Origin of the sequence: Pseudomonas sp. LRF_L74 (assembly GCF_965644255.1) — a bacterium.
In the GTDB taxonomy this organism is placed as follows: domain Bacteria; phylum Pseudomonadota; class Gammaproteobacteria; order Pseudomonadales; family Pseudomonadaceae; genus Aquipseudomonas.
This window is the reverse complement of sequence record NZ_CBFFRH010000014.1, coordinates 1-57,671: the sequence shown is the minus strand read 5'-3', so window position 1 is coordinate 57,671 and position 57,671 is coordinate 1. Positions and strand designations below refer to the sequence as shown.

Here is a 57,671-nt window from a genome sequence, read left to right as displayed (position 1 = left end):
TGGCCCAAGCAGCACGCCGCCGACATAGGTCTTGCCCGCCAGTACCCGCTCACGCCCCACCGCATCGGCAAGGATGTCCTCATGCCCCAGCCCGTTCTGCAACGACAGCACCAGGGTCTGCGGGCCGATCAGCGCCTTGGCACTGGCGATGGCCTCGGCGGTGTGGAACGACTTGACCAGCACCACCACCAGATCGACCTCGCCGATCTCGGTCGCCCGAGTGGACGCTTTTACCGCGACCTGGCGTTGGCCTCGCTCGTCATGAACCTCAAGCCCTTGGCGATTCATCGCCTCGACATGAGCCGCCGAGCGATTCAGCAGCCAGGTTTCATGACCCGCTTCGCTGAGCGTGGCGCCGATGGCGCAGCCCAGGGCGCCGGCGCCGAGAATGCAGATGTTCATATAGCGGTCTCCTTGTTTGCGGAGACCTTAAGCAGCCAGGCGATGTTGAGCTATACAATGGAGCCAATACTACCATTGAGTTTCGCAATAATGGACCAGCCAGAGCCGCTGCCAGAACCCAAGCTGCTGCAGCTTTTCGATGTGCTCTACACCCTGCGCAGCGTGACCCGCGCCGCCGAACAGCTGGGCCTGAGCCAGCCGACCATCAGTATCTGGCTGGGCCACTTGCGCAAGCAGTTGAACGATCCGTTGTTCGTTCGCACACCGTCGGGCATGGCCCCGACGCCGCGCGCCGATGTGCTGATCGGGCCATGCCGGGAGGTTCTCGAATCCCTGCGTCGCCTCACCGCCTGGGAAAGCGACTTCACCCCGGCCACGGCGCAACGGCGCTTTCGCCTGTGCATCAGCGACGCCAGCCATATCACCCTGCTGCCGAAAGTGCTGGAACACCTGCGTGCCCATGCGCCCGGCATTCGCCTGGAAGCGGCGCGCATCGACGGCAACACCGAAGCGGCCCTGGAATCAGGCGAAGCCGACCTGGCCATCGGCTTCGTGCCCTGGCTCGGCGGCGGCATGTACCAGCAAGTGCTGTTTCCCCAGGACTGGGTGTGCCTGAGCAGCGCCACGCATCCGCGCATCGTCGAGGGCCTGGACCTTACCGCCTACCTCGCCGAAGGCCATGTGCAGGTCAGCGCCGGCACCGGCCAGAAGCTGCTCGACGCCGGCCTCGCACGCGCCGCCATCGAACGGCGGATCATCCTCAGCCTGCCCGGCTTTCTCGGCCTGGGCGCGATCATCGGCAGCACCGACCTGATCGCCACCCTGCCCCGCCACATCGGCGAGACCCTGGCAGCCATGCACGGCCTCGCGGTCCATGATTGCCCGGTGAGTATCGATACCTTCACCGTCAAGCAGCACTGGCATGCGCGCTATCACCAGGACAGTGGCAACCGCTGGCTGCGCGGGGTGATGCTGGAACTGTTTCAGCGAACTTGAAAACTACCCATGGCGCGCATTCGGCGTCGCGCCACCGAGATAGAAATCGTGGATATCCTCGCGCGCGGCCAGTTGCGCGGCCGGCCCCTGGTCGACCACTCGGCCGCTTTCCAGCACGTAGGCATGGTGGGCATGGCGCAGCGCGACGTCGATGTTCTGTTCGGCGATCAGGAAGCTGACGCCCTGCTCGCGATTGAGCCCGGCGATGATCTGGAAAATCTCGTCGACGATCTGCGGCGCCAGGCCCATCGAGGGTTCGTCGAGCAGCACCAGGCGCGGCCGGGAAATCAGCGCCCGGCCGATCGCCACCATCTGTTGCTCGCCGCCCGAGGTGTAGCCGGCCTTGCTCTTGCGCCGCTCTTTCAGGCGTGGGAACCAGTCGTAGATGCGCGCCAGTTCGTCACGCAACTCGCCGCGTGATACACCGGGCCGGGCGAAGGCGCCGGTCAGCAGGTTTTCCTCCACCGTCAGTTGGGCGAAGCAATGCCGCCCTTCCAGCACTTGTACCAGGCCTTCGGCGGCGAGGGCCTGGGTGGCGCTACGGGTCACGTCCTGGCCTCGGTAGCGGATGCTGCCACGCGCCACCTCACCGCGCTGGGCGCGCACCAGGCCGGTGATCGCCTTGAGCGTGCTGCTCTTGCCCGCGCCATTGGCACCGAGCAGTGCAACGATGCGGCCCTCCTCGACCGCCAGCGACACACCGCTGACCGCCAGGATCACCTGTTCGTAAATCACTTCGATATCGTCGACCTGCAGGATCATGCCCGCCTCCGTCGCAAGAGGGCCGGCTGAGCGGCCCATGGATCGATTGGTGAGTGGTGGCTTAGAGGTAGAGGCAAGCCTTGAGATGTACCGTCATTCCCGCGCAGGCGGGAACCCAGAAAACTCGCAGTATTTGGATTCCCGCCTTCGCGGGAATGACGGCATACCGGTCTGCCTCAGCGTCGAGGCTTATTCCTCCTTGCTGCAATCACGCGGGGTAATGCCTTTCTCCTCGGCGTATTTGTGCGACGACGCTTCGATGATCGGCCGCAGCAACGCGCGATCCGCCTGGACCCAGTCGCTGACCAGGTTCCACTTCTCGCCGTCCCACTGCTGGAAGCGCACCGCACCGCCGCCTTCGTGGTCGGCGCAGGACAATTGCAGCGGTTGCACCAGCCCTTTCGCGCCCAACGCCTGCAAACGCTCGTCATTCAGGCGCAGGTGTTCGAAGCCCCAGCGCACTTGCTCGCCGGTCAGCGGTTGCTTGCCGAATTTTTCCTGGGCGATGCGCAGGGCCTCGACGTTGAGGATGCCGTTGACCACGCCGAGGTTGTAGTAGACGGTGCCGAAGCGCTTGGGATCGGCGAGGTCGCCCTGGCCCTTGTCGACCACGTCGGCCTTGATGCCCTGCAACACCGGGAAGCTGGTGCCGGACGGGTGCGTGGTGATCGAGATATAGCCCTTGGCCGCGGCGCCTGCTGGTGCAGCGTCTTCCTCGGAGTTGCTCCAGATGTTGCCGATGATGTGATCAGCCGGGTAACCGACCTTCTGCGCGGTCTTCAGCGCCACCGGGTTCATCACCCCCCAGCCACGCAGGATCACCCAGTCCGGTTTGATCCGGCGGATGTTCAGCCACTGCGACTGCTGCTCGTTGCCGGGGTGCGGCACTTCGATCAGGGTCAGCGTGAAGCCGTACTTGTCGGCCAGGGTCTGCAGCACGCTGTTGGTTTCCTTGCCGTAGGGCGAGCCGTGGTACAGGGTGACGATCTTCTTGCCCTTGAGCTGCTCGAGGCCGCCGCTCTTCTCGCCGATCCAGTTGACGATGGCCGACACTTCCGAATACGGGTTGAGCTGCAGCGGGAAGACGTAGGGGAACACGCTGCCGTCGGTGGAATCGGTGCGACCGTGGTTGATGGTGATCAGCGGCAGCTTGTCGGCGGTGGAGCGCTCCAGGGTGGCATAGGCGATGCCCACCGACAGCGGGTTGGTGGCGGCGGCCGGGGCGCCGTTGTGGCCCTTCTTCAGGCGCTCGTAGCATTCCACGCCCTTCTCCACCACGTACTCGGTCTCGCACTCGCTCCAGGTCAGCTTGACGCCGTTCACCCCGCCCTTGTCGTTGATGTACTTCAGGTAGTCGATGAAGCCGCCGAAGAAGCCGGTGCCGCCCGCCGCGTACGGGCCGACCCGGTAGCTCTGCAAGGGGAAGTACTGCTCGTTGTCCGCCTGGGCGCTGAAGCTGGCGGCAAGACCGAGGGCCAGGGCAAGGCCGCCGGCGAGGGTGCGTTTGATCATGTGTTTATCCCTGAATAGTTATTGGCATTGAAGGTGGGCGGTAAAGCCCTTGGGGGACCACTCAGTAGCGCAGCGGCCAGAGCCGTGCGCGCTCGCGGAAGCGTTGCCAGAGGCGCGCCAGGCCCTCCGGTTCCTTGATCAGGAAGAAGATGATCAGCGCGCCGAACAGCATCTTCTGCAGGTTCTCCAGTTGCCCGGCGGCGACCACGCCGTCCGGCAGCAGGCCGGCCAGGTTGGAGAGCAGCAAGGGGAAGAGCACGATGAAGGCGGCGCCGAAGAAGTTGCCGCGAATGCTGCCCAGGCCCCCGATGATGATGATGAACAGGATCTGGAACGAGCGGCTCAGGTCGAAGCCATGCGGCTCCACCGTGCCCAGGTAGGTGAAGGCCCACAGCGCGCCGGCGACGCCGAGGAAGAAGCCGCTGATGGCGAAGGCCAGCAGCTTGGCGCGCAGCAATGAAATGCCGACCACGGCGGCGGCGGTGTCCATGTCGCGCACGGCCATCCAGTTACGTCCCAGCTCGCTGCGTACCAGGTTGGCGCCGAGCCAGAACATCGCCACCACCACTGCCAGGGTGAACAGGTAGCGCCCGGCTGGCGAAGAGAAGTCGATGCCCGCCACGTTGAGCGGCGGTGCGCTGATCACGCCCGAAGCGTTGTCGTTGGAGAACCAGCTATAGCGGGTCAACGCCCATTGCACGAAGAACTGCGCGGCCAAGGTCGAGACCAGCAGGTAGAAGCCCTTGATGCGCAGGCTTGGCAACCCGAAGACGATGGCCACCAGGGCGCTGACCAAGCCACCGAGGAGGATGCTCGCCAGCAACGGCAAGCCCGGCACGCGCAGCTCGACGTTGTAGGTGGCGAAGGCCCCCACTGCCATGAACGCAGCCGAGCCCAGGGACAGTTGGCCGGCATAACCGGTCAGCAGATTCAGCCCCAGCGCCGCCAGGGACAGCACCAGGAACGGAATCAGGATGGCGCTGAACCAGTAGTCGTTACCCAGCCACGGTACCGCGCCGAAGGCGAACAGCAACAGCGCGGCCAGGGCGATGCGATCCTGGCGCAGGCGGAAGAACCGGCGGTCGTCGGCGTAACGCACACTGAACTGACCCGCTTCGCGATAGAGCATGATGACCTCTCCTTACACCCGCTCGATGGCGCGCTCGCCGAACAGCCCGGCCGGACGCACCAGCAGGAACAGCAGGGCCAGCACATAGGGGAACCAGTTCTCGATGCCGCCGCCGATGAGTTCGCCGAGATAGACCTCGGCCAGCTTCTCCGAGGCACCGATGATCAGCCCGCCGACGATGGCCCCGCTGATCGAGGTGAAGCCACCGATGATCAACACCGGCAGCGCCTTGAGCACGATCAGCGACAGTGAGAACTGCACGCCCAGGCGCGCGCCCCAGAGCAGCCCGGCGACCAGGCCGACGAAGCCGGCGACCGCCCACACGATCGCCCACACCCGTTGCAGGCGAATGCCCACCACCTGCGCCGCCAGTGGATCGTCGGCCACCGCACGCAGCGCCAGGCCGATACGAGTGCGGTTGAACAGCAGCGAGAGAATCACCACCAGTGCGGTCGCCGTACCAGCGGCGAACAGGTCGAACTGCGAGATCAGCATGCCCTGGAACTCCAGCGGCACATCGCTGATACCCAGGTCCAGGCCGTGTACCTGGGTGCCCCACAGCGCCTGGGATGCGCCCTCGATCAAGTACGACAGACCCAGGGTGGCCATGAACAGGGTGATCGGCGAGCGATTCACCAGCGGCCGCAGCACCAGCCGTTCGACCGCCAGCGCCAGCAGCACCAGGGTTGCCAGGGTGATGAGAAAGGCCAGCCAGAACGGCACGCTGCGCTCTAACAGGCTGACGAAGGTCAGCGCGGCGAACAGCACCATGGCGCCCTGGGCGAAATTGAATACGCCGCTGGCCTTGTAGATCAGCACGAAACCGATGGCGACCAGGGAATACATCACCCCCGCCAGCAAGCCGCCAATCAGCACTTCGAAGAAGAAATCCATGCTCGTTTCCTATATTGCGGCAACACGTCGCCGTGCCGCCCGACGGGGCAGCGATTCGTTCCAGGGAAAATCAGTGGCGCGCGCCGAGGTAGGCGGCGATCACCTCCGGGTTGCGCCGTACCTCGTCAGGCGGGCCATCGCCGATCTTGCGGCCGTAGTCGAGCACCACCACATGGTCGGACAGGCTCATGACCACGCCGATGTCGTGCTCGATCAACACCACGGTGGTGCCGAACTCGCGATTGATGTCACGGATGAAGCGGCCCATCTCGGCCTTTTCCTCGGCATTCATCCCGGCCATCGGCTCGTCCAGCAACAGCAGGCGTGGTTCGCTGGCCAGGGCGCGGGCCAGCTCGACGCGCTTCTGCAGGCCATAAGGCAGCTTGCCGACGATGGCGTCACGCCAGGGCTGGATGCGCAGGAACGCCAGGATACGTTCGGCCGCCTCGCGTTGCCGGTCGTCTTCGGCAGCAGCGCGGCCCAGGCGCAACGCCTGCTCCAGCCAACTGGCGCGGCGCTTGAGGTTGCGTCCGGTAAGCACGTTGTCGAGCACGCTCATGCCCTTGAACAGGGCGATGTTCTGGAAGGTGCGGGCGATGCCTCGGCGCGCCGCCTGGTTCGGCCGCAACGCGCGCGATTCACCGGCGAAACGCACCGTGCCCTGCTGCGCCTGGTAGACGCCGTTGATGACATTGAGCAGCGAACTCTTGCCGGCGCCGTTGGGGCCGATCAACGCGCAAATCTCGCCCTCGGCCACGGCGAAGCTGATGTCGGTGATCGCCCGCACGCCCTTGAAGGACAGCGAGATGTTGTGCAGTTCCAGCAGGGCAGCGCTCATTCCATCCCCCTCAGGCCACGACCGGTCGAGACAGCGGCGCATCGTCGGCACCGACCACTTGCCAGCACTCTTGCGCCGGCCAAGTGCGAACCTCGATACCCAACCCGTCGAAGAAACGCCGCGCCTCCTCGTCCAGCGGCGCGCCGACCAACAAGGCCACGCGAGCACGACTGAAACCAATGACATCGCGCAACGGGCGACGAATCAGCCAGTTACCCAGCACACCGCCCTTGCCGGCCAGCACCCGCTCCAGCCAACGCCGCCGCCAGGTGCCCGCCAGTGGCAGGCGCTCCTGCAGCAAGGCGAGCAGACGACCGTAGGTTTCCCGCGTGCCGAGCACCAGGCTCGGCCCCAGCTCACGACGATCCTGGTCGCGGGTTTCCAGGCGCTCGGGAAAGTTCAGGCAGAAACCGGCCTGCAACCATGAAGCCAGCAGATAACGCGCCTGGCCGCTGGCCGCGAAGGCACGGGCGGCCAGCGCTTCCTCGGCGGCCGTGAGGCGCTCGTCCCTGATCAACACCTCGGCCTGGGCCAGCAGCTCGGCGTGGCTGAAAGCCTGGCGCTCGGTGCCTGCCGCGCCATGGCGATAGAACGCGAAAGCGGCGTCGCCAGCACTGGACAGTGGCTGGGCCGGCTTGTCCTCGCCTATCGACAACTGCGCATAGTCCAAGGCGTTGCCACGCACGTGCGCATCGCTCACCAGGCCACGGCCGTCGACGAACACCAGCCAGGCCGGTGCGAGGCCGGCCTGGCGAATACGCGCGACCTCCTCGGCGCCCTCGGCCAGCACGAAATCCGCTCCCAGCCGCGTCAATACGAGCCGTTGCGCGGCCGCTTCCTGCAACGGATCGAACAGGCTCGCCACGCCGCCCAGCCATTGCGCCGCCAGGCTGGCGATCAGGGCCTCGGGGCGCGGCCGGCTGAGTACCAGCAGATGGGTGCCGGGAGCGAAACCGGCGGCCGCCAGGTTCGTTGCCAACGCCCGCACCTCATCCAGCAGTTGCTGCCAGGTGCGCGCCTGCCAGACGCCTAGGCGCTTGTGGCGCAGGGCGACAGCCCGAGGGCGCAGTTCGGCCTGGCGTAGCAGCCGGCCGGGCAAGGTAATCGCTGGCGTGCTCATCGGTTCGCCTCAGGCCAGTGCGGCCTTCTCGGTCTGCTTTTGCCCTTCCAGTTCGCGTACCAGCGGCAGCACATGCTTGCCGAAGTACTCGACCTCTTCCTGGAAATGCAGGAAACCAGAAAGGATCAAATCCACGCCGACCGCCTTCAGCGCAACGATGCGTTCGGCGATCTGCCTGGGCGTGCCGATCAGGTTGGTCTTGAAGCCGTCGTTGTATTGCACCAGGTCTTCGAAGGTCGACTTGGCCCAGTTGCCCTCGCCTTCCGGGCTGGCCTTGCCGGCGTTCCTGGCCTCGCTGGCGAAGCCGTTCACCGCATCCGGGTTGGCCTGGTCGATGATGTCCTGTAGCACCGCGCGCGCCTCTTCCTCGCTGTCGCGGGCGATGATGAAGGCGTTGACGCCGATCTTCACCGCGTGGCCGTTGGCGGCGGCCTTAGCGCGGATGTCATCGACCTGGGCCTTGATCCCGTCGACCGTGTTGCCGTTGGTGAAGTACCAGTCGGAAACCCGTGCGGCCATGTCCCGCGCCGCCCGCGAGCTGCCGCCCTGGAAGATTTCCGGGTGCGGTTGCTGCAGCGGCTTGGGCTTCAGGCTGTAGTCGCGCAAGCGATAGAAATCACCGTTGAAGGTGAAGCTGTCCTGGGTCCAGATACCCTTCAGAACGCGGATGAACTCCTCCGAGCGACGATAGCGCTCGTCGTGTTCCAGCCAGTGCTCGCCGATGGCGTGGAACTCGCCCTTGAACCAGCCGGACACCACGTTGATGGCGATACGGCCATTGGTGAACTGGTCGATGGTCGCCAGTTGCTTGGCCGCCAGCACCGGGTGCCATGGCCCCGGCAGGATCGCGGCGATGACCTTGAGTTTTTCCGTGGCGGCCAGCAGCGCATGGCTGATCGCGACCGACTCATGCTGGTACTCGGCGCCGTAGCCCGCGGTGAAACGGATCTGCGACAGCGCGTACTCGAACCCCGAGCGCTCGGCGATCTGCGCCAGCTTGCGGTTGTAGTCGATGTCCCAGCTGGTGCGCTGCTCGATGTTGCTGACCACCAGGCCGCCGCTGACGTTGGGCACCCAGTAGGCGAATTTGATCGGTTGGCTCATGGCGATGGCTCCTCAGGCCGCATCGGCGGCGAAATGGCGGAAGAAGGCGAGTGCCGGCTGCAATGCACGCTCGATGCGTTCGAGTTGTGCCGGATCGGTCAGGCGATGGTCAGTGAAGGCCTCGACCGTGGCGTACAGGCCGTACGGCAGGGTGTGGGCCTGGAAGAAGGCGAACAGTGGGCGCAACTGGTGATCGATCACCAGCGCATGGCGTTCGCCACCGCCGGTAGCAGCGAGCAAGACCGGGACGCCCTTGAGCGACTGGTAATCCACCAGGTCGAAGAAATGCTTGAACAAGCCGGTGTAGGAGGCGCGATAGACCGGGCTGCCAGCGATGACCAGGTCGGCGTTTTCGATGGCCGCGAGGTGCGGCAACAGCTCAGGCGAAACGCTGTCGCGCTCCAGTGATCCAGCCAGGGACGAAGCCAGGTCGGCGATACGCACCCAGTGCACATCGAGCGCCAGGCTTTGCCGCAAGCGCTCGACCACTGTCTCCAGCAGCGCGTGGGTACGCGACGGGTTGCGCAAGCTGCCCGACACCACCACCAGCTTGATTGCCTTGCCCATTTCAACACCTCGTTCGATTTGTCTCGAAGAGGCTTGAGCAGCAACCGTGCCAACGGATTAAAACCTTATAAATCAGCTATATAAGATTGAAACGAGAAGAACCCAAAATGCATGTTCAAGCACAGCCTGTTGAACAGGTGTGCGAGATTGAACAGTTGAACGCTGATGGTTTCCACGCTCCGCGTGGGAACCATCAAACAGTCGTCATTCCCGCGAAGGCGGGACAGCAGTTCCATCGCTGAACAGCGCTTGCGCTGGCCCGAAGGGGAATCATCCAGAAGTGTCTATGTATCTGGGCTCCCGCCTTCGCGGGAGTGACGGTAAAGAGTGTTTACGATTGACTCTGCACGTTGATCGCTCCCAAGCCAAGCATGGGAGCGATCAAAAGGTATGCAGGTTTACCGGCGATCCACCCACACGGTCTGCGCATTACAGAACTCGCGCACGCCGAAGTGCGACAGTTCGCGACCGAAGCCGCTTTTCTTCACGCCGCCGAAGCACACGCGCGGATCGCTGGCGCTGTAGCCGTTGATGAACACGCCGCCAACCTCCAGCTCGTCAGCCATGCGCCGGGCGGTGGCCGCGTCGGCAGTGAACAGCGTGGCGGTCAGGCCGAAGTCGCTGTCGTTGGCCAGTTCCAGGGCATGGCGAGCGTCCCGGGCGCGGATGATCGACGCCACCGGGCCGAACAGTTCCTCGCGGAACGAAGTCATCTGCGGCGTGACATCGGCCAGCACCGTGGGTTGGTAGAAGTTGCCCGCGCCCTCGACCTTGCCGCCACCGAGCAGCAGTGTCGCGCCTTCGGCCAGGGTACGCTGCACCTGGCCATCCAGCTCGTCGCGCAGGTCGAAACGGGCCATCGGGCCGATGTAGGTCTGCGCCTCGCGTGGATCGCCGATCACCAATTCACGGCTGGCAGCGACGAAACGCTCGGTGAAGGCATCGGCAATCGACTCCTCGATGATGAAGCGCTTGGCTGCCGCGCAAACCTGCCCGCTGTTCTGGAAGCGCCCCGCCACCGCCGCCTTCACCGCCTCGTCGAGGTCGGCATCGGCGAGCACGATGAAGGCGTCCGAGCCGCCCAGTTCCAGCACGCATTTTTTCAGCGCCGCGCCCGCCTGGGAGCCGATGGCCGCGCCGGCGGCGACACTGCCGGTCACGGTGACGGCGGCGATGCGTGGATCACGGATGCTCTGCGAAACCAGCTCGTTGGCGACGTTGATCACCTCGAACACGCCCGCGGGGAAGCCCGCCTGCTCGAACAAGCCACGCATCGCATAAGCGCTGCCCATCACGTTCGGCGCATGCTTGAGCACGTAGGTGTTGCCTGCCAGCAGGGCTGGCACGGCGCCACGCAGTACCTGCCACAACGGGAAGTTCCACGGCATCACCGCGAGGATCGAGCCCAGCGGGCGGTATTCGATCCAGGCGCGCTCATGTTCCACGGTGGTCGCTTCGGCGGCGAGCATGGCCGGGCCATTGGCCGCGTACCAATCGCACAGGTCGGCGCATTTGTTCACTTCGCCACGGGCCTGGGAGATCGGCTTGCCCATCTCGGCGGTGATGGTCGCGGCCAGGCGTTCGATATGGTCGCGCAGCGCCTGGCCCAGGCGCACCACGGCCTCGGCGCGTTGCGCCAGCGGCAGTTTTTTCCAGCTCGCATAGCCCTGCGCCGCACGCGCCAGGGATTGTTCGAGCGCCTCGGCGGAATCGAAGGCATAGGCTTCGATCACTTCGCCAGTGGCCGGGTTGCGGGAAATCGCGTGGGTCTGGGGCGTGATGCTCATGAAGGTGCGCTCCGTGGGTGACTGTGGAGCCAGTTTCAGGTTGAGCGTTATTTTTGAAAAGTGAATAATCCTGAGCATATCGCTCACGAATCGAGAATGAACATGGACCTCGTGCAACTGGAAATCTTCCGCGCCGTCGCCGCGCACAAGAGCGTGGCCGCTGCGGCCCAGGCCATCCACCGGGTGCCGTCGAACCTGACCACGCGCCTCAAGCAACTGGAGGCCGATCTTGGTGCCGACCTGTTCATCCGCGAGAACAACCGCCTGCGCCTGTCCCTGGCCGGTCATGACTTCCTCGCCTATGCCACGCGCATTCTCGACCTGGTCGAAGAAGCGCGCGCGGTGGTGTCCGGCAACGAACCCAACGGCCGCTTTCCCATCGGCTCCCTGGAAAGCACGGCGGCGGTGCGCATCCCGCCGTTATTGGCCAGCTATCACCAGCAATTCCCCAAGGTCGAACTGGACCTGTCGACCGGCCCGTCCGGGCAGATGATCGATGGCGTGCTCAACGGCCAGTTGATCGCCGCCTTCGTCGACGGCCCGATCAAGCACCCGGCGCTCGGCGGCATGCCGGTGTTCGACGAGGAGATGATGGTGATCGCGCCTTCCCATCACGCGCCTATCGAGCGTGGTCTCGATGCCAACGGTGAAATGATCTACGTGTTCCGCTCGAACTGCTCGTACCGCCACCACTTCGAAAGCTGGTTCGCCGCCGACGGCGCCGCGCCGGGGGGCATTCGCGAACTGGAGTCGTACCACAGCATGCTCGCCTGCGTCAGCGCCGGCGCCGGCGTCGCGGTGATCCCGCGCAGCATGCTGGAGAACATGCCCGGCAGCGCCTCGGTCAGCGCCTGGCCGATGAAGGACGCGTTCCGCCAGTTGAAGACCTGGCTGATCTGGCGCAACGACTCCCGCTCACGCTCGCTGGAACTGTTTCGCCAGTTGGTCGAGGCTGAAACCAGCGTTTGAGGCGACTGCCTGCCCTCCCCGGTCGACGCTTGCAACCAGCCCACCTCGAGCATTGCCCATTGCTTCGCAACCGATGAGCAAGGTCGGCGCTCGCTTGATCCAAGCCGCACGCATATATCCATATGCGCATAAAATCTCACCAAAAAATATTATCGCCGAATAAAGTTGCTCGATATGCTTTTACTCATGGCTTTACGAGCACTGACGTGAGCACGCAAAGCGCCATAGCCAACCGAGTACTTCCAAGTCGACCGAGTTCAAGGAGACGAGGCCTTTGCCAGGCAGTGGGACGTCGCCGGTTTTGATCGATATGAAATTTGGGGAGTAAGAGATGTTTGGATCGAATATGCAGCGCAGCTTGCTGGCGCTGGCGGTGAGTGCCGGTCTGTTTCCGCTTCAGGCCAGTGCGCAGCAGGCCAGTGACAAGGACACGGTATTGTCCACCGTCGTCGTCAGCGGCGACCAGGAAAGCAAGGCGCATGAAGCCGAGCGCCGCACCATCACAGGCAAGACCAGCCTGTCGGCGAAAGAACTGGAGCGTCTGGACATTCGCAGCTCGGTAGAAGCGACGACCTTCTCGCCCAACGTCTACCAACCGAAGGCCAGCTTTTCCAATGGCAACTCCAACTACATCATCCGTGGCATCGGCGAGACCGACGGGCAGATCGTGCCCTCCACCGCCACCTTCGTCGATGGTGTCTACCTGACCCGCCAGCTGGGTTCGGTGCAGGAACTGCTGGATATCGAACGTGTCGATGTGGAGCGTGGCCCGGTCGGCTTCGACGGCGGTCGTTATGTCGAAGGCGGTGCCGTGCGTTTCACCACCCGCGTGCCGACGGAACAGACCCGGCAGAGCTACGAGATCGGCTACGGCACCGACAACGAATACCGCGTCGGCGGTTATGTCAGTGGCGAACTGGTCGAGGACAAACTCTTCGGCAGCCTGGCCCTGGCTCGCCACGCCCGCGATGGCCTGGAGAAAAACACCAGCACCGGCAGTGAAGCCAACGACATCAGTTGGACCGGAGGCCGCGCCAAGCTGCGCGTGCTGCCCCAGGACGACCTGGAAATCAATTTCACCGTCGACGGCAGCTACGATGACAGCAAGAACCGTGGCTTCTCGAACCTGCTCGCCGCCGATAAATACGCCGTCTCCAACCCTGTCGATGCCGATAGCGATTTCTACACCGCCGGCTTCTCCACCAATATCCTCTACACCCTGAACGAGCACCTGACCCTCAGTTCGCTGACCAGCGCCCGGCACTTCAAGCAGGACGGTTACTACGACAACTTCGGCGACCTGTACGGGCGCAACGCATCGGCTGCGGTCTATCGCGATACCGCCTACCAGCAGGAGTTCAAGCTGCAAGGGCAGTACGAGCGCTTCGACTTCTCGACCGGCCTCTATTACCTGAAGGAGTTCTGGGAACAGGATCGCCGCGCGAACAGCATCGCCACCACCAACCTGACCAACCCGGCCGCCAGCACCACGCGCCTGTTCGACGTCTACAACAAGCAGAACACCACCGACTACGGCCTGTTCGGCAAGGTCAACTACAAGATCACGCCACGCCTGACCGGCACCCTGGGCCTGCGCTTCGAGCACGAGATCTACACCAACAACCCGAGCATGTACGGCCCGGCATCGGGCACCACCCGCGCCTATCCGCAATCGCTGGACGACTTCTACAACGCGCCGGTCGGCCCGCTGGCCTGGTCGGCGTCGGCCACCGACCGTTCCGACCGGCTGCTGCCGGAGGTCGGTGTGTCCTATGCGCTGACACCCGAGGTATCGGTCTATGCCAGCTATCGCCAGGGCGCACGGCAAGGCGGCTTCGACTTCAACACCAACACCACCTCGAACATCCTGCAATCCACCCTCGCCTACGAGCCGGAAATCCTCACCACCTACGAGGCCGGGATCAAGAGCTTCTTCCCGGCGCACAACCTGACCCTGAACCTCGGCGTGTTCTACAACGAGTTCAAGGACATCCAGCTTTCCACCACCGACCCGGTCAACGGCTTCAGCCGCCGCTGGAACGTCGGCGAAGCGCACTCCGAAGGGATCGAGCTGGAAGCCCGCTGGTCGCCGACCGACGCGCTGAGCATTCTCTACAGCGCGTCCTACCTCAACAGCCGCCTCGACCAGTTCGACGGCGTGGAGAGCCGCACCACGCTCAAAGACGGTTCGGTGATCAACAACACTGCCTTCGAAGGCGCGGAACTGCCCTACTCACCCAAGTTCCAGACCGCGCTGGGTTTCGACTATCGACTGCCAATCGCCACGGCTTCGAAATGGCGCATCGGCGCCGACGCGTCCTACCAATCCGAGATGCACACCTCAATCCAGAACATCGCCGTCACCCAGCTCAAGCCGCAGACCCTGGTCAACGCCCGCCTGAACTGGACCAGCGCCGACGACCACTGGGCCGTGCAACTTTCGGCCAAGAACCTGCTGGACAAGCGCTACAGCCAGCGCATCAGCCTGCAGCAGTCAGGCGGCACGCCGTACCTGATGCCGACCTTCTACAACGATCCGCGCTCGGTGTTCGTGTCCCTCAAGTACAACTACTGAGCCGGAAGAAGGAGCCAGCCATGCACAATCCATTCGCCATGGGTGTGCTGCTGATGCTGATCCAGGCATCGGCGCAGGCTGCGCTGCTGGTGGAGGGCCCGATCGCCTCGGGCCCCGTCGGCAATGCAGCGAAAGACTACCCGTTCAGCGCAAGCAGCAGCGACCTGGCCAAGGCCGGTTATCGCGAAGACGAGTTCTTCGTCTCCGGCCAAGGCGCCGTGTACAACCTGCCCTCACTGGTCACCGGCGGCGTGCTCACCGATGGCCACGCCTACAAGACCCGCGTCCTGGTGCGTCGCCCCGTACAGGCAACGCGCTTCAACGGCGTGGTCTTGGTCGAGTGGCTGAACGTCACCGCGGGATTCGACGGCGCGGCAGTCGGCAACCCGCTCAATGAGCACCTGATTCGCCAGGGCTATGCCTGGGTGGGCGTCAGTGCCCAGGAAACCGGGGTCAGTGGCCCGCTCGGGCTGCAACACTGGAACCCGCAGCGCTACGCCAGCCTGCAGGTGTCGACGCCCAAGGGACCGATCGTCGAAGACTCGCCCCTGGCCTACGACATCTTCGCCCAGGTCGGGCAAGCGCTGCGCCAGCCCCCAGGCAACGGCACGGCATTGCTCGGCGGGTTGCAGGCCAAGTGGCTGATCGCCACCGGCGCCTCGCAATCGGCTCGGCGCCTGGCCATCTACCTGAACTCGGTGCACCCGCGCCAACCCGTGTTCGACGGCGCCCTGCTGGTGGTGAGCATGGGCGACCGGGTACGCGACGACACGCCGGTCAAGGTCGCCAAGATTCTCAGCGAATCGGACCTCATCGGCGGCGACGAGGCCAATGCGCGGCAGCCGGACAATTCACGGCGCGTGACCTGGGAAGTCGCCGGGGCATCGCACTCCTCGCGCTACGGCCAGGCAATCCGCAGCCAACAGGTGGCCAGGGACTTCCCGGAGCAATCGCTGCCCTCACGCAACACGGCGCAAACCTGCCGCTACCAGCCCAATACCCCCGTGCCCTTTCATCTGGTCGAGGCCGCGCTGCTGGAACACCTGCGCGACTGGATCGCCAACGGCACGCAGCCACCTTCGGCCCCACCGCTCAAGGTGCATAGCCTGCTGCCACAGGTCGAGCTGGAGCGTGACCGCTGGGGCAACGCGCTCGGCGGCATCCGCCTGCCGGATGTCGAGGTGCCGCTGGCCCGCAACAGCGGCGCGCTCAACCCTGGCCTCAAGCCGGAAAACAACCGCCTGTGCCGCATGGGCGGCATCTACGAACCCTTCGACAAGGAGCGGCTGCACACGCTCTACCCACAACGCGCCGATTACCTTCGCCACGTCGAGAACGTCCTGCGCGACAACGTGAAAGCGGGCTTCGTGCTGGCCGAGGACGTCGAGCCGATCATCGCCAGCCACTACCTGCCGGCCCTGGAAGGTGCGCAATGAGCACGAATCCAGCCTCCACTTCCAATGCACGCCTGAGCGCCGAACACATCACGGCCTACCAGCGCGACGGCGTGATCCTGCTGCCCGGCGTGGTCGATGCCGAGCGGGTGAAGAAACTGCTGGCCGCTGCCGACCAGCAACTGGATGCGTTCCAGGCCCAGCAACGCAGCCTGGCCAGGAACCTCGCCGATGGCGGCGGCACCTTTCTGTCGCAGCGCCACGCCTACCTTCAGCAACCCGAGTTCGAACGCCTGATTCACGACTCGGACCTGGCCGCGCTGGCGGGGCAACTGATGGGCGCGCAGCAGGTGCGTTTCTACTTCGACCACCTGTTCATGCTCGACAGCGATACCGCCAAGGACCGTTATCGCTGGCACCAAGACCAGCCCTACTGGGCCTGCAGTGGCGACCAGGTCTGCACGTTCTGGATGGCGCTGACCGATTGCGACGTCGACAGCGGCGCCCTGGAGTTCGTCCTTGGCAGCGACCACGGGCCGCTCTACCCGCCCGCCAAGGTCTGGCATCCGGGCGATGCAACGCCCCACGCGGAGCTGCCGCGTACGCCGGCCTATCACCAGCAGCGCGACCAATACCGGATCGTTTCCTGGCCGGTCAAGGCCGGCGACTGCCTGGCGTTCAATGGCCGCATCGTGCATTCCGCGCGTGGCAACCACTCCTCGGACAAACGCCGGGTCGCCTACGCCACGCGCTGGTTCGGCGAAGCGCTGCGCTACGCCCGGCATGAGCATTACCAGGACCCGCTGACCTTTCCCGAAGCGGAGATCCTGCCCGGCCAGGCGCTCGCTCGCAGCAGCCGCTTTCCATTGATCTGGCAGAACGATGACGGTCTCTCGACCAACGCGGCGCAGGGCAGAACATGAGCACTCGAAACGTGGCAAAAAAAGCCTGGCTGATCGTCGCCATGCTGTTCCTGTTCCAGGCCATCAGTACCCTGGACAAGCTGGTGCTGAGCCTGGCATCCGTGCACCTGATGGATGAGCTGCAACTCACGCCGTTGCAGTACGGCACCATCGCCAGCAGCCTGTACTGGCTGTTCGCGATTTCGGGCGTGCTGTTCGGCGTGCTGTTCGCCAATCGCATCCCGAGCAAATGGACGCTGTTGCTGCTGGTCAGCCTGTGGTCGCTGGTGCAGTTTCCCGTGGTGTTCGTCAGCGGCTACCTGGGCCTGCTGCTCTGCCGTGTGCTATTGGGCGCGACAGAAGGCCCTGGCTACCCCTCGGTGATGCATGCCGCTTACCGCTGGTTCCCGCCGGAGCGGCGCAACCTGCCGACCGCGATCATCTCCCAGGGCGTGGCCTTCGGCTTTCTCATCGGTGGCTGGCTGCTGACCAGCATCATCCTCGCCTACGGCTGGCGCAGCGCCTTCGTCTTCTGCGGCCTGATCGGCCTGTTGTGGGTGGTGATCTGGTTCTGGATCGGCGAAGACGGGCCGATCGGCCATGCCGAGTCGCTCAAGGAACAGGCGCAACAGCGGATTTCCTATTGGCAGATCGCCCGCGACCCGAGCATCGTCGGCCTGATCGTGATGCTCATCGGCGGTTACTGGATCAGCAGCCTGTCGGTATCCTGGCTGACGCCCTACCTCAACAAGGGCCTGGGTTATGACCTCGAACAGACCGGCTGGCTGACCTCGGTGATCCTCGGCGTTTCGCCGCCCTTGATGCTCGGCCTGACCTGGTTCAGCGAACGCCTGCTGCTGCGTGGCTGGAGTTCGCGGGTGGCACGTGGCGGGCTGGCCGCAGGGGCCATCGTCGGCGCCGGCGCAGCGCTGCTGCTGGCGGTGCAACTGCCGCTCGGGGTGAGCAAGGTGGTGTTGTTACTGCTGGGTTTCAAGCTGCCGCACCTGGCCTTCATCCTGTCCACCGCCATCGTCGGCGAGGTGGTGCCCAATGCCCAGCGCGGGCCCGTGCTGCATGTGCTGTTCGCCGGCGTCACCTCGGTCGGCTTCATCGCCCCGGTGGTGTTCGGCTGGATCGTCCAGGCGCAGCCGGGCGCTCTGCTCAGTGGCTACGACGCGGCCCTGCAGTTTTCCGCCGCGCTCTTGCTCGTCACCGGTGCGTTCGGTCTGCTGCTGATTCATCCCGAACGCTCGATGGCACGCCTGCGAGCCAGGCAGGCCTGATGGCCTGCCCACCCGCCACTCGCTCGCGGCTATCAGGTCGCGAGCGGCGCGTCGGGGTAACTGCTCCACTCGCTCCACGAGCCCGGATACAACCGCGCACCGGCCAGCCCGGCGATCTCCAGGGCCAGCAGGTTGTGGCAGGCGGTCACGCCGGAACCACATTGCTGCACGCTGAGATCGGCTGAGCGGCCTTGCAGCAACTGTTCGAACTCTTCGCGTAATGTCGCGGCCGGCTTGAACGAGCCGTCCTCCTGCAAATTGCTGCGGAAGAAACGATTGGCCGCACCGGGAATATGCCCGGCCCGCGCATCCAGGGTCTCGTTCTGGCCTTGATAACGATCCGCCGAGCGCGCATCGACGACCAGCCACTGGCGGCTCTCCAGATTAGCCAGCAGTTGCTCGCGAGTCACCGACTCGACCCGCGAATCGCCAGCCTGGAAGTCACCCGCCGGGTTACTCGGTTGCTCCTGCTCCAGCGCCAGGCCGGCGGCCTGCCAGGCCTGGATGCCGCCATCGAGCACCGCCACCGCCGAGTGCCCGAGCCAGCGCAGCAGCCACCAGGCGCGCGCGGCGAACATGCCACCCTGAGCGTCATACAGCACCACTTGCTGGCCTTGGCGCAGGCCCAGCTCGCGCAGGCGCTGGCTCAGCGCATCGCGCTCCGGCAGCGGGTGGCGACCGTTATGGCCGCTCTTGGTACCGCTCAGGTCGCGGTCCAGATGCAGGTAGTTCGCCCCCGGCAGATGGCCCTGCCGATAAGCCGTGCGGCCGCTGTCTGGGTCGGCCAGGTCGAAGCGGCAATCGAACAGCGCCGCGGTGTCACCCAGCGCCTGCAATTGCTGCGCACTGATGAGCGTGGTGTATACGGACATGTACATCCTCCTCTAGAAAATGAGTGCCGGATCGGCCAGGCAGGTTGCGATGTCCAGCGGACGCGGCAACACACCGTCACGGGCCAGCACATCGATGGCCATTTGCATTTCCCGGCCATGGGCCGGGGTGATCGGTTCAAGCGCCCAGGGTAGCGCCTGCAGGGCCTGCTGCCAGAGTGCCGGCGGTTCGCCGCCTGGGTGAGCATGCGCCAGACAGGCCGACGCCTGCGCAAGATTCTGACTGACCCAGTGGCTGTGCTCACGCAGTTGCCGGAGAAACCCCTGCAGTTCCGCGCGCCGCTCGTCGAGCAGTTGGCGGCGCCCGTAGACGAGCGAGCGATTGCCCAGCCATCCGGCCTTTGCCAGTTGCGCGTGCGGCAATCGCACTTCGCGCCAGCAGCCTTCGGCCCGTGCGGCGACCAGCCCCGCGCCGCTGGCGACCCAGGCATCCGCCTGCGCGGCCTGCACACGGGTCATGCCGCCCTTGCCTTCGAGCAGTTGCAGATCGGCCAGGCGTGCGCCGATGCTGGTCATGGCCAGCGCCAGAAAGCGCAGGTGCCAGGAGCCGGCGGCAATCAGCACACGCCGTCCGGGCAAGTCTTCGAGGCTGACGATCGGGCTGTCGACAGGCGTCAGCAGCGCCGCGAAAGCGGGACGTGGCGGGCTGCCGGCGAGCCAGATCAGTTCGCTACCAGAGGCCAGCGCACGCAGCAGCGGCACGCAACCGCCACCGCTGATATCCAGCTCGCCACGCGACATGGCCGCCAGCAGCGCCTCGGGGCTGCCCGTATGCCATTCAACGCCAGGCACATCGGCCAGGTGGCGAAACAGGAAGAGGCTTTGATTACCCGGATGAATGCCGACCCGCAGGGTCATGCCTGCGGCTCGGCACGAAACGGCGTCCACGACGGGAACTCGCCGTGCAGCAGGTAGCGTCCGCTCTGCTGGTACTTCCAGGTCACCGAGTCGTGCAGGCTGTGGGTGCGGGCATTACGCCAATGCCGATTGAGGTTCAGCGACTCGTCCGCCGCGCTGCTGCCGGCCATGCCGAAAATCTCGTTGGCGACCTCCAGCGCCACATCCGCGGCGAAGGCTTTCGCCTCGCCCATCGCCACCAGTGATTCGCCGACCTTCTGCGGGTCGACAACACCGTCGGCATCGCTGGCCTGGTCGATCATCCGGCTGGCACGCAACACCAGGGCCTCGGCCGCATGCACGCGAGTCGCCAGTTGACCGAAGCGGATCAGCACATAAGGGTCCTCGGCGACCCGCACCGCGCCACCTTCGGCGACGATTTCCGGATGGGGCCGCGCGCGCTGGGTGACGAATGCCGCGCCATCGTGCAGGGCGTTGGCGGCAATCCCGGCCTGGATCGCGCCGTGGATCAGAAAGGTGATGGCGCGGTTCAACTGCGCCTCGGGCGAGTTGCCGGCGAACACCTGGACGAACTCGGCACTGACTACCACCTCGTCGAAGCTGACGCTGCCGCTGGCCGTGCCGCGCTGGCCCATGGAGTGCCAGTTGTTCGCCGTGGCGATGCCGGGGCTCAGGCGTTCGACGAACGCCGTGGCGACCTGCCCGTGCGGGTCCACCGCGCGAACCGCGATCCAGTCGGCGGTCAGGGCACCGGTGGCGTAGAACTTGTTGCCGTTGAGCCGCCAGGTTCCGTCCCCGGCAGCGCGCAGCGCCGTGGTGTTGATGCCGGCGGTCTGCCCGCCGCGCTCCGACGAAGCGTTGCCCAGGCGCTGCCCGGCGAGCGCCCGGGCGAAGAAGAAACGCTGCAGAGACGGCGTGCCCAGGCGGGCGAAGCGGTCGATGTTGCTGTAGTGGCTTTGCAGGGTCTGGGCCACGCTCGGGTCGACACTGGCGATCAGCCGCACCACCTCGATCAGGGTCGTCACGCTGACGCCGGCACCGCCGTGTTCGCCTGGCACGTTGATGCCGAGCAACCCGCTATGGGCCAGCCAGGCCTGGTCGTCTTCGGAAAGGTTGCGCGCTTCTTCACGGCCGCGCACGCCCGCTGCGATCTGCCGGGCGAATGCCGCGGCCGCCTCCAGGGACTGGCGCTCGTCGCGCAGGATTCGAACAGAACTCATGATGCCGGTCTCGGGCCTTCTGGCCTCGCCAGGGGATGGGCAGGCCGTTCCAGACCGAGATGCTCGCGCAGGGTATGGCCCTGGTAGTGCGTCCGGAACAGGCCACGTTTGCGTAGCAGCGGGACGACTTCATCGACGAAGGTTCGCGCACCTTCGGCAAGGACATCCGGCATGAGATTGAAACCGTCCGCCGCGCCATTGCGGAACCAGTGCTCGATATCGTCGGCGACCTGCTCGGGGGTGCCGACGACGATGCGGTGCCCGCCGCCACCGCCCAGGCGCCCGACCAGTTCGCGGGCAGTCAGGTTTTCCTCGCGGGCCACCCGCACGGTCGCCTGGAACATGGTCTGGTTGCCCTGGCCCTGAGGCAGGTCGAGCGGAATCGGCCGGTCGGCATGCAGGCGCGCACGGTCGATGCCGAGAATCAGCGCCAGGCGGGCCAGGCCGTATTCGATGGGAATCAGCTCGATCAGCGCTTGCTGGCGCCGCCGGGCGTTTTCTTCAGTGTCGGCGATCACCGTGACCAGGCCCGGCATGACCCGTGGGCGAACGCGCCCGGCCTGAGTGGCCTGCGCCTGCAACGCCTGGATGAATGCCTGGCCCTGGGCCACGCTCTGCGCCAGGGAAAACACCACATCGGCCTGGCGCGCGGCCAGCGCCTGGCCATCGGCGGAAGAACCGGCCTGCACCACGACCGGATGGCCCTGGGGCGAACGCGGCAGGTTGAGCGGGCCGGCGACCTGGAAGAATTCGCCCTGGTGATTGAGTGGCTGAATACGCGCTGGATCGATGAAGCGGCCACTTTGCGGGTCGCCCAGCAATGCATCATCCTGCCAACTGTCCCACAGGCCCCTGACCAGGCCCACGAACTCATCGGCGCGCCGATAGCGCTCGCCGTGGCTGGCCGATTGCGCCTGGCCGAAATTGCGCGCGATCTCGGCCTCGGCCGTGGTCACCACATTCCAGCCGGCGCGCCCGCCACTGAGGTGATCGAGCGAGGCGAAACGCCGCGCCAGGTCATAGGGGCTGTTGAAACTGGTCGACGCCGTGGCGATCAGGCCGATATGGCGAGTCGCGCTGGCAATGCTGGCAAGTACCAGCAGCGGGTCGAGCGACTGGAACGGGCGGTACTCGGGCACCTCGACCAGGCCGGGTTTATCGGCCAGGAACACCGCATCGAAACAGCCCTGCTCGGCGATCCGCGCGCACGCCACGTAATGCTCGACCTTGGCGAAGGCCAGGGGATCGCTCCCCGGCCAGCGCCATGCCGAACCGTAGAATCCGGCATTCAGCAGGTTGAGGTTGAGGTGCAAGCGAGCCCCGCTCATTGCGCCTCTGCGGCGACGACAGCCAGGCCGTCGGCCAGCCAGGCCTGGATGCCGCCCCTGATGTAACGGGTCTGGCCATAGCCCAGGGCTTGCAGTTGCTGGGTGCTGTTGACCGAGCCGGCCCCCGTTGCGCAGAACAGCACGATGGGCTGCTCCTTGCCATGTACACCCAGCTCGGTGCCCTTGCCAGCGGCGAAATAGGCTTCGATATCGGTCAGGGGCAACCACGCCGCCTTTTCCAGGCGCGGCTGGCCATCGCGGAACTGGGCGCGGCGCACATCGATGAGTACGGCGCCCTGCTCGATCAGCGAGCGGGCCTCGATCGGGCTGAGGCCATGTTCGTTATCGGTGGTGTCGGTCGAGCATACAGCGGGTGTCGATTGAGTCATTACAGCATCCAAGTGTCAGTAGCCAACGGTGAAACGCTGGCGTGAGTGGGTTGGGTGTTCGGTTTCATCCAGCAACGCCACGGCATAGTCCTCGAAGCTGATCCAGCTCTTGCCGTTGGGGTCGTGGAGCAACTGGTCATGGCCCAGTTGGAAGGTGCCGGTGCGCTGGCCTTCGATGAACAGTGCGGACGGCGACAGAAAGCTCCAGTCGAGGTCCGTGACCTGGCGCAAACGCTGGAGCAACGCACGACCAGCGGAGGCTTCGCCATGGTGCGCCGGCGGGAACTCGGCGCTGTCCACCAGCGCCTGGCCCGGCGCGATTTCCAGGCTGCCGGCACCGCCGACGATCTGCAGGCGCCCGACACCGCTGGCGCGCACGGCCGCCAACAGGTCGTCCAGGGCGGTCGAGGAAAAACGCGTCGAGCTGATCACCACGTCATGCCCACGCAGGTGCTCGGCCAGTGCCTGGGGCTCAGTGGTGTCGCCCTGCTGCCAGCTCACACCGGCACGCGCCTCGGCGAAACGTGCCGGATCACGGGCGATGGCCGTGACCTGATGGCCACGCAGGAGTGCCTCTTCGAGCAAACGGCGGCCCACTCGGCCACTGGCGCCGATCAATGCGATTTTCATGTAAATGCCCTCGGGTCTTCACGCCACCTGGATGGTGGCGCGCCTGGCCGCGACGCGACCGGTGATAGTCAGCAACAGTGCCTCGGCATCAGCGATTCGCTCGCCGCGCCAGGCGACCTGCTGGTCAGGGCGAACCAGCACCAGGCTGGCGCCATACAACGCGCGCGCACCGGGCTCGGCGGCCAGCGCTACGCGTTGCAGTGGAATCTCCAGTTGGCGGGCACTGGCAAGCAGCTCCTCCGCCTGTTTCGAGGCGCCATCGTCCAGGATCAGCAGGCTGAACCCCAGCCCCAGGCGGTCGTACAAGACACCGCCGTCGGCGAGCGTCAGGTGCGGCGCGCGATGCCCCGGCTTGGCGAACGGCTGGTACTCGGTGGGCTGCCACTGCGGCGCCAGGCTGCCGTCGTCGACCACCACCGAGGACGCCTCGTAACGCACGTCCAGCACCACGCCATGGGTTTTCCATTGCCGCTGGGTGAGGCGGTAGATGTGCTCGCCGAGTGCCTGGCGGGTTTGCACCGATTCTTCATCCTGACCAAGCGGAATGCCGCTGGCCTGGATCAGCGCCCGTGCCTGGCTCATGGCGTTGTAGTTGAACCAGGACGACTGGCCGACGCGCCAGGCCGTCGGCCGGCGCTCCTCATCGTAGGAGTCGAGCAATCCGTCGCCGGCCCAGCCATCGAGTACCGCCGCCAGCTTCCAGCCCAGGTTGACGGCATCGCCGATGCCCAGGTTCTGGTTGTGCCCGCCGGCTGGCGGGAACAGGTGCGCGGCATCGCCGGCGATGAACGCACGCCCCTGCCGGTACTGGCGGGCAATGCGCACCTGGATGCGGTAGGACGAAACCGTCTCGACCTCCAGCTCGACGGATTCACCGAACAGCGCCAAGGCAGCGGCATGCGCTTCCTCGTGGGTCGCCGGCCGGCCCTGATCGAAATCGGACAGGGTGAAACGCCAGCGTTCGTCGTCCACCGGCGAGGCGTTACTGACGATCTGCGGGTTGGCGACCACCAGAAACCCTTCCATGCGGTAGCGCAGGCTGGCGAACAATTCGGCATTGCGGCGCTGCTTGAGACGTACGATGCACATGGTGGCAAAACGGTTGGGTTCGCCGATGCCGTCGCGTTCGATCCCCAGCGACTGTCGCACCAGCCCGTTGGCACCGTCGCAGCCCACCAGATAACGCGCGTGCAGTTCGCGGGTTTGCGTTCCGTCGTGGTGGCGTATCTGCACGGCAACCTGGTCGGCGGACTGCTCCAGTGTCACCAGTTCCCAGCCCAGCAGAAACTCGACGCCCAGTTCGATGGCCCGCTGACGCAGAATCGCCAGCGCCTTGGGCTGATTGACGCTCACCGACGGTTCGCAGGAGATCGCCTGGTGCTGCTCCGCCATGCGTCCCCAGTCGAAGCCATGCACGCCCAGCGATTCGCCGAAGATCGAGCTGGCGAACAGAATCTTGCTGCCCGCACTGGGTGTCAGCGCACTGTTCTCCTGGCTGCGGATGGAAATGGCCGCCTGGCGCAGAGCGGATGAAATCCCCCAGCGACGATACTGCTCGACGGTGCGCATGGTGTTGTTGCCACCGCGCGGGTGGTTCTGCTCGATCTCCTCGCGCCGCTCGATCACCACCGGCCGCTGCCCGCGCAGCGCCAGCTCCAGCGCCAGGGCGGTGCCCACCGGCCCGCCTCCAACGACCAGAACGGGAATAAGGTCATGTTGCTCGCTCGGGTGCGCTGTACTCACGGGGTTCTCCGAAACCGTCGGTCAAAAGAGGAATCGGCCGCTCGGGACGATGTCGGCATACATTAACCGCAGCATAATTATTCGCAAATATTATTTTTATATAAGATTATATTCTTATAAGTCGATTTTATTTTGACTAAAAGCCCGCCTAAAAAACATTAGCGGTTATATATGAATATTCTAAAATGATATTTGCGTATATTTAACCGACCTCTATCCTCGCCCCGATCACTGAACGCGGCGCATGCCGGCACGTATCGAGGAAGTCATGAGCGAGTTGAAAGCGGAGGCTGCACACCCGCAGCGCCAGGTGGATGTATTGATCGTAGGCGCAGGCCCAGTGGGCACCGCCCTGGCCCTCGACTTGCGCGGACGTGGCGTCGAGGCGCTACTGGTAGAACGCCTCGAGGAGATTCCCGACGATCACCCGCGTGGCGGCAACGTCAACATGCGCACCGTCGAACACTACCGCCGCTGGGGCATCGCCGAGCGCCTGCATGGCCTGGCCACGGCGGTGAAGACCGGCGCCAATGCCCAGCGCGTGCCCACTGGCGGGCGCAACGTCACCTTCGTCGAGTCGATCCTTGGCCGCGCCTGGGGCGCCCATCCATTCAATTACGGTCGTACCCGCGACGAACACTGGGACATCGCCGCCGAACCGTCGGTCAGCGTCAACCAGCCCAAGGTGCACCGGCTGCTGCGTGAGCGCGCCCTGGAACTGGGCGTGGAGCACTGGCTGGGGCATGAGTTCGAATCGCTGCACGCGCATGCGGATTCGGTAGAGGTGCGGATAAAGGACCTGAACAGCGGTGCACTGCGTTCGGTAAACGCGCGCTTCGTCGTCGCCTGCGATGGCGCCCAGAGCCCGGTCGGCAAGGCCGTCGGCATTCTGCGCGAAAGCAACAACGCCGGGGTCAGTTGGATCTACGCGGCGATCGTGCAGTTGCTCGACACCAACAGTTCCGAGCTGTTCCAGCGCCTGCGCTATGACTTCTCCGGCTACCTGGTGGTGGCCAACCCGGACATCGTCTCGGGCACCTCGCCGGTCAGCGAGGACCGCTGGCGCTTCACCCTGCGCGGACGTGGAGAAGAGCCGCCAAGCGAAGACGAAGTGCTGGCCACGGCGCATGCGCTGTTCGGCGAAGACATCGCCCTGCGTCTCGACTCCCTGACCCGCTATCGCCGCCAGGTGCGCATCGCCCAGACCTATCGCAAGGGGCGCGTGTTCGTCGCGGGCGATGCCGCGCACCTGTTCCCGCCAACGGGGGGCCACAACCAGAACCTGGGCATCGGCGACGTGGTCAACCTGTCCTGGAAACTGGCCGCCGTGCTGCAAGGCTGGGGCGGCGAGGCGCTGCTCGACTCCTATGACATCGAGCGGCGTCCGGTCGGCTGGCTGACCGGCTTGTCTTCGGATGGCATTTCCAGCGGCTGGCCGCGGATGGAAAACGTCGTGCGCGCCGACAGCGGCCGCGCATTGCTCAACAGCGACGCGCATGCGGCCGAGCGCCGTGCCCTGTCGGAGCAGCTCTACCAACATACCTTCGCCGAATGGAACACCCATGGCGTGGTGCTGGACGTGCGCTACAGCGACTCGCCCGTGGTGATCGACGATGGCAGCGAGGCCGAGCCCTGGAGCGAAACCCGCTACAGCGCGTCGGCCAAGCCTGGGCATCGCGCGCCCCTGGTGCGCCTGCACGATGATTCGCCGCTGTACGACCACCTGGGCAGCGGCCTCACCCTGCTCGCCCTCGGTGCCGCGCAGGAGCAGGTCGATGCCTTCATCGAACAGGCCCGTCTGCGCAACATCCCACTGACGGTCCTGGTTCCCGGCGAAACCGACCTGGCCACGCTGCTGAAACACTACCAGGCGCCATTGACGCTGATTCGCCCCGATCAACATGTCGCCTGGCGCGGCAGCGCGGGTGACGCCGGCCAGATACTGGACACGGTGCGTGGCCAGAAAGCGCACCAGGCCACGACCCGTGAAGTCCTCGAACAGCGAGTGATATCGCCATGACCCACATAGCGCCGGCAGTGCCCCTGCTGTACCTGACCGATGACCCCGACACGCTGCCGCAAGGCGTGCGTGCCCTGGCCGAACAGTGGCCGCTACAGACGCCGAGTGTCGAACAGGCCGCCAGGCAGCTCGACGATGCGCGCGCGCCTGTCGTGCTGCTCAGCGATACGCAGCATGCCCGCCACGCCATCGACCTGGCGCAACGCCATGCCGCCCAGGTGCATGCCCTGGTCCTGCTGTCGCCACCGCCCTTCGAGGAGGCCAGCGCACAGCCTGAGGCCGATGCGTTGGCGGGAGGCGAAGTCGCCACCCTGCTGCTGCATGGCAGCGAACTGAACGATGACGAACAAGCCCGGCGCGCCTACGCCTACAAGCAGGCCTGGCCGCAGGCGCAACTGGTCTACCTCTACGCCGCCGGCGCCGATATCGCGCAACGGCGCCCGGCCGCCTTCGCCGAGGTCGTCGGCGACTTCATTCGCTACCAGGAAGGCTTCGTGATCAACCGTGCCAGCACGCTGCTCAACCCCTGACGTCCGGAGCCCACAGTGAAATTTTCCTTCTTCAACGGTTTCGCCTACAAACCGCCAGGTGCCACTGGCTGGCCCGCATCACCAACGGGTGACGAACCCGGCCTGGCGAGCAAATCCTTCGAGCGGACCTTGCAGGCCTTCGACCTGGCCGATGAGCTGGGCTTCGACTGGTTGAGCATTCCGGAGCATCACTTCAAGCCGTTTCTCTCGACCAACCCGCTGCTGGCCGCCAGCGTGCTCAGCCAGCGTGGTTACCGGGCGCGCCTGGCGATCCTCGGCAGCCTGTTGCCGGGACGTGATCCGGTGCGGGTGGCCGAAGAGTACGCCACCCTCGATAACCTGACCCAGGGTCGCCTGGTCATCGGCCTGCTGCGCGGCAACCCGATCGAACAGGTGACCTTCGGCATCAACCCGCAAGAGTCGCGGGCGCGCTTCGAGGAAGCCACCGCGCTGATTCTCAAGGCCTGGAAAACCCCCGTGCCCTTTGGCTGGGAAGGCCGCTTCTTCCGCCAGCGCACCCTGGCGGTATGGCCACGCCTGGTCGAGCCGCTGTCGGCGGAGAAGGTCGTGGTCTCGGGCAATACCCTGGAGTCCGTGGAGTTCGCTGCCCGCAGCCAACTGTCCATCGCCATCGGCCATCAGACGGTCGAGGACGCTGCCGTGCTCGCCACTCACTACCGGCAACGATCTGCCGTACACGGCTGGACACCGACTGCCCGGCATATCGTTTATCATGCCGAGCTGCATCTGGCCGACAACGACGCCCAGGCCGAAGACGAGATCGCCCGCTACAAGCTGGGCCTGCTGCCCAATCCGCTGGCCGGCGGCAATCGCGCCACCCGCCGTCTGCGCGAGGGGCTGGGCGAAGCCGATGGCGAGCCATTCAGCCGGGTGCTGCGTTTTCATGGCGGGCCCGATACGGTCCGTGAAGCGCTGCGCGAAGCCCAGTCGAGAATCGGCTTTGGCGTGCTCAACGCGATCTTCCAGATCAACCGCCTGCCCCATGGGCAACAGGCACTGCGCTCGCTGGAGCTATTCGGGCGTGAACTCATACCAAGCCTGCGCAACGTCGCCGAAGGCTGACTGCGAGGACCGGACAAGAAGACTCATTATGGATGGCGTTCAGAAAACCGAAGATGTACAGGCCTTCGTCGCCGTGGTGCGGCATGGCTCGCTGATTCTCGCCGCGGAAGCCCTGCAGGTCAGCCAGCCGGCGATCACACGCCGTATCCAGAGCCTCGAGGAAACCCTTGGCGTCGAATTGCTCGAGCGTCATACCAAGCCGCTCAAGCCCTCTCCCGCCGGCCTGGCGATCTACGACCAGTGCCGGCAGATACTCCGCGAAATGCAGGTGCTCAAGAGCATGGTCGCACACACGGCAGTCCCTTCTGGCGTACTGCGCCTCGGGGCGCCATTCATCATCAATGGAAGCCCCTTGGTTCAGAGCATCCTGGGGGTCAAACAGCATTACCCCAATTTGCGGGTCCAAGTCACCCCAGGCTGGAGCTCGACGCTGATCAGCCGGGTGGAGAATGGCGAACTGGACGCCGCCCTGGCCGTCCAGCCGCAAATCAGCACCCTGCCCCCGTCCGTTACCGGCGAGTTGCTCGCCGATCTGGAAATGTGCGTTGTCGCCCCCCTGGGCGAATTCGAAGAACGGCCCTACCACCTGCGCGAAATCTACTCGCGCGGCTGGGTACTGAACCCCCGCGAGTGCGGCATGCGCAGCAGCCTGGAGGCGGCGCTCACCAGCCAGAGCCTGCCGCTGACACTGAACGTGGATGTGCTCAACAGCGACATGCAGCTGGAACTGGTCGCAGCCGGCCTTGGCTTGGGCCTGGTGCCACGCCACCTGCTCGAACTGAACCCCCATCGTGCCCGGCTGGGCATAATCGAGCTGGCCGACTTCAAGCTGAACAACCGGATCTGGATGGTGACACCGGTCATCCAGAGTGGATTGCACGCCGCCATCGAAGAAGTGGCAGAGACGATCAAAAAAGAGTTCAGCCCCCGAACGTGACGAGCCGCCACGGCTTGCGCTTGCCGGCGCAACCTCAACGCACTGGGCGACGACATCCGCAGTTGAGCGTCCCGGTCCGATCCCATGAGCGTTCGGGTCGGTGTATCGATGAGGACTGGCCGCAGAGCCGACACCCGCCGAGGGTTGGGCGCAATACCGGCACGCAAGGGAGAATCGCCGGCGACTGTTTTGCTCAGGCGAATGCCCCGGCCACCTCGACATCCCGTCCACACCAACCCTGACGCGGCCGCACGCCGGGCCAAGTACCTCCAAGCCATTGCCAATGGATGGCGACCGCCCCGTGGTAATAGGCTTTCGGAAACGCCATCGAGATCACTCACTGAACGCCCCAGAGGCGCTGCTTTGCAGTCGCTGCGAAGGAGCTGTGCGGACACATACTCTTTCGATTGCGACAGGCGTATGCGGAACCTATCAGTGAGCGTATCGATTATTTTCATGGAGCATAATCATTTTCAAACATCGCTCCATCGGCCTATTTTGACCCTCAAGCAAGCGCAACCAACTCCCGACTAAAAACAATAGTGGAGCGCATCATGAGGTTATCCCCTCTTTCTGCACGGCATGCAGAACCCGGCGTCCAACGCCCCGTCCTGCTCCTGCTGCCCGGCATGGTTTGCAACCATCGCGCCTGGAGCGCGCAGATCGAAGGTCTCGCCGATCTGGCCGAGCCGTGCGTGATCGACTACGGCCTGGCCCGCTCCCTCGACGGCATGGCCAGGCACGTACTGGCCCAGGCACCGACCCACTTCTACCTGGCCGGGCACTCCATGGGCGCCCGGGTCGCGATGGAAGTCGCCCGGCAGGCACCGCAGCGCGTACTCGGTCTGTGCCTGATCGGCACCGAACACCGCGCCAGCCCACCCGGCGAGCAAGGTCGCCAGGAGCAGGCAGGGCGCATGGCGCTGCTGGACACGGCCAACCGCCATGGTATGCAACGCATGGCCGAAGACTGGCTACCGCACCTGCTGCCGCAGGAGCGCCAGGGCGATACAGCACTGACCTCGGAAATCCTGGCGATGATCGCCGAGCACTCGCCCGAGCAACTGGCCGCGCACATCGATGCGGGCGCCAACCGCCCCGACGCCAGCGAGCTGCTGCCCACGCTGCACATGCCGACCCTGCTGCTGGCCGGGAGCGAGGATCGCATCCGCCCGCCCCAGGCACACCGCGACATGGCCCAGCGCCTGCCCGACTGCCGGCTGGAGATCATCCAACGCTGCGGCCACATGCTCACCCTGGAACGCCCCGAAGCGGTCAACGAGGCCATGCGAGCCTGGCTCCAGCGCTGCCTGCGCGCCCCGGCGTCCTAGCCTCACCACCAGGTTCTTCACGTCGACCAACAATAAAAGAGGACAATGACATGACCCAGACAGCCCTCGGCAACCCAGCCGATGAAACCGTTGAAATCGCCCGCAAACGCCTGGCCAACCGTGTCGGCCGCCTGCATCACCATGCCTTCCTGGCCAAGGACATGGAGGCCACGCGCCACTTCTACGAAGACATTCTCGGCATGCCGCTGGTCGGCACCTGGGTGGAACGCGTCAACCCGGTGACCGGCCAGCCGGACAACTACGTGCACACCTTCTTCGAACTGAACGACGGCAGTTGCCTGGCCTTCTTCCAGTTCAAGTCGCAAAGCGCCTGCCGGGAACAGTCGGTGAACGGCTTCGAGGACATCAATCCGTTCGCCCACCACATCGCGCTGACGGTGCAGGGCAAGGAAACCGTGCTGCTGTTCAAGGAGCGCCTGGCCCGCGAAGGCATATCGGCTTTCGAGACCGACCATGGCTACTGTTACTCGATCTACTTCCACGACCCCAACGGCATGCAGGTGGAACTGACCACCCTGGTGCCGGAAAGCGACGAACTGATGGCCCAGTCGGCCCTCACCGCCCACGCCGACCTGGCCAGGTGGATCAAGGAAGAAGACGTCGCCGGCAACAACACACACCGTGGCAAGGGCTGGGTTCCGGCCTGAGAAGCTGACAGACATAACAACAAGAGACTGATGAGGATTCACCATGTACCCCTATGCAGAAGGCCTCTGGGCCGCCCGTAACCAATGGTACGTCGCCGGCTGGAGCAACGAAGTCACCCGCACGCCGATGGAGCGCTGGCTGCTCGACGAGCCCGTGGTGTTCTACCGCAAGGAGGACGGCCGGATCGTCGCCCTGCATGGTCGCTGCCCGCACCGCCAGTACCCACTGGTGAAAGGCAACGTGATCGGCGACAGCCTGGAATGCAGCTACCACGGTTTCACCTTCGGCACCGATGGCGCCTGCACACGCATTCCCACCCAGGCGAACATCCCCTCCTCCTGCCGCATCGCCGCCTACCCCGTGGCCGAGCGCTGGAACTGGTTCTGGATCTGGATGGGCGACCCGGCCCTGGCCGACGAGGCGCTGATCCCGGACCACGACGCACTCAAGCTGACCGCGCCCGGCTGGCTGGCGGTGCAGGCGGCAACGCACCTGCTCAAGACCCGCCACCAGCTGATGCACGAAAACCTCTGCGACCTGTCGCACCTGACCTTCCTGCACCCCGGCATCATCGGCGTCGACGATGTCGCCGCGACCGAGTTCGAGGTCCAGGGCGAAGGCCTGTGGTTCCGCGACGAGCGCGCCATGTACAACCAGGAGCCGACCGGGTTCTTCTCCGACATCCTCGGCTACCACAAGCCGATCGACCGGCTGATGTCCATGGAGTTCTTCCTGCCCTGCCTGCACCTGGCGGCGGAAGTCTTTCTCGCCCACGAGAAGCGCGACGGCGAGCCAGGACGCGAGCTGGGTTCCTACCGCGTGCACCATGCCGTCACGCCGGCCACGCAGAACGAAACCCACTACTTCGTCGCCTATTCGCGTGACTTCGCCATCGACGATCCGCGTGTCACCGAGATCATCAACGGCGCATTCGCCGCCGTGCTGCAACAGGACGTCGACGCGGTGGAGGCGCTGGAAGCCATGTTGCAGAAAAGCGGCGACCGGCAGTTCAAGGACTTCCTGGCCAAGGGCGACATCACGTCGGTCAAGGTCCGGCGCAGCATGGAAGCGCTGATCCGCTCCGAACAGATTCCCGTCGCCAACCTGACGGCGTGAATATCGCCTGGGGCGGCCAACGCCGCCCAGGCCTTGAAGAGAGGTGAACAGCATGACAGACGCCTGGATAACCGTAACGGTGGCCGCCAAGCAGGCCGAGGCGCTGGACGTCGTCTCCCTGGAGCTGGTGTCGGCCGACGGCAGCACCCTGCCCGCCTTCAGCGCGGGCGCTCATATCGACGTGGAAATCGAACCGGGGCTGATACGCCAGTACTCCCTGTGCAACCCACCCGATCAGCGTGAGCACTACCAGATCGCCGTACTGCGCGATCCATCGTCGCGGGGCGGCTCGGCGCAGGTGCATGAGCGGATCGCGCCGCGGCAGACACTGCGCATCAGCCCGCCACGCAATCATTTCGCCCTGGAGGACAAAGCCCAGCGCACGATCCTGATCGCCGGCGGCATTGGCGTGACGCCGATCCTGTGCATGGCCGAATCGCTGACCCGTACCGGCAGCGACTTCGAGATGCACTACTGTGCCCGCAGCCAGGAGCGTTGCGCCTTCTACCAGCGCATCCAGGACGCCCCCTACCGCGAGCGGGTATCGCTGTACTTCAACGATCGTCCCGAACAGGTGCGCTTCGACATCCGCGCGATCCTGCAGGCCAGCGACCCCAGCGCCCATCTCTACGTCTGCGGCCCGCAGGGTTTCATCGACCATGTGCTGGACAACGCGAGCCAGCTCGGCTTTGCCCAGGCCCAACTGCACCGTGAGTTTTTCAGCGCCCAGCCGCAAGCGGCGAGCGGCGCCGAGGAAAGTTTCGAAATAAGCCTGGCGCGCAGCGGGCAGGTACTGCAGGTACCGGCGGACAAGAGCATCGCCCAGGTGCTGCAGGAGGCCGGTGTCGCTATCGAGTTGTCCTGCGAGCAGGGTGTCTGTGGCGCTTGCCTGACCGGCCTGCTGGAGGGCGAGGCCGACCACCGCGACTACTTCCAGACGGCGGCGGAGCAGGCCGCGAATAGCCATATCACGCTGTGCTGTTCGCGAGCACGCTCGCCACGATTGGTCCTCGACTTATGAAGACCCATCAGCCTGTCGGGTGCGCCATGCGCACCTGACAGCGAAACCGGGGCACCCGCCGCACCCGGGGCCGCGTGCCGTACCCCCTCGATCCTTGCCATCCCGCCACCAACACGGGAGGCCAGCGCTCACCCCGAGAAAACGACCAGAGAGCCACCTCATGAAAACAACAACGACAGGTCTCGCCCATCAACTGCTGCTCGGCATGCTCTGCTGCGCGAGCGCACAGGCCGCCGAGAACGGCAATATCTCCTGGCCCATCGGCGTCAACACCGTACTCAACGGCGTCGCCACCCAGCCCGGCGAAAACCGGCTCTACAACTACACCCTGTACTACCGCGCCGACCGCCTGAAAGATGGCGACGGCCGCACCTCCGCCGTGCCCGTCGGCGCCGATATCTTCGTCAACGCCCTGCGCATCGACCATGGCTGGGACAAGACCTGGGGCAATACCCACCTGGTCTCTGGACTGGTCTTGCCGGTCGCCGACATCTCGCTGCGCATCGGCGGCCAGAAAAGCACCACCAGCGCCGTCGGCAACCTCAGCTTCAAGCCCCTGATCATCGGCACCCACAACGACAGCCACACCTTCTTCCAGCAGATCGCCCCGCTGGACTTCGATATCCCGAACGGCTCCTACCAGTCCGACCGGCTGGCCAATGCCGCTGTCCATTACTACTCCTGGCAGCCCAACTATGGCTGGACCTGGTTCGCCAACCCGGCCCTGGAAATCGGCGGGACGCTCTCCGCCGCCCTCAACAGCCGCAACCGCGACACCGATTATCGCTCCGGCTGGACCCTGCACTACGAGCAGTTGCTGGCCTACTCGCTCAACGACAAGCTGCAGGTCGGCCTGCAAGGCTTCTACTTCAAGCAGATGGCGGACGACCGGCTCGACGGCGCGACCTACCTCGACGGCAACCGGGTACGCGGCGCGGCCTGGGGGCCACAGGTGCGCTACACCTTCAAGCCGGGCGTGGCGGCGGTGGTCAAGTACCAGCGTGAAGTCGCCTCGCGCAACCGCACCGAAGGCGACCGGCTTTGGCTGCAGTTCACCTTCCCGTTGTAAGAGGCATGCCTTTCAACGTGCCGGGTAGCGCCTGACCGGTGGTGCTACCGCCCTCGCGTGGATTCCCGCCTACGCGGGAATGACGGGAAATGGGGAGTGTCTGTCGGAACTTTGGAGGCCATCGCAACCTTACCTCCGTCGTCCCCACCCAAGGTACGCGGTGTCGCGGCTATCGCATGGATTCCCGCCTGCGCGGGAATGACGGGAAATGGGGAATGCCTATTGGTAGTTTGGACGCCATCGCAACCTTACCGCCGCCGTCCCCACCCAAGGTGCGCGGTGTCGCGGCTATCGCTTGGATTCCCGCCTGCGCGGGAATGACGGGAAATGGGGAATGCCTATTGGTAGTTTGGACGCCATCGCAACCTTACCGCCGTCGTCCCCGCCCAAGGTACGCGGTGTCGCGGCTATCGCTTGGATTCCCGCCTGCGCGGGAATGACGGGAAACGGGGAATGCCTATTGGTAGTTTGGAGGCCATCGCGACCTTACCGCCGTCGTCCTCGCGAAGGCGGGGACCCAGGTACTCGGGGCCTCAGTCGAGTTCATCCTCATTGCGGCTGAGGACTCGGCGCACTTCCCTGGCGAACTCCCGGCTGGCAGTCGCACCCGCCGCACCGCGCAGCCAGAGCAGGCCTGGCGTGCGGATCGGCGTCGGGCTCTCCAACGGCACCACGCTCAGGCCGGTGGTGTCGGCGATGGCGGTTTCGCCGACGATGCCGGCCAACTCCGTCTGGCGAATCAGCTCGATCATCGGCGCGATGGAGTTCAGTTCCACCACCACCTGCGGCCTGGCCCCCGCCGCGCGGAAATATTCGTCGAGCAACTGCCGCGTGGAGAACAGCGACGGCAGCAGCGTCATGCGCAGGTTGTGCAACTCGACCATGCGTACACGCTTGCGCGAAGCGAAGGGGTGCCAGTCCGCCACCACCAGCACCAGTTCCTCGTTGTACAGCGGCTCGAACCAGAGGTCGTGTGCCTCCAGCGGGCGATAGGCGATGCCCAGGTCGAGGTCACCGGATTGCAGGCGCTCGACGATACCGCTCTGCGAAAGCTCCTCCACCGTGACCTGCAGGCTCGGATAACGATCGAGGAAACGGGCCACGCACTGGGGCACCAGATGGGTGTTGAAACTATGGGTCGCCCCGATGCGCACTTGCCCGCTGAGCGCCTCCGGCTTGTCGTGCAACACCTTCACCGCCCCGTCGATCTGCTCCAGTGCCGGCAGGATACGGCTCAGCAGGGCATCCCCCGCCTCGGTGATGAAGACCCGCTTGCCAACCCGGTCGAACAGCGGCGCCTTGAGTTCATCTTCCAGTTGCTTGATCTGGTGCGACAACGTCGATTGCGTGACATGGCACTTATCCGCCGCCCGGGTGAAGTTCAGGGTTTCGGCCAGGGCCGCGAAGTAGCGCAGATGACGAAGTTCCATGGCGTTCACCAGTGATGACATCGATTGTTTTCATGGAAATTTATCACTTCTAAGCGATTTAACCAGCCTCTAGGCTGAACCTACCCAACGAAAAGCGGCTCCCGGCCCTGCGATCCCACGGCAGACCGTCTCCGCAGCCGCCCCACCGAGAGAGACCACTACATGAAAATTGGCAAGGAAACGGTGCCGCGTACGGCGATCTGCACCTCGAATCAGGACACCATCGTCGTGCGCGGGCTCGACCTCTGCCGGGAGGCAATCGGCAAGCTGAGCTTCAGCGAGTATTTCTACCTGCTGCTGACCGGCGAGAAAGCCTCTCCCGCCACCCTGGCCGTGCTCGACGCCACCCTGGTCGCCATCACCGAGCACGGGCTGGTACCCAGCGTGCAGGCCGCACGCATGACCTACGCCGCCTCGCCGGAAGCCATGCAGGGCGCGGTAGCCGCCGGCCTGCTCGGCTGCGGCTCGGTGATCCTCGGCGCGGCGGAACAGGCCGGCCAGTTGTTCGAACGGGTGCGCCAGCGCCAGGCCGACCAGGGCGGCAGCCTCGACGAAGCAGCCCTGGCACTGGTTCGCGAGTCCCGAGAGGCTCGCCAACCGATCCCCGGCTACGGTCATCCGCTGCATAAGGAACGCGACCCGCGCGTCGCCGCCCTGTTCGCGGTATCTGCCGAATCCGGTGCAAGCCAGGACTACATCGCCATCGCCGAAGCCGTGGAGCGCGCCATCCCCCAGGTCATCGGCAAGGACTTGCGCCTGAACGTCTCGGCCGCCATTCCCGCCGTGCTGCTCGGCGCCGGCTACCCGCTGCGCGCCCTGCGCGGCATACCGATCCTGGCGCGCAGCGCCGGCCTGATCGCCCACCTGTTCGAAGAAATCAGCCAGCCGATCGGCTTCGCCCTGTCCTACCAGGCCAGCCGCAACACGGAATACACCGGAAAAACGCCACAGGGCTTCGAAGCCGACGCCTGAGCCATCCCGATCCACCACACAGGAGCACTTCAGCATGGCCAACGTTCTCTCTGGCGTGCGCGTCATCGAACAAGGCACGTTCATCACCGGCCCCAACGCCAGCATGCTGCTGGCCGACCTCGGCGCCGAGGTCATCAAGGTCGAGCAACCCGGCCAGGGCGACCCGTTCCGGGCGTTCAAGGGCGGCCTCTACAGCCCGCACTTCCAGACCTACAACCGCAACAAGCGCAGCGTCACGCTGAACACCAAGGACCCGGCCGACCGCGAGCTGTTCGACCAGTTGATCCAGAGCGCCGACGTCTATATCCACAACTTCCGCCCGGGTGCCGCCGAACGCCTGGGCGCGGGCGAGGAGCGCCTGCGCGCCCTCAACCCGCGCCTGATCTACTGCGCCATCAGCGGCTTCGGCCAGGATGGCCCGGCGGCCGGACGCCCGGCCTACGACACCGTGGCGCAGGCGGCCAGCGGCTTCCTCAACCTGCTGATCAACCCGGCTAACCCACGGGTGGTCGGCCCGGCGCTGGCCGACTCGATCACCGGTTTCTACGCTGCCTACGGCATCCTCGGCGCCCTGCATGAGCGGCATCGGACCGGTATCGGGCGGCTGGTCGAGGTGTCCATGCTGGAGTCCATGTGCCACTTCAACCTCGACGCCTTCACCCATTACTTTTCCGAGGGCGAGGTCATGACCCCCTACAGTCGCCCCAGCGTTTCCCAGTCCTATGTCCTCGAATGCGGAGATGGCAAATGGATCGCCCTGCACATGTCCTCGCCGGAGAAATTCTGGCAGGGCCTGGCCAATGCCATAGAAATGCCCGAGCTGTTCCAGGACCCGCGTTTCGCCAGCCGCGAAGCGCGTATCGAGCACCAGGAACAGCTCATTACCCTGCTCAGCGAACGCTTCGCGGGCCAGACGCGCAGCGAGTGGTGCCGACGCCTGGAACATGAAGACGTACCCCACGCGCCCATGTACGACAGCAGCGAGGCCCTCGAAGACCCGCAGGCCAGGCACCTGCAACTGGCCATCGCGGGCGATCATCCGGATGGCGGCCAGTGGCGCACGGTGCGCTCGCCGGTCAGTTTCGACCGCCAGCGCCAGCTCACGGTAAGCGCCCCGCCGCGCCTCGGCGAATACGACCAGGAACTGCGCAACACACTGCAAGGCCAGAAGCAGAAGCGAGCCTGACAGCATGAGCGCGCCGAGGACACTGTACGACAAGCTCTGGGACAGCCACGTCGTCCAGCAGGACGACGATGACCAGGCCCTGCTCTACATCGACCGGCACCTGATCAACGAGGTCACCAGTCCGCAGGCGTTCGATGGCTTGCGGGCCGCCGCCCGCCAGCCCTGGCGCGCCGGCAGCATCATCGCCACGGCCGACCACAACGTCCCCACCGCTGACACGCCGATGATCGACGACCCGCTGGCACGTGCCCAGGTCGCGGCCTTGCAGCGCAATATCGATGCGAGCGGCGCGCTGGCCTGGTTCCCCCACCGCGACCCGGGCCAGGGCATCGTGCATGTGATCGGCCCCGAGCTGGGCGCCACCCAGCCCGGCATGACCATCGTCTGCGGCGACTCGCACACCTCGACCCACGGCGCCTTCGCCGCGCTGGCATTCGGTATCGGCACCTCCGAGGTCGAGCATGTACTGGCCACCCAGACCCTGCCGATGCGCCGTGCGAAAACCCTGGCGGTGCGCATCGACGGCGAGCTGCCGGCTGGCGTCTATGCCAAGGACCTGGCGCTGGAGGTGGTCAAGCGACTTGGCAGCGCCGGCGCCAGCGGGCATGTCATCGAGTTTTCCGGCAGCACCGTGCGTGGGCTGAGCATGGAAGGGCGCATGACCCTGTGCAACATGGCCATCGAGGCCGGGGCTCGCTCGGGGCTGGTCGGGGTCGACGACACCACGCTGGACTACCTGCGTGGCCGTCCCCTGGCGCCGCAGGGCGCGCACTGGCCCCGCGCCGTCGCCTACTGGCGCGGCCTGCACGCCGACCCTGGGGCGCGCTATGACCGCGAGTTGCTGATCAATGCCAGCAGGCTGCGCCCGCTGGTCACCTGGGGCACCAGCCCGGACATGGCGGTCAACGTGGACGGCCGGGTTCCCGATCCTGCCGACGAAGCCGACCCGTTTCGCCGCCTCGGCCTGGAGCGGGCCCTGCGCTACATGGCGCTGGAGCCAGGCACGCCCATCGGCGAGATCGCCATCGACAAGGTATTCATCGGCTCCTGCACCAACTCGCGGATCGAGGACCTGCGGGTGGCCGCCACCCTCGTCAAGGGCCGCCGTATCGCCGGGCGCCTGCGCCAGGCACTGGTGGTTCCAGGCTCCGGCGCGGTCAAGCGCCAGGCCGAGGCAGAAGGGCTGGACCGGATATTCCGCGATGCCGGCTTCGAATGGCGCAACCCCGGCTGCTCCATGTGCCTGGGCATGAACGACGATCGCCTGGCCCCCGGCGAACGCTGTGCCTCGACTTCCAACCGCAACTTCGAAGGCCGCCAGGGCTCGGGAGGCCGCAGCCACCTGCTGAGCCCGGCCATGGCCGCTGCCGCCGCCCTGAGCGGCTACCTGAGCGATGTGAGGACGCTGCTGTGATACGCCCGATCGACCATCACCACGGCCTGGTCGCCCTGCTCGACCGTGACAATGTCGACACCGACGCCATCCTGCCCAAGCAATTCATGAAGATGATCACCCGCGACGGCTATGGCCCCCACGCCTTCGACGAGTGGCGCTACCTGGACCGGGGCGAACCCGGCATGGATTGCTCGGAGCGACCTAGGAACCCGGACTTCGAACTCAACCAGCCCCGCTACCAGGGCGCCTCCATCCTGCTGACGCGCAGCAACTTCGGCTGCGGCTCATCCCGCGAGCATGCGGTGTGGAGCCTCAGGGAATACGGCTTCGCGGTGATCATCGGGGAAAGTTTCGCCGATATATTCCGTGGCAACTGCGTCAACAACGGGCTGCTGACCATCCCCCTCGAAGCCGGGCACATCGAGCGCCTGGCCCAGGATGTCGTGAATACGCCTGGATACCGCCTGAGCGTGTACCTGAGCGAGCAGTACCTGGAAACACCCTGTGGAGAACGCCTGCACTTCGACATCCCTGCCGCCGACCGGCAACGCCTGCTCGCGGGCCTCGACCCGATCGGCGTCACCCTGCTGCGACAAGCACATATCCGGGCTTTCGAACGCAGGCAAAAAGACCGTCTGCCCTGGCTGTATGAGTAGTTCTCAGACCCATGCCTTTCAATGTTTTCCCCCCTTTTTCGGCAACAGTCCAAGAATGCGCTGGATTCTCTGGGCTCTAATAGATTTTTGGAGGCGCCCTGGAGGGTGCGTCGACGATCCGATAACCGGGGATATGCTAGCGGCATGTGCAACATATTGATTTTAAATAATTATTTATTTTATAAAAAATAGAAAGAACACTGCATACCATGATGGCACTTGACCACTACAAGCAGCCTTTGCTTCCATGCAGGCAGGGAAGATCCCTCTCAGGGGGTGAAAATGACACAACAACTAAAGACTTCCGAGCTTCAGGACTATTTCGATGCAGAGCTGGCATTCTTGAACCTGATGCTGGACGCAAGTATCGACTGTATCAAGCTTATAAACTTGTCCGGCGAATTGATAAAAATAAACAATGCAGGAAGAATTGCATTGGGTCTGGATGCCGATAGCATACATCACCGGCCCGAATGGCTCGGCTTGTTGCCTGCGGATATTAGGGGAATCGGCAAGAAAGCTCTGCAACGTGCCTGTGCCGGAAAGAAATCTTCTTTCTTTGGCAGGAGTGAGCTACCTGGTAAGAAACCAGTGGTCTGGGAAAACATTTTAACGCCTATCTTGGATGATAGAGGCAATATCACCTTGATACTTTGCCTCTCGCGTGATGTCACCAGGCAGAAAGAAGCGGAACTCCGGCTCAGAGCAGCTGGCGAAACTGATGCGCTTACCAAATTACCCAACAGAAGAGCGCTAATGAATTTCTTCCTCAAGCTCAGGAAGAAGTGCTTGAGAACCAATGACAGAATTGGCCTGCTAATCTTCGATGTCGATGACTTCAAACAGATCAACGACGCCTTCGGACATGAAGCAGGAGATATTGCACTCTGTAATATTGCCAAAGGTTTTCAGCGAGTAAAAAAAGCGGATGAGTTCATTGCACGATTAGGCGGGGATGAGTTTGCCATCCTTACCTATTCACAAGATCCTGCGGCGAGTTTACAGTCGTTAGTGGAGCGCTTATCCAGTTGCTTGCAGAAGAAAAATACGTTCATGAGCCATGAGTTCCATATAAAGATCAGCATCGGCGGTAGTATTTCAGACTCGAACCTTGAATCATTGAGCGAGATCATGAGGCGTGCTGACAACGCCTTGTATTTGGCGAAATCAAAAGGAAAATCAAACTTCCAGCTGACCGAATAATAACCATTGGAATAGGGGCAGTCCGGTTTAACGTACTAGGCTAAGCGTTGCATACGCGCTATACAAAGCGTGTAGGCTGATCACCAAAGGAAAGGATGAGAAAAGCGTCATCCACCCCTACTACTGGGTTATGCTGCCTGGGCAATGTTCATACAGAAGAGGGAATCTCATGAGTCTGTTCGGTAAAATTCTCGACACACTGGGCTTCGGTTCCAAGGCGCAGGCTGCGCCCGCCGAAGCTTCTGCACCTGCTGCAACACCCACTGCTACGTCTGAGGCCATCCCGGTGGTGGACGTAGTCTCCAAACTGGAAGGGTTGGCTGCCAAGCACCCGGAGAAACTCAACTGGAAGGTTTCCATCGTCGACCTGCTCAAACTACTGGGGCTGGATAGCAGCCTGACCGCACGCAAGGAACTGGCCAACGAACTGGGCTGCCCTACCGAAAAACTCGGTGACTCGGCACAGATGAACATCTGGCTGCACAAGACCGTGCTGCAGAAGCTGGCCGACAACGGTGGCAACGTACCAGCCGACCTGCTCGACTGACCCCAGCGATCTCGCGAGCTAGAGCAAAACAGGGGTGAAAGTGGCCGAGGCACGCTCGGACGGGCTTTCAACCCTGTTTAGCCGACGCGCAGAGCAGATCGTGAACACGTTGCCATAGGTAACGGTCCTTCCCCTGGCTCTAGGCGGTAACCACCGAGGTTCTGGAACGCCAGGCAAATACCAGCACCATCAAAAGCCCCAGGCCAGCCACTGCTGCACCTGCCAGGGAAATCGCTGGATAGCCCAGCCCTGCATTGATCACGGCCCCCCCCAATGCGGCACCAATGGCGTTACCAAAGTTGAACGCACCGATGTTCACTGCCGAGGCCAGGTTGGGGGCATCCTTGGCGGCCTCCATCACACGCATCTGCAAGGGTGGCACCAAGGCGAAGCTGGCAATGCCCCACACCAGGATGGCCAAGGCAGCAGGCAACGACCAACGCATCAATACTGCAAACGCTAGCAGCACAAGAATAAGCACAACCAGTGAAACGATCAGGGTCCGATCGATCGAACGATCTGCCGCCTTACCGCCCCACAGGTTGCCAAGAGTCAGGCCCACACCGAACAGCACCAGCATGGCCGTGATGAATGTCGTAGAGGCGTGGGTCTCGCTACTTAGGATGGGAGCGATATAGGTGAAAACGGTGAACATCGCGCCCGAGCCGACCACGGTCAGGGCCAGTGCCGCCAGCACGGAACCGCGTCCCAGCACGCGGATTTCCGCCAGCACGCCATCGCTTTTCGGCAGCGGGACATTGGGCAGGGCAAACCACAATGCGGCCATGGTAACCACCCCCAAACCGGCGATGCCCCAGAACGCCATGCGCCAGCCAAGCAACTCGCCAAACCAGGTAGCCAGGGGTACTCCACCAATAGTCGCCAGCGTAAGCCCCATGAACATCGCCGCCACAGCACCGGCGCGCTTGTCCGGCGCCACCACACTGGCCGCGACGATGGAGCCGACGCCAAAGAACGCGCCATGGTTGAGGGAAGTCACCACCCTGGCAACAAGCAGGCTGTAGTAGTCGGATGCCAGTGCCGACATCAGGTTACCCAGGGTGAAGATGGCCATCAGCCCGATCAGCAAGTAGCGCCGGGGAATCTTGCCAGTAGTCAGAATCATCAGCGGCGCGCCGAACAGCACGCCGATAGCATAAGCACTGACCAATAGACCGGCAGCCGGAATCGACACACCAAGGTCGGCTGCGATGCCAGGCAACATCCCCATGGGGGCAAACTCGGTCACACCAATACCGAAAGCACCAATGGCCAGTGCTACAAGGGGTGGATTTATACGCATATACGGCTCCTCATCTGTGCCGCAGATGCTACGATCCTGAATCTTAAGGCGGTAGATCGCTTTTCTGGCAATTACCTTTGCTCAAGAGGCACAAGTGGACTTCAACGGCAAATCAGGCGAGATGGAGGTATTTGCCTGCGTGGCACAGGAAGGCAGCCTGTCTGCCGCTGCCCGCGCCCTGGGGCTGACGCCCTCCGCTGTCAGCCGTATCATCGCTCGCACAGAGCAGCGTCTCGGTACTCGCCTTCTGCTACGCACCACCCGACTGACAAGGCTGACGACCGAGGGCGAGGCGTACCTGCGGGGTGCACGGCGAATCCTGGCCGACCTGCGTGAAGTCGAAGATGCCATTGCCGACCAGGGCGTCCCTAAAGGCAGGCTGCGGGTCAGTGCGGCACTCGGCCACGGTCGCCTTGCCATCGTGCCACTGGTCGCGGCCTTCAGCGCTCGTTATCCCAACATCACGGTCGACCTGACCCTGGGTGATGAAGTGGTCGATATTCTGGGCGGCCAGGCGGATGTCGCGATCCGCTTCGGCCATCTACCCGACAGCCCGCTGACTGCCCGCAGGATTGGTGAAACCGGCCAGGTCGTGGTGGCTTCGCCCGAATACCTGGAGCGTCACGGCACGCCGAGTGAGCCGCACGACCTACTGCAGCACAATTGCCTGCGCTTCAACTTCCGCCGCGCCGAACCCAATTGGCCGTTTGCCTGTAATGGTCATGAGTTTTCACTCAAGGTCACAGGCAATATCGAATGCAGCAGTGGCGAGGCACTCGCGCAATTGGCCAGGGTGGGCGCCGGCATCGCACGGATCGGAACCTTCAGTGTCGCAGATGACATTCAATGCGGCGCGCTGGTGCCGCTGCTGGAAACCTGGAACCCTGGTGACAAGGAACCGATCCACGCCGTGTTTGTTGGCGGTAGTTCGATGCCAGCTCGAGTCCGGGTATTCGTGGACTTTCTGCTGGAGCACCACCAGATATAAGTGCCGCTTGCCGATCCTCGCTCAGAGGGTGATCACGCAAAAGACGCTCGACGGAATAGTGAACCGTTCACCGACAAGCGAGTATCCGACGTCTTCCCCGATTTGAGTAGCGCTCAGCTTTTACCGAGTAAACACGGCTCAATCATAGTGATTCGATAGTCTGGCTTAACTGTCTTCCCTGATCATCATACTGGTAATGGGTAATACGCCCTGGTTCCGTTACGGTTTCAGGCAGGAACAGAGTCGGATGCCAGTCAGTCGTCGTGGTACGCGCCTGAGCTGTACCCGACGCTTCCGTCCGAGAAATCTCGAGACCTCGGTCGTTGTAGCTGTAGGTCGTAACGTAGCCCTTGTTGTCCGTCTTGGTTTTGAGCAAACCACGGTCATCGTAGGTGAAGGTGGAATTATTGCTCGGGCAGTTTGGCGAGGGCTCGCCCTCGATTGCGACGATGCGCTTCACACCTTGGATAACCTGGAAGTGATAGGTCGCTTTTTTGCCCAGTTCGTTGGTCACCGTAGTGGAGCCATCGGCGTTGTAAACCAAGGTGACCTTATCGGCGCCACCGGCGTGCTCACTGGAGATGGCGCGATCCTGGCTATCGTAAGACCAAGTGGCGTAGCGCACGCCACGCTCGTCAGTAATACCTGTCAGTATTTTGGGGTTTTTAGAGTTTTCATAGTGATAAATCTTGGATTTACTTTCACCATCTTGAGTTATTGTGACGCCCACTAGCTTGTTAGCTGAGTAACTATAATAGACTTGATTTCCTTCGAAGCGAAAGCTCTTTGGTTGTCCAAAGTAGTCCTCTGTAAAATATGCATCAGGGTATATGTCGCTACTGATAATGTTTTCTGAGTTTTCTCGATTTATTTGGTGTGTGATATAGTTTTTTGAAATCGCACTAAGTAAGCCGTCTTGAGTAAAAGTTAGAGTTTCACCGTGATCCTTTCGATATGTCCAGCCGTCAAGATGATTTTCTATAGTTCCGATTTCTGAAATAGAACGATATACTTTATCGTTGCTGTCAGATCTTTTGAATTTTATCTCGCGACCATCATTTAATATAAGGGTTATATCATTACCATTGAGTACTAGGTGATCAGAAAAACTATGCCTCCAAAGTCCATCAATACTATTATAGCTTCGATAAAAATCTATCCCCCCTGAACTCCAATCAATTTCACGCTGATATTTATTTGCTGTCGCGATATTTATAGGATTCCCTGCTTTTGTAGAGGGTATGTCGCAAGATATATTTTTTCCAGGTGAGCCTTTTTGTGATAAATAAGTGCAGATTCTCGACATAAAATCAAAACTTGTTCCTTCAGGGCAGTTGATGGTCTTTTTTATTACACCGCCAAAGCTTGATATCTGCCCAGAATCTCTGTAACCACAGAAATATGTTCCGGGGCTAGAGTAATAATTAGCGCTAGGTATATAACGATCAGATAAGTGAGGCCAATTGCTGTCGGAATACAAAAAATCGCATCCATCTTTAGGCACTCTGAAGGTTGGAGTGAAAAAATTACCACTTGCCCAGTATGTAAAATCTTGGGCGTGGCAATAAGTTTCTACTAAAAATGCAAGCAGCACTCCAAGAAAATACTTTTCCATTTTTCCTCCGGATAGTGGTTGAGTTTAAACATAGAAGTATAATTGTTTGGTATTTTTAATCATGAATGCTTGATTGTCATATCTATAATTATATGTTCTGGGGTTGTCGTCAGGGCAAGCGCCAATAGGATCGCCAGGTAATTGATCTTCATTGATTAGGGTCTTCTGAGTTAAGTCAGAGTGATTCTGATGGTCTAGCCTAATTACTGCCCCTCTCACAGCTAGCTCCTAATGAAATAATTTATTACACTTTTCGCGAGGAAACAGTAAACACAAATTCAATAGAAAATCTTATTTTTCAAGCAGTAAAGCAGTACAATAAAAATCGAGTAAGATTTTCTTAGGAGCAAGGATGCTTGTGCCTCAATACAAACTTAAAAAATTAAAATCAATACTCAAGCAATTACCCCTGCAGCTATCAGCAGTCTTTGCACTAATTATGATTATTAGTCTATACAAACAAACAGCAGAGTGGCGCGATCTTCTCACCCCTAAAGACATCGCAATAGATGCTGAAGAGCAAAAGGAAAGGAAAGAAATAAATCTGGAACTTATCACCAAGCTTTTCCCACCACCGCAACCAAAACCGCTTTCCCCTAGAAACACTCAGCTTCCAATAAAGCTTCTTGGTAGCATTATTCACTCAGACCCGCTCAAGTCTGTAGCTATAATTGGCTCAAACCCTACCAAGTCCGGGCGATATCATGTTGGAGACATGATTAGTGAAGGTGTAATTATTAGAAAAATATCATCATATCAAGTCGAATTAGAAAGAAATGGGAATATAGAATATCTATCATTCCCCTCAAAATATAAAATATTTACCCCCCCTCAAAGCCTCCTCACCCTGACACCATCAAAAACAGTCCTCTCTAACCCAGATAACAAAAAAGTCATTTCGCTATTCAAAGAGCTTAAAAGTCAACGAAGCTTAGGTGATGCCCCTAGCGAATAAACACGGCTCAATCATAGTGATTCTATGGTCTGGCTTAGCTGCCTTCCTTGGTCGTCATATTGGTAATGGGTAATTCGCCCTGGTTCCGTTACGGTTTCAGGCAGGAACAGCGTCGGATGCCAATCAGTGGTCGTGGTCCGAGCTTGAGCTGTACCCGACGCCTCCGTCCGAGAAATTTCAAGACCGCGGTCGTTGTAGCTATAGGTCGTGACGTAGCCCTTGTTGTCCGTCTTGGTCTTGAGCAAGCCACGTTCATCATAGGTGAAGGTAGAATTGCTACTCGGGCAGTTTGGCGAAGGCTCGCCCTCGATTGCTACGATACGCTTCACACCTTGGATAACCTGGAAGCGATAGGTTGCTTTTTTGCCCAGTTCGTTGGTCACCGTAGTGGAACCATCGGCGTTGTATTCTAAGGTGACCTTGTCTGCACCTCCAGCGTGTTCGCTAGAGATAGCGCGATCCTGATCGTCGTAGGACCAAGTCGCAAAGCGAACACCACGCTCATCGGTAATACCGGTTAGAAGACTGGGTTTATCGGAAACTTCATAGTGATACTTACGGATTTGAGTTTGACCATTGACAGTTTTAGATACAGAAATTAGTTGCCCCTGATCACTATAAGAGAAAGCAGCAATAAGTCCCGCAGTTGAAAATTTCAATAGCTGTCCATTTTCACCTTGTTCAAAAAGCAAAGAACGACCATCGCCAGCTGTTACAACAGTGACGTCATCTCTTTTTGATAGAGCACTACTACCAAATACATTACTCACCTCAAGCAAATAACCAAATTCGTCAAAACGGTAACGACTTTTATCTGGAGAGTAATAAACCCAACCATCTGCACGGTGTATTAATATACCATCTCCATTTGCAAAATAATTTTTTTCACCATCGACATCACGAAAGTATACTTCCTTTCCATCATAGTTCAAAAGCGTAACGAAACCAGAACCAACAACCAATTTACTGGAAAAGCTACTGCGCCATGAGCCATCAAGACTATTATATAAAATCGAAAAAACTAACCCTTTATCCTCAAATATAACTTCTTTCTGAAATTTATTTCCAACTGAGAGTTTTATGGGATTACCTACGAAATCTGAATTATCATGACCAAATCCGGCAGCGCAGGACATAGGCATCTCGGCACCTTTACTCTGTGCTGCAAGACAAGCTCCAGAAGCCAAGTCAACATCACAAGTTACCTTCTTGTGATAAGAAACACGCCAAGGATATAAATAATTAGGATTTATATATTCACAGTGAGCAAATACAATTTCAGAAGGGACCTTCGTTTCTTTACCCTTATGATCTCTATACCCAATTAATTTTCCATCAGGTAATGATGCACAGTGCGCTACAGGACTAGAAACAAAAGTCCCTCCAGATTGTTGCTGTCCAAAAAAAGTTATCTCCCATACATCAGCCCCATAAATATAGCCTGCAAATACTGTCAGACTTACGGCCAGTAGAATTTTTTCCTTTATCATATAAGCAGCCCTTGGCTTTCGTAGCTACAACTCATGACATCCGATACATCAGCCCACAAATTATGAGGCTTTTCGATCTGCCGAAGCTGTTTTAGACGTAGTTCCAACTGCGTTGCGCAGCGTGAGCACTGGTGCCGAGCACCACTGGCAAAGCAAACGCCAAGGCACTGGCCGAATAATTGATCTTCATGGTTCAGGTCCTTCTGAAAGATAAAACGTCAAGTCAGAGTGATTCGATGGTCTGGCTTAGCTGCCTTCCCTGGTCGTCGTACTGGTAATGGGTAATTCGCCCTGGTTCCGTTACGGTTTCAGGCAGGAACAAGGTTGGGTGCCACTCAGTGGTCGTGGTACGCGCCTGAGCTGTACCCGACGCTTCCGTCCGAGAAATCTCGAGGCCTCGGTCGTTGTAGCTGTAGGTCGTAACGTAGCCCTTGTTGTCCATCTTGGTTTTGAGCAAACCACGGTCGTCGTAGGTGAAGGTTGAATTACTGCTCGGGCAGTTTGGCGAAGGCTCGCCCTCGATTGCTACGATGCGCTTCACACCTTGGATAACCTGAAAACGATAGGTCGCTTTTTTGTCAAGCTCGTTGGTAACCGTAATGGAGCCATCAGCGTTGTATGTCAGTACGCCATAATCCATCCTATTTGCATGCTCACTGGATATTGCACGATTCTGTTCATCGTAAGACCATGTAGCATAGCGCACGCCACGCTCATCAGTGATACCCGTCAAGAGTTTTGTCTTGCCAGACATCTCATAATGATACTCTCTTTTTATCACTTTATTGTTTATGATTTTCGATACAAGAACCAGTTGTCCAAGCTCATTATACTTGTAATCAATTTCATACCCTACAGCATTAAAAGATAAAATCTGGTATTGAGAGTCCTGCTCAAGCTCTATGGTCACCCCATAGGGATTTTTAATAAAAACTTTAATACCTGAATATAAAATATCAACTCCCCGCCCATCAGGAAGACTAATTTTAACTAGGCGCCCTAAAGAATCGAAAACCATAGTCTTATTTTCGGCAGATATATAAACCCAAGTATCTTCTTTTTTTACCAATCGTCCAAACTCTGTCACCTCAGAAATGGCAGTATCGCCAACTCGACTAAAAAGAGAAAATCGGCCATCAGAGAAATATAACGCAATATTTTCATCAGTTATTAGCAAGTGATCAGAGTAACTATGAATCCACCGTCCATCAGAGCTATTATAAATGCGATAAATTTCAAAAAACGGCTCAGAAAAATCCACTTCCTTTTGATATTTATCTCCAGTTAATATGTTCAGAGGATTTTGAAATTTTGCACTTGGAGCATTGCACCCTCCAGAGTCTGGCTCTCCCCTTTGTTTTCGTATAGCACCAACATCAGGCGACTCACATAAACCTGTAGCAAAATTATATTGATCTTGACCACTACAACCATCACCACCACGCTCAGCACTATAGTAAGCACGTTCAACACCATTAATATAGAAATAGCATATCATTCTATAATCAAAAACATAACCAACCCTGCTATATATATAATCCCCAACCGCCCCACCATTTTCCGGAACGGAGGAACATGCAGCTTCAGCAGAATCCTTTTTAGGCCACCCTCCACCTAAACTAAAAAACTTCCAATAGTACTCTTCCGATCTCGCAGCATTTGAAAAAAACAAGACAACTAGAAGGCATGAAGATATGATTTTCACAGCGTAACCCCTTCTCAAAAATAAAACGCCAGATCAGAGTGACTCGATGGTCTAGCTTAGCTGCCTGCCCTGGTCGTCGTACTGGTAGTAATACGCCCTGGTTCCGTTACGGTTTCAGGCAAGAACAGGGTTGGGCGCCAATCAGTGGTCGTGGTATGGGCTTGAGCAGCACCCGACGCCTCCCGAGACCACGATCGTTATAGCTGTAGGTCGTGATGTAGCCCTTGTTGTTCGCCTTAGCCTTGAGCAGGCAGCGGCCAGCAGCTATACAAAAAACAAACCTCCAATTAAGACCACAACATAAAAATCAATTAATTAAGGTACTCATCAAAACTATAGCCAGGATAAGCTCTCGCTGCACTTACAACCATAATATCAAACGCCTCATTCAAGTCAGCACTTTTCCAGAATAGCATTCTATACAATTCTATTTTTGAATGGATAATTGCAATAGCTGCCTGAGACTCATCCTTACCTTTCTCATCAAAAGATAACAACTTATTAAGCTGCTCAGCACTCAAGCAATGTAACATCTTAAGAGCATGGTACGTAAATGCCTCTTGCCTAGAAATAGCTTTATATATGGGCACAGCACAACAGGGGTAAATCAGTCTTTCCATTCGCTCTTTCTTAAGAAGATAATAACTTAAACATTTTCTGAAAGGTTCATTCCAATCATCAGGAGGCTCAATATTTTTAAGTATTTCTGATTTACTTTCCAGACGATCTTTACTTATCCTTATACTATTAACAAGCTCGCGCGTGTCGTTTCGAAGAATACCCATCAAAACTCCTGAATCATTTTGCCTCCCTAACGTATGTATCAATGTATAATATTTGTTTCGCGCAACTCTTTTAATGTTCATAATATCAATTCATTTGCCGCTGGATTATACGGACAATTTCTCGCCCTTGCTTCACGGACTAACTTACTAAGAACTTTCCGCGTATTACGCTCTCTGTCTTTGTGCCCTTTATCACCACCGCCGTAAGAAGCCATTTGGTCTCTCCGCATATTAATTGTTCTAACAAGAACATCTATGCTAATAGCCAACTCATAACAACTTGACCTATTTGGCTCGCATTTGAACGCCTCGTCTTGCTCTGTTCTATCAGGCCAGCTCTCCGCTCCTATTGGACTCCAGAACGGATACGGTAACCCATCCCCCTCAAGTGATGCTTTAGGCGCGAGTGCAGAGTCTCTGACTTCTGGACCAATTGCTGGATAAGACGTATAAGCAGAGCATAATAGGCAAGGTGCAACATAAGGCATAAGCGCTGAGTTAGAAGTTGCTGCCCTTGCCCCCCCTCTAAAAAGCCCTAAATTATCTGTATAATTTACTGGATTGCTGTTTACATACCCATATGTATTAGTACCACCACTCAACCCAATCGGATCACTTTCGACGTAGCGCCCCGTCTGCGGGTCGTAATCGCGGAAGTAGTTGTAGTACAGCCCTGTCGTGCCGTCATACAGTTGCCCCGGAAAGCGCAGCGGGATATCCGTGACGACACCGTCACCATCCACATCCTGGTTCGGCAGCCCATTGCCAAACGCATCGCTGTTCCAGCTCCACAGTAATTGCTGATTCGCTCCACTCGCCAGCCGTGGCGTATTCAGATGATCCGCATGCAGGTACACCACACTCGTGCTGCTGATCGTCGTACCGTTGCCCGCGTATTTCACGTTCACGCTGGCCAGTGGCATGTCGTCCAGCCACACCCAGTACTGCGCCGTCTTCTTCTTGTTAGACCCGGTGACATAATTCACCTGCCCTACAATCTGGCCCTGAGGGTCATACAAGAACGTCGTCGCAATCGGGATCGGCCCACTGCTGCTGTACGACAGCAATTGCTTGAGGGTCCGCTGGCCCAACGCGTTATAGGTGTAGTTCGAAAGCTCCTTGCCCGTGCTATCCAGCACGGCTTGCAGTCGACCCTGCTCGTCGTAGCGATACTTGCGCCCTGTTGTCTGCTGCTCGACATTACCGGCCGCATCGACTGTGGCTTGGAAGCTGCCGTTCTTATCCAGTCGGTTGCTGTCACTCTTGTACGTCAGGATCTGCTTTGCTGCGATCGTGTCCGTACCATCCTCCACCGTATAGGTGTTGCGTCGTGTCCGGTTGTCATTGCCGTCGTAGGTGTACGTCTTCTTCTGATCGGCTGTCGTCTCCTTCATCAACCGATCAACAACGTCGTACGAGTACTGCACCGTGCCCCAAAGGGTATGGTCGATCTGCCTGATATTGCTATTCGCGTCAAAGGTGTAGCTACTCTGCCAAGGCCCCACCATCTGTGTCTTGAGCCGGTAGTCCTTGTCATAGGTGCGGTTCAGGGCTATGCCATTACCCCAGGTCAGGCTCTTCACGGGGCCAAATGGCAAATAGCTGATATCGCTCGCCAACGACGTAGCGGCAGCGGAGCCAACGCTCAAATCGACCCCTGTGACTTGCCCGCCCGCATTCCGGTTGTAGGCCACACTGAAACCTGCCGGGTAATCGATCCGCGTCAGTTGGTGGGCATTGTCGTAGCCGTAGCTGAGCGTTTCGTACTGATCGATACCGTTGATTTCCACCGAACGGATCTGGTCAGTCAGGTCACCGTACTGGTCGTAGTGGTAGCCGATCACACCGCTTGAGTCCTGCACCGCGGTCAGACGACCAATCCCTTTGTTACCGTCGCCCGTCATGTCGTAGTGGTACTGGACATTGAGGGATTGATTCGCGGGGTACTGCTTGCCAGTCAGGCGATTCAGGGCGTCATAGCTGTAGGTGGTGACGATACCTCGAGCATCAGTCTTGCTCGTGACATTGCCGGCACCATCATGAGTAAATGTGGTTAGGCCGGTGTCCGGACTGTTCTGTCGCAACAAATTGCCCAGACCATCGTATTCATAGGTCGTGATGACACCACGCGGATCGGTGACCTGGTTGATGTTATCCAGATCGTCATAGCCGATGCCCGTTACACCACCCAATGGATCGGTGCTGGAGATCAGTCGATTCAGTGCGTCGTAACCACTGCCGTAGGTGTTCTGCCGTGGGTTGGTTTCCGCCGTCTGATTGTCATTGAGGTCGTACTGGTACTGGCTCGTCTGCCCTACCGCGCCCACTGCGCGCAGCAAACGACCCAGCTCGTCATAGGCCCAAGTTTGCTGCTGGACCAATGTGCCGGAGCTGTCTCGCAGCTTCTGACTGGTGCGGTCACCCTTGACGCTGTATTCGTAATCGACCCGCTCCCCCAGATTGTTGGTGATCCTCACCAACCGCCGGGCATCACTCCACGTGTATTGCAGCCAGCTACCATCGGCACGAGTGAGCTTGATGATTTGGCCAATCGCATCATGGGTAAAGCGAGTCGTACGTCCATCTGTGGTCACCGATGACAGCCAGCCTTGTGCTGTATAGCCCAGGGTACTGGTGATGCTATTGGCATCGACCACCGTTTTGGGATGGCCCAGGTTGGTGAAATTGGAAAGCTGGGTCGTATGACCCAAAGCGTTTGTGACCTGGATGAGATGGCCTTGGCCGTCGTAGCTGTAGGTGGTGACATCCGAGACATCGGTCCGAGGACCATCTGCGGTTTCAACCTGGCCAAAACTGTTGTAGGTGTAGCTCCAACTGCGTTGCGCAGCGTGAGCACCGGTACCGAGCACCATCGCCAAGGCAAGCGCCAAGGCACTGGCCGGATAAGTGATCTTCATGGATCAGGTCCTTCTGAAAGATAAAACGTCAAGTCAGAGTGATTCGATGGTCTGGCTTAGCTGCCTTCCCTGGTCATCGTACTGGTAATGAGTAATTCGCCCTGGTTCCGTTACGGTTTCAGGCAAGAACAGGGTTGGGTGCCAATCAGTGGCTATCACACGCTGCTGAGAAGTACCTACAGCCTCTGTCCTCGTCTTCTCTCTACCCATCTGATCGTATGTGTAAGTCGTTTTATTGCCTTTCCAATCTGTACGACTTGAAACCAAGCCATCGGGTTGATAGATAACTTCGCGGCTAGAGGCAGGGCAGTTAGCAGAGGCTTCGCCGTCAATGCTCGTGATAAGACGACGCTGACCGAAAGTCTGATAGTTATAGATAGACTTTTTACCTAAAGGGTTCGTAACACGAACCCGGCCATCAGATAGATATTCAAATTTAACTAAATCCGCTCCTGCGTGAGCACTGGAGATAGTTCGACCAACTGAATCGTAAGCCCAAGTTGAGCTTCTTACCCCTCGCTCATCACTTATGCCGGTTAGCAAGTAAGGATGCACGCTATCTTCATAGTGGTAAATCTTTCGCTTACCTACCTGTTCAACACTTATCAATCGAGACTGCGAGTCATACTGATAAGTATAATCGACAGCGCCCTGAGCCTTTGTAATAAGCCCAGAACTGTAAGTCAAGGTGATGGTTCTCCCAACAGCATCAGCAATGCCGATCAAATCGCCTGCATCATCGTAGGTTAACGTAATAGCAAGCCCACCTAATGGCTCAACACGTGTCAACCGACCAAGCGCGTTGAAGACTTCTTTTTGTTTTCCTGGGGTCTGCAAGCTCCAGCCTCCGGTAGATAGCTGGGTCAATACCTCAGTTTCGCTCGCAAATGGCGACCATGTTGCATTAACCTTGATGAAACGCAATGCACGTCCATTTTCACGATAAATTTTTACTTCTATATCGCTCTGTTCAATGAGTCGCACATTCCAGTTATGCTTCCAGCCTACACCCATGCTTGAAGCTTGATTTCTACTGCTCCAGTAGTTGCGTTCAAAGCTTAAACTAGATTCTGGCCAACTTAGATCAATCTCAATTTCAACCTTTTGCCCGGTAGCCCCCAAGACGGGATTGCTACCATTGCATTCAGAGGGAGGGCACTCTGCGCAACATTGTCCTGACGTATCAAGCAAGCCACTGTGACAGATGTCCGCAGCACCCGAACGATATACTGAATAGACATGAACGCTATCCGGCAGCCAACGACCGACAAAAAGTCGCTCTATGTTGAAACGGCAAATCGCTTCTGTACCATCAATATCTTGAAGAGTTGGCGTAGTGGTACGCCAAGTAAGCCCTGGTTGCTGGGCCTTTTTATCATCTAGCCTACGAATTGCTTCGCCTTGACGGCAGGCACTTTCAGCTGTGGGCCATTGCCCTTGAGCATTGTCTTCCCATACATACTCTGCCTGACTTACCTGTGAAATCAGTGCAGCAGTCAAAACCCACAAACCCTTGTAGTTCATTGCTTTCGTCCTTGATCAGCTCAAATTGGCTAAGTCACCGCAGTGCGCTAGTTGATTCCGGGAGCATGTAACAGCTACATTCAGAATGCCCGGAACCGTATCAACCAGCACAACAAAGTAGCTGCAAAAGAAAAAAGCGCTACAGCCTTGAGGGGTTTCTCTCAGAAATGCGATGGCCTTCGCAGATTCCGGCGTCTCCCCGTATTCAGTAGCAACTGGCTCGATGTAACGGCTTTTGAGGCCAGTTGCTCGGCATAGGCGGATGGGGTTAATCCACCAAGCACTTTATTCGGTCGCTCTTCGTTGTACTCCCGCCGCCAGGGCTCAATTACCACCTTGGCGTGCGTCAGACTGGTGAACCGTGTTCGTTCAGGCACTCGTCGCGAAAGCGTCCGTTAAACGATTCGATGTAGGCATTCTGATTGGATTTGCCTGACTCAATCAGGAACAGTTGAACGCCCTGCTGATGAGCCCATGACAGCATGGCGCGACCACAAAACTCCTTGCCATTGTCTGTGCGGATGGCTTTGGGAAACCCTCGTGAATCCAAAATGCGCGTCAAAGAGTGCCAACCAATGGCTCGCTCCGGCACGATGTCGACAGCCTCATGAGTCGCATCATCGACCACGGTCAGGCTCTTGATGCCCCCCTCGGCCGTGCAATCAAACACAAAGTCCATCAACCAGACCTAATTGGCAGCCGGGGGCGACCCAGTGACTGTCGATCCGCAATCGGGATCTTCTTGTCCTTACGCCTTTTTACCTGCAAGCACGCTTCGGCATACAGGCGCTCAACCCGCTTATGGTTGACCCTCTCACCACCCGGTCGCAACTTCAGATAGACCATCGCTACACCATAGCGACGATGCCGATGAGCCAAGGCAACGATGTGCTTTCGCAACCTCTGGTTGCGTCCGGCCTTGGCTGATAGCGCAGAGCACTGGCACTCATGCGGATCACCTGAAGCGCCCGGAGCTCACTCAAGCCACGTGCCGTCATGTGGCGCACTAGCTCTCGACGGGGGGAGCGCTCACCACTTTTTTTGCAACGCCTCGCGGGTGGCTTCGATCTCCAACATCGATTCGGCAAGCATTTTCTTCAGTCGGACGTTCTCGGTTTGGCGAACAGGTAAGCGCAGTGAGGCTTCGCCACACCAAACACGGCGACCACTCGGGCCAGTGCCATTTGCCGGAGGCTTACGAAGGCCCAGCTCGAGGCGTGCATCGCGCAGAGAAAGCTCGGGGTAGCTTCCGAAAGAAATTCGTGGGCGTCGCCCGCCCCAACAGTAGCGAAAGTGCCATGCCCTTGAGCCTGAAGCTGAAACGCAAAGGTAAAGCCCATCGGTATCTGCCAGCAGGTATGTTTTACCGGTAGTAGGGGCCTTTTTGACGGCTAAATCTGTAAGGGACATGCCCAACTCCATTAGAGAGTTGGCAGCAGTATTTTTTCCCTTCAGAGGCTCCTCCAGTAAAAAAACGAGACCAGAGACGTCCGTTTTCGAGTTACCACTTTAGTGACCATTTTTGGTCACCTTGCAGTGGTTTTCACTGGAAGCCACTGGATCACCGTTTTTCATAAAAGTCTTAACGGTCAGTGGCTTACATCGCTTTCAGGACATCCTCGGAGGTCTCTGGAAAGCTGATTTGGAGCGGGCGAAGGGAATCGAACCCCTTCCCAAGCTCCGCAATGTTCCGCGACACATCTCTACTGTTCGTTTGGTTGTGAGTTTTACACGCTTTACTCCGCTTTGCCTCGCAGTTATTTCGACACTTTTTCGACAGGCTCTTGGTATAGCAGCAGATACATTTGACCCCACTATCATCCTTCGACAATGCGTCATCATACCTTGCTCACCTAAGGAAACTCTGAATTTAACTTCCCGTTTCTGTTGAAATACGCCGATCCCGTTGCCCGAGTATCACGATGAAGCA

At 60.6% G+C, this 57,671-nt stretch carries 50 protein-coding genes and 2 pseudogenes (1 of these 52 running past the window's edge); 23 read left to right on the top strand and 29 right to left on the bottom strand.

What is annotated here, in order from left to right; translation table 11 throughout:
- Positions 1–402 carry the 5' end (the start) of a ketopantoate reductase family protein gene (locus ACSZPK_RS25215; protein WP_437884367.1) on the bottom strand. The gene continues 543 nt to the left of window position 1, outside the view, so only the first 402 of its 945 coding nucleotides appear in the window; it begins with the start codon at positions 400–402; the stop codon falls past the left edge of the window.
- 90 nt (positions 403–492) lie between these two features.
- On the opposite strand from ACSZPK_RS25215, the gene ACSZPK_RS25210 reads away from it, so the two are divergent.
- Positions 493–1,398: a LysR family transcriptional regulator gene (locus ACSZPK_RS25210; RefSeq protein ID WP_437884366.1), complete on the top strand. Its 906-nt coding sequence runs from the start codon at positions 493–495 to the stop codon at positions 1,396–1,398.
- A gap of 3 nt (positions 1,399–1,401) precedes the next feature.
- On the opposite strand, the gene ACSZPK_RS25205 is transcribed toward ACSZPK_RS25210, so the two are convergent.
- The 9 genes from ACSZPK_RS25205 to ACSZPK_RS25165 form a co-directional block, all read right to left on the bottom strand.
- Positions 1,402–2,160, bottom strand: coding sequence for an ABC transporter ATP-binding protein (locus ACSZPK_RS25205; protein WP_437884365.1), 759 nt, complete (start codon positions 2,158–2,160; stop codon positions 1,402–1,404).
- Positions 2,161–2,349: 189 nt separating this feature from the next.
- On the bottom strand, positions 2,350–3,672 hold the full coding sequence (locus tag ACSZPK_RS25200; RefSeq protein WP_437884364.1) for an ABC transporter substrate-binding protein: 1,323 nt from the start codon (positions 3,670–3,672) through the stop codon (positions 2,350–2,352).
- A gap of 61 nt (positions 3,673–3,733) precedes the next feature.
- Complete coding sequence (locus ACSZPK_RS25195; RefSeq protein ID WP_437884363.1) at positions 3,734–4,801, bottom strand: branched-chain amino acid ABC transporter permease; 1,068 nt, start codon at positions 4,799–4,801, stop codon at positions 3,734–3,736.
- A 12-nt stretch (positions 4,802–4,813) separates the two neighbouring features.
- Positions 4,814–5,695, bottom strand: a complete 882-nt coding sequence (locus ACSZPK_RS25190; protein WP_437884362.1) for a branched-chain amino acid ABC transporter permease — start codon at positions 5,693–5,695, stop codon at positions 4,814–4,816.
- Between the two features lie 70 nt (positions 5,696–5,765).
- Complete coding sequence (locus tag ACSZPK_RS25185) at positions 5,766–6,533, bottom strand: ABC transporter ATP-binding protein (protein ID WP_437884361.1); 768 nt, start codon at positions 6,531–6,533, stop codon at positions 5,766–5,768.
- A gap of 10 nt (positions 6,534–6,543) precedes the next feature.
- Positions 6,544–7,653 (bottom strand): AMP-binding protein, encoded by a 1,110-nt coding sequence (locus ACSZPK_RS25180; RefSeq protein WP_437884360.1) that lies wholly within the window; start codon positions 7,651–7,653, stop codon positions 6,544–6,546.
- 9 nt (positions 7,654–7,662) lie between these two features.
- A complete protein-coding gene (sfnG, locus tag ACSZPK_RS25175; RefSeq protein ID WP_437884359.1) occupies positions 7,663–8,757 on the bottom strand; it encodes a dimethylsulfone monooxygenase SfnG in 1,095 nt (364 codons plus the stop codon).
- A 12-nt stretch (positions 8,758–8,769) separates the two neighbouring features.
- Positions 8,770–9,324 (bottom strand): FMN reductase, encoded by a 555-nt coding sequence (gene msuE / locus ACSZPK_RS25170; RefSeq protein WP_437884358.1) that lies wholly within the window; start codon positions 9,322–9,324, stop codon positions 8,770–8,772.
- Between the two features lie 398 nt (positions 9,325–9,722).
- Entirely contained in the window at positions 9,723–11,111 is a 1,389-nt protein-coding gene (locus ACSZPK_RS25165; protein ID WP_437884357.1) for an aldehyde dehydrogenase family protein, read from the bottom strand.
- Between the two features lie 102 nt (positions 11,112–11,213).
- On the opposite strand from ACSZPK_RS25165, the gene ptrR reads away from it, so the two are divergent.
- The 5 genes from ptrR to ACSZPK_RS25140 all read left to right on the top strand — a co-directional run bounded on the left by ptrR (position 11,214) and on the right by ACSZPK_RS25140 (position 18,234).
- The gene (gene ptrR / locus ACSZPK_RS25160) at positions 11,214–12,080 is read left to right on the top strand and encodes a putrescine utilization regulator PtrR (RefSeq protein ID WP_437884401.1); all 867 of its coding nucleotides are present in this window, start codon (positions 11,214–11,216) and stop codon (positions 12,078–12,080) included.
- Positions 12,081–12,411: 331 nt separating this feature from the next.
- Positions 12,412–14,655, top strand: a complete 2,244-nt coding sequence (locus tag ACSZPK_RS25155) for a TonB-dependent receptor (protein WP_437884356.1) — start codon at positions 12,412–12,414, stop codon at positions 14,653–14,655.
- A gap of 20 nt (positions 14,656–14,675) precedes the next feature.
- A complete protein-coding gene (locus tag ACSZPK_RS25150) occupies positions 14,676–16,091 on the top strand; it encodes an alpha/beta hydrolase domain-containing protein (protein WP_437884355.1) in 1,416 nt (471 codons plus the stop codon).
- Positions 16,088–16,972 carry a phytanoyl-CoA dioxygenase family protein gene (locus ACSZPK_RS25145; protein WP_437884354.1) on the top strand — a complete coding sequence of 295 codons (885 nt, stop codon included), beginning with the start codon at positions 16,088–16,090 and terminating at the stop codon, positions 16,970–16,972. Before ACSZPK_RS25150 ends, ACSZPK_RS25145 begins: the two co-directional genes overlap by 4 nt.
- Positions 16,969–18,234, top strand: coding sequence for an MFS transporter (locus tag ACSZPK_RS25140; protein WP_437884353.1), 1,266 nt, complete (start codon positions 16,969–16,971; stop codon positions 18,232–18,234). The genes ACSZPK_RS25145 and ACSZPK_RS25140 overlap by 4 nt, the downstream gene beginning before the upstream one ends.
- A gap of 32 nt (positions 18,235–18,266) precedes the next feature.
- On the opposite strand, the gene ACSZPK_RS25135 is transcribed toward ACSZPK_RS25140, so the two are convergent.
- From ACSZPK_RS25135 to ACSZPK_RS25105, 7 genes are read right to left on the bottom strand one after another with little or no spacing between them, the layout of a single operon-like run.
- Positions 18,267–19,106 (bottom strand): sulfurtransferase, encoded by an 840-nt coding sequence (locus ACSZPK_RS25135; protein WP_437884352.1) that lies wholly within the window; start codon positions 19,104–19,106, stop codon positions 18,267–18,269.
- Positions 19,107–19,118: 12 nt separating this feature from the next.
- Entirely contained in the window at positions 19,119–19,982 is an 864-nt protein-coding gene (locus tag ACSZPK_RS25130; RefSeq protein WP_437884351.1) for a hypothetical protein, read from the bottom strand.
- A complete protein-coding gene (locus ACSZPK_RS25125) occupies positions 19,979–21,202 on the bottom strand; it encodes an acyl-CoA dehydrogenase family protein (RefSeq protein ID WP_437884350.1) in 1,224 nt (407 codons plus the stop codon). The genes ACSZPK_RS25130 and ACSZPK_RS25125 overlap by 4 nt, the downstream gene beginning before the upstream one ends.
- On the bottom strand, positions 21,199–22,530 hold the full coding sequence (locus ACSZPK_RS25120; protein ID WP_437884349.1) for an LLM class flavin-dependent oxidoreductase: 1,332 nt from the start codon (positions 22,528–22,530) through the stop codon (positions 21,199–21,201). The genes ACSZPK_RS25125 and ACSZPK_RS25120 overlap by 4 nt, the downstream gene beginning before the upstream one ends.
- Positions 22,527–22,919 carry a rhodanese-like domain-containing protein gene (locus tag ACSZPK_RS25115; protein ID WP_437884348.1) on the bottom strand — a complete coding sequence of 131 codons (393 nt, stop codon included), beginning with the start codon at positions 22,917–22,919 and terminating at the stop codon, positions 22,527–22,529. Before ACSZPK_RS25115 ends, ACSZPK_RS25120 begins: the two co-directional genes overlap by 4 nt.
- 15 nt (positions 22,920–22,934) lie before the next feature.
- Positions 22,935–23,549, bottom strand: coding sequence for an NAD(P)-dependent oxidoreductase (locus tag ACSZPK_RS25110; protein WP_437884347.1), 615 nt, complete (start codon positions 23,547–23,549; stop codon positions 22,935–22,937).
- A gap of 18 nt (positions 23,550–23,567) precedes the next feature.
- Positions 23,568–25,292: an FAD-dependent monooxygenase gene (locus ACSZPK_RS25105; RefSeq protein WP_437884346.1), complete on the bottom strand. Its 1,725-nt coding sequence runs from the start codon at positions 25,290–25,292 to the stop codon at positions 23,568–23,570.
- Between the two features lie 268 nt (positions 25,293–25,560).
- Between ACSZPK_RS25105 and ACSZPK_RS25100 the strand changes: the two genes are divergently transcribed.
- From ACSZPK_RS25100 to ACSZPK_RS25060, 9 genes are all read left to right on the top strand, one after another.
- Positions 25,561–27,312 carry an FAD-dependent monooxygenase gene (locus ACSZPK_RS25100; RefSeq protein WP_437884345.1) on the top strand — a complete coding sequence of 584 codons (1,752 nt, stop codon included), beginning with the start codon at positions 25,561–25,563 and terminating at the stop codon, positions 27,310–27,312.
- Positions 27,309–27,842, top strand: a complete 534-nt coding sequence (locus ACSZPK_RS25095) for an alpha/beta fold hydrolase (RefSeq protein ID WP_437884344.1) — start codon at positions 27,309–27,311, stop codon at positions 27,840–27,842. The genes ACSZPK_RS25100 and ACSZPK_RS25095 overlap by 4 nt, the downstream gene beginning before the upstream one ends.
- Before the next feature lie 15 nt (positions 27,843–27,857).
- Positions 27,858–28,925 (top strand): LLM class flavin-dependent oxidoreductase, encoded by a 1,068-nt coding sequence (locus tag ACSZPK_RS25090; protein ID WP_437884343.1) that lies wholly within the window; start codon positions 27,858–27,860, stop codon positions 28,923–28,925.
- A 28-nt stretch (positions 28,926–28,953) separates the two neighbouring features.
- Positions 28,954–29,862, top strand: a complete 909-nt coding sequence (locus ACSZPK_RS25085; protein WP_437884342.1) for a LysR family transcriptional regulator — start codon at positions 28,954–28,956, stop codon at positions 29,860–29,862.
- 554 nt (positions 29,863–30,416) lie between these two features.
- Entirely contained in the window at positions 30,417–31,193 is a 777-nt protein-coding gene (locus ACSZPK_RS25080; RefSeq protein ID WP_437884341.1) for an alpha/beta fold hydrolase, read from the top strand.
- Positions 31,194–31,243: 50 nt separating this feature from the next.
- Positions 31,244–31,861, top strand: a complete 618-nt coding sequence (locus ACSZPK_RS25075; protein WP_437884340.1) for a VOC family protein — start codon at positions 31,244–31,246, stop codon at positions 31,859–31,861.
- Between the two features lie 43 nt (positions 31,862–31,904).
- A complete protein-coding gene (locus ACSZPK_RS25070; RefSeq protein WP_437884339.1) occupies positions 31,905–32,978 on the top strand; it encodes a Rieske 2Fe-2S domain-containing protein in 1,074 nt (357 codons plus the stop codon).
- A gap of 52 nt (positions 32,979–33,030) precedes the next feature.
- Complete coding sequence (locus ACSZPK_RS25065) at positions 33,031–33,999, top strand: PDR/VanB family oxidoreductase (protein ID WP_437884338.1); 969 nt, start codon at positions 33,031–33,033, stop codon at positions 33,997–33,999.
- Positions 34,000–34,159: 160 nt separating this feature from the next.
- The gene (locus tag ACSZPK_RS25060; protein ID WP_437884337.1) at positions 34,160–35,068 is read left to right on the top strand and encodes a SphA family protein; all 909 of its coding nucleotides are present in this window, start codon (positions 34,160–34,162) and stop codon (positions 35,066–35,068) included.
- Between the two features lie 533 nt (positions 35,069–35,601).
- On the opposite strand, the gene ACSZPK_RS25055 is transcribed toward ACSZPK_RS25060, so the two are convergent.
- Positions 35,602–36,498 (bottom strand): LysR substrate-binding domain-containing protein, encoded by an 897-nt coding sequence (locus ACSZPK_RS25055; RefSeq protein ID WP_437884336.1) that lies wholly within the window; start codon positions 36,496–36,498, stop codon positions 35,602–35,604.
- A gap of 162 nt (positions 36,499–36,660) precedes the next feature.
- Here ACSZPK_RS25055 and ACSZPK_RS25050 point away from each other — a divergent pair, with 162 nt between their 5' ends.
- The 6 genes from ACSZPK_RS25050 to ACSZPK_RS25025 all read left to right on the top strand — a co-directional run bounded on the left by ACSZPK_RS25050 (position 36,661) and on the right by ACSZPK_RS25025 (position 42,458).
- Positions 36,661–37,470 carry a citryl-CoA lyase gene (locus ACSZPK_RS25050; RefSeq protein ID WP_437884335.1) on the top strand — a complete coding sequence of 270 codons (810 nt, stop codon included), beginning with the start codon at positions 36,661–36,663 and terminating at the stop codon, positions 37,468–37,470.
- Positions 37,471–37,504: 34 nt separating this feature from the next.
- Positions 37,505–38,656, top strand: a complete 1,152-nt coding sequence (locus ACSZPK_RS25045; RefSeq protein ID WP_437884334.1) for a CaiB/BaiF CoA transferase family protein — start codon at positions 37,505–37,507, stop codon at positions 38,654–38,656.
- Between the two features lie 4 nt (positions 38,657–38,660).
- A complete protein-coding gene (gene leuC / locus ACSZPK_RS25040) occupies positions 38,661–40,070 on the top strand; it encodes a 3-isopropylmalate dehydratase large subunit (protein WP_437884333.1) in 1,410 nt (469 codons plus the stop codon).
- The gene (leuD, locus tag ACSZPK_RS25035) at positions 40,070–40,708 is read left to right on the top strand and encodes a 3-isopropylmalate dehydratase small subunit (RefSeq protein ID WP_437884400.1); all 639 of its coding nucleotides are present in this window, start codon (positions 40,070–40,072) and stop codon (positions 40,706–40,708) included. The genes leuC and leuD overlap by 1 nt, the downstream gene beginning before the upstream one ends.
- A 282-nt stretch (positions 40,709–40,990) precedes the next feature.
- Positions 40,991–41,911, top strand: coding sequence for a GGDEF domain-containing protein (locus tag ACSZPK_RS25030; RefSeq protein WP_437884332.1), 921 nt, complete (start codon positions 40,991–40,993; stop codon positions 41,909–41,911).
- Between the two features lie 169 nt (positions 41,912–42,080).
- Complete coding sequence (locus tag ACSZPK_RS25025; protein ID WP_437884331.1) at positions 42,081–42,458, top strand: DUF3597 domain-containing protein; 378 nt, start codon at positions 42,081–42,083, stop codon at positions 42,456–42,458.
- Positions 42,459–42,597: 139 nt separating this feature from the next.
- On the opposite strand, the gene ACSZPK_RS25020 is transcribed toward ACSZPK_RS25025, so the two are convergent.
- Entirely contained in the window at positions 42,598–43,761 is a 1,164-nt protein-coding gene (locus tag ACSZPK_RS25020) for an MFS transporter (protein ID WP_437884330.1), read from the bottom strand.
- Between the two features lie 94 nt (positions 43,762–43,855).
- Between ACSZPK_RS25020 and ACSZPK_RS25015 the strand changes: the two genes are divergently transcribed.
- Positions 43,856–44,749, top strand: coding sequence for a LysR family transcriptional regulator (locus ACSZPK_RS25015; RefSeq protein ID WP_437884329.1), 894 nt, complete (start codon positions 43,856–43,858; stop codon positions 44,747–44,749).
- A 142-nt stretch (positions 44,750–44,891) separates the two neighbouring features.
- On the opposite strand, the gene ACSZPK_RS25010 is transcribed toward ACSZPK_RS25015, so the two are convergent.
- Positions 44,892–46,055: a DUF6531 domain-containing protein gene (locus ACSZPK_RS25010; protein WP_437884399.1), complete on the bottom strand. Its 1,164-nt coding sequence runs from the start codon at positions 46,053–46,055 to the stop codon at positions 44,892–44,894.
- 661 nt (positions 46,056–46,716) lie between these two features.
- Between ACSZPK_RS25010 and ACSZPK_RS25005 the strand changes: the two genes are divergently transcribed.
- On the top strand, positions 46,717–47,319 hold the full coding sequence (locus ACSZPK_RS25005) for a type II secretion system protein N (RefSeq protein WP_437884328.1): 603 nt from the start codon (positions 46,717–46,719) through the stop codon (positions 47,317–47,319).
- An 11-nt stretch (positions 47,320–47,330) separates the two neighbouring features.
- On the opposite strand, the gene ACSZPK_RS25000 is transcribed toward ACSZPK_RS25005, so the two are convergent.
- The 9 genes and pseudogenes from ACSZPK_RS25000 to ACSZPK_RS24960 form a co-directional block, all read right to left on the bottom strand.
- The gene (locus tag ACSZPK_RS25000; protein ID WP_437884327.1) at positions 47,331–48,809 is read right to left on the bottom strand and encodes an RHS repeat protein; all 1,479 of its coding nucleotides are present in this window, start codon (positions 48,807–48,809) and stop codon (positions 47,331–47,333) included.
- 223 nt (positions 48,810–49,032) lie between these two features.
- On the bottom strand, positions 49,033–50,514 hold the full coding sequence (locus tag ACSZPK_RS24995) for a hypothetical protein (protein WP_437884326.1): 1,482 nt from the start codon (positions 50,512–50,514) through the stop codon (positions 49,033–49,035).
- A gap of 56 nt (positions 50,515–50,570) precedes the next feature.
- A pseudogene (locus ACSZPK_RS24990) lies at positions 50,571–50,764 on the bottom strand (hypothetical protein); the annotation flags it as partial.
- Between the two features lie 61 nt (positions 50,765–50,825).
- On the bottom strand, positions 50,826–51,299 hold the full coding sequence (locus ACSZPK_RS24985; protein WP_437884325.1) for a hypothetical protein: 474 nt from the start codon (positions 51,297–51,299) through the stop codon (positions 50,826–50,828).
- Between the two features lie 77 nt (positions 51,300–51,376).
- Positions 51,377–54,217 carry an RHS repeat-associated core domain-containing protein gene (locus tag ACSZPK_RS24980; protein ID WP_437884324.1) on the bottom strand — a complete coding sequence of 947 codons (2,841 nt, stop codon included), beginning with the start codon at positions 54,215–54,217 and terminating at the stop codon, positions 51,377–51,379.
- Positions 54,218–54,250: 33 nt separating this feature from the next.
- A complete protein-coding gene (locus tag ACSZPK_RS24975; RefSeq protein ID WP_437884323.1) occupies positions 54,251–55,741 on the bottom strand; it encodes a DUF6531 domain-containing protein in 1,491 nt (496 codons plus the stop codon).
- 161 nt (positions 55,742–55,902) lie between these two features.
- A pseudogene (locus ACSZPK_RS24970) lies at positions 55,903–56,420 on the bottom strand (integrase core domain-containing protein).
- Positions 56,420–56,620, bottom strand: coding sequence for an IS3 family transposase (locus ACSZPK_RS24965; protein ID WP_437884398.1), 201 nt, complete (start codon positions 56,618–56,620; stop codon positions 56,420–56,422). The pseudogene ACSZPK_RS24970 and the gene ACSZPK_RS24965 overlap by 1 nt, the downstream one beginning before the upstream one ends.
- A 150-nt stretch (positions 56,621–56,770) precedes the next feature.
- A complete protein-coding gene (locus ACSZPK_RS24960) occupies positions 56,771–57,151 on the bottom strand; it encodes an Arm DNA-binding domain-containing protein (RefSeq protein WP_437884322.1) in 381 nt (126 codons plus the stop codon).
- Positions 57,152–57,671: the final 520 nt, after the last annotated feature.

Coding starts and splice junctions, on each gene's coding strand:
- ACSZPK_RS25210 (WP_437884366.1), top strand. CDS start 493: ATGGACCAGCCAGAGCCGCTGCCAGAACCCAAGCTGCTGCAGCTTTTC.
- ACSZPK_RS25205 (WP_437884365.1), bottom strand. CDS start 2,160: ATGATCCTGCAGGTCGACGATATCGAAGTGATTTACGAACAGGTGATC.
- ACSZPK_RS25200 (WP_437884364.1), bottom strand. CDS start 3,672: ATGATCAAACGCACCCTCGCCGGCGGCCTTGCCCTGGCCCTCGGTCTT.
- ACSZPK_RS25195 (WP_437884363.1), bottom strand. CDS start 4,801: ATGCTCTATCGCGAAGCGGGTCAGTTCAGTGTGCGTTACGCCGACGAC.
- ACSZPK_RS25190 (WP_437884362.1), bottom strand. CDS start 5,695: ATGGATTTCTTCTTCGAAGTGCTGATTGGCGGCTTGCTGGCGGGGGTG.
- ACSZPK_RS25185 (WP_437884361.1), bottom strand. CDS start 6,533: ATGAGCGCTGCCCTGCTGGAACTGCACAACATCTCGCTGTCCTTCAAG.
- ACSZPK_RS25180 (WP_437884360.1), bottom strand. CDS start 7,653: ATGAGCACGCCAGCGATTACCTTGCCCGGCCGGCTGCTACGCCAGGCC.
- sfnG (WP_437884359.1), bottom strand. CDS start 8,757: ATGAGCCAACCGATCAAATTCGCCTACTGGGTGCCCAACGTCAGCGGC.
- msuE (WP_437884358.1), bottom strand. CDS start 9,324: ATGGGCAAGGCAATCAAGCTGGTGGTGGTGTCGGGCAGCTTGCGCAAC.
- ACSZPK_RS25165 (WP_437884357.1), bottom strand. CDS start 11,111: ATGAGCATCACGCCCCAGACCCACGCGATTTCCCGCAACCCGGCCACT.
- ptrR (WP_437884401.1), top strand. CDS start 11,214: ATGGACCTCGTGCAACTGGAAATCTTCCGCGCCGTCGCCGCGCACAAG.
- ACSZPK_RS25155 (WP_437884356.1), top strand. CDS start 12,412: ATGTTTGGATCGAATATGCAGCGCAGCTTGCTGGCGCTGGCGGTGAGT.
- ACSZPK_RS25150 (WP_437884355.1), top strand. CDS start 14,676: ATGCACAATCCATTCGCCATGGGTGTGCTGCTGATGCTGATCCAGGCA.
- ACSZPK_RS25145 (WP_437884354.1), top strand. CDS start 16,088: ATGAGCACGAATCCAGCCTCCACTTCCAATGCACGCCTGAGCGCCGAA.
- ACSZPK_RS25140 (WP_437884353.1), top strand. CDS start 16,969: ATGAGCACTCGAAACGTGGCAAAAAAAGCCTGGCTGATCGTCGCCATG.
- ACSZPK_RS25135 (WP_437884352.1), bottom strand. CDS start 19,106: ATGTCCGTATACACCACGCTCATCAGTGCGCAGCAATTGCAGGCGCTG.
- ACSZPK_RS25130 (WP_437884351.1), bottom strand. CDS start 19,982: ATGACCCTGCGGGTCGGCATTCATCCGGGTAATCAAAGCCTCTTCCTG.
- ACSZPK_RS25125 (WP_437884350.1), bottom strand. CDS start 21,202: ATGAGTTCTGTTCGAATCCTGCGCGACGAGCGCCAGTCCCTGGAGGCG.
- ACSZPK_RS25120 (WP_437884349.1), bottom strand. CDS start 22,530: ATGAGCGGGGCTCGCTTGCACCTCAACCTCAACCTGCTGAATGCCGGA.
- ACSZPK_RS25115 (WP_437884348.1), bottom strand. CDS start 22,919: ATGACTCAATCGACACCCGCTGTATGCTCGACCGACACCACCGATAAC.
- ACSZPK_RS25110 (WP_437884347.1), bottom strand. CDS start 23,549: ATGAAAATCGCATTGATCGGCGCCAGTGGCCGAGTGGGCCGCCGTTTG.
- ACSZPK_RS25100 (WP_437884345.1), top strand. CDS start 25,561: ATGAGCGAGTTGAAAGCGGAGGCTGCACACCCGCAGCGCCAGGTGGAT.
- ACSZPK_RS25095 (WP_437884344.1), top strand. CDS start 27,309: ATGACCCACATAGCGCCGGCAGTGCCCCTGCTGTACCTGACCGATGAC.
- ACSZPK_RS25085 (WP_437884342.1), top strand. CDS start 28,954: ATGGATGGCGTTCAGAAAACCGAAGATGTACAGGCCTTCGTCGCCGTG.
- ACSZPK_RS25080 (WP_437884341.1), top strand. CDS start 30,417: ATGAGGTTATCCCCTCTTTCTGCACGGCATGCAGAACCCGGCGTCCAA.
- ACSZPK_RS25075 (WP_437884340.1), top strand. CDS start 31,244: ATGACCCAGACAGCCCTCGGCAACCCAGCCGATGAAACCGTTGAAATC.
- ACSZPK_RS25070 (WP_437884339.1), top strand. CDS start 31,905: ATGTACCCCTATGCAGAAGGCCTCTGGGCCGCCCGTAACCAATGGTAC.
- ACSZPK_RS25065 (WP_437884338.1), top strand. CDS start 33,031: ATGACAGACGCCTGGATAACCGTAACGGTGGCCGCCAAGCAGGCCGAG.
- ACSZPK_RS25060 (WP_437884337.1), top strand. CDS start 34,160: ATGAAAACAACAACGACAGGTCTCGCCCATCAACTGCTGCTCGGCATG.
- ACSZPK_RS25055 (WP_437884336.1), bottom strand. CDS start 36,498: ATGGAACTTCGTCATCTGCGCTACTTCGCGGCCCTGGCCGAAACCCTG.
- ACSZPK_RS25050 (WP_437884335.1), top strand. CDS start 36,661: ATGAAAATTGGCAAGGAAACGGTGCCGCGTACGGCGATCTGCACCTCG.
- ACSZPK_RS25045 (WP_437884334.1), top strand. CDS start 37,505: ATGGCCAACGTTCTCTCTGGCGTGCGCGTCATCGAACAAGGCACGTTC.
- leuC (WP_437884333.1), top strand. CDS start 38,661: ATGAGCGCGCCGAGGACACTGTACGACAAGCTCTGGGACAGCCACGTC.
- ACSZPK_RS25030 (WP_437884332.1), top strand. CDS start 40,991: ATGACACAACAACTAAAGACTTCCGAGCTTCAGGACTATTTCGATGCA.
- ACSZPK_RS25025 (WP_437884331.1), top strand. CDS start 42,081: ATGAGTCTGTTCGGTAAAATTCTCGACACACTGGGCTTCGGTTCCAAG.
- ACSZPK_RS25020 (WP_437884330.1), bottom strand. CDS start 43,761: ATGCGTATAAATCCACCCCTTGTAGCACTGGCCATTGGTGCTTTCGGT.
- ACSZPK_RS25010 (WP_437884399.1), bottom strand. CDS start 46,055: ATGTCGAGAATCTGCACTTATTTATCACAAAAAGGCTCACCTGGAAAA.
- ACSZPK_RS25005 (WP_437884328.1), top strand. CDS start 46,717: ATGCTTGTGCCTCAATACAAACTTAAAAAATTAAAATCAATACTCAAG.
- ACSZPK_RS25000 (WP_437884327.1), bottom strand. CDS start 48,809: ATGATAAAGGAAAAAATTCTACTGGCCGTAAGTCTGACAGTATTTGCA.
- ACSZPK_RS24985 (WP_437884325.1), bottom strand. CDS start 51,299: ATGGGTATTCTTCGAAACGACACGCGCGAGCTTGTTAATAGTATAAGG.
- ACSZPK_RS24980 (WP_437884324.1), bottom strand. CDS start 54,217: ATGAAGATCACTTATCCGGCCAGTGCCTTGGCGCTTGCCTTGGCGATG.
- ACSZPK_RS24975 (WP_437884323.1), bottom strand. CDS start 55,741: ATGAACTACAAGGGTTTGTGGGTTTTGACTGCTGCACTGATTTCACAG.
- ACSZPK_RS24960 (WP_437884322.1), bottom strand. CDS start 57,151: ATGTCCCTTACAGATTTAGCCGTCAAAAAGGCCCCTACTACCGGTAAA.